54 protein-coding genes and 1 pseudogene (1 of these 55 running past the window's edge) are annotated in these 57,161 nt (G+C 66.0%); 24 read left to right on the top strand and 31 right to left on the bottom strand.

Features of this window, described 5'->3' with window-relative positions; translation table 11 throughout:
• A protein-coding gene (locus tag C474_RS14760; RefSeq protein WP_008388219.1) for a threonine ammonia-lyase crosses the window boundary here: on the bottom strand, positions 1-757 show its 5' portion. 257 nt of this gene lie to the left of the window's left edge; the window shows 757 of its 1,014 coding nt (coding positions 1-757); the start codon lies at positions 755-757; its stop codon lies beyond the left edge, outside the window.
• A gap of 156 nt (positions 758-913) precedes the next feature.
• On the opposite strand from C474_RS14760, the gene C474_RS14755 reads away from it, so the two are divergent.
• Entirely contained in the window at positions 914-1,720 is an 807-nt protein-coding gene (locus C474_RS14755; protein WP_008388217.1) for a YihY/virulence factor BrkB family protein, read from the top strand.
• Positions 1,721-1,815: 95 nt separating this feature from the next.
• Here the strand turns inward: C474_RS14755 and thiD are convergent, their stop codons facing one another.
• The 4 genes from thiD to C474_RS14735 form a co-directional block, all read right to left on the bottom strand.
• A complete protein-coding gene (gene thiD, locus C474_RS14750; protein ID WP_008388216.1) occupies positions 1,816-2,664 on the bottom strand; it encodes a bifunctional hydroxymethylpyrimidine kinase/phosphomethylpyrimidine kinase in 849 nt (282 codons plus the stop codon).
• A gap of 3 nt (positions 2,665-2,667) precedes the next feature.
• The gene (thiM, locus tag C474_RS14745) at positions 2,668-3,504 is read right to left on the bottom strand and encodes a hydroxyethylthiazole kinase (RefSeq protein WP_008388215.1); all 837 of its coding nucleotides are present in this window, start codon (positions 3,502-3,504) and stop codon (positions 2,668-2,670) included.
• Positions 3,501-4,142 carry a thiamine phosphate synthase gene (thiE, locus tag C474_RS14740; RefSeq protein WP_008388214.1) on the bottom strand — a complete coding sequence of 214 codons (642 nt, stop codon included), beginning with the start codon at positions 4,140-4,142 and terminating at the stop codon, positions 3,501-3,503. The genes thiM and thiE overlap by 4 nt, the downstream gene beginning before the upstream one ends.
• Positions 4,143-4,235: 93 nt before the next feature.
• Complete coding sequence (locus C474_RS14735; protein ID WP_008388213.1) at positions 4,236-5,258, bottom strand: FAD-dependent oxidoreductase; 1,023 nt, start codon at positions 5,256-5,258, stop codon at positions 4,236-4,238.
• A gap of 125 nt (positions 5,259-5,383) precedes the next feature.
• On the opposite strand from C474_RS14735, the gene C474_RS14730 reads away from it, so the two are divergent.
• Entirely contained in the window at positions 5,384-6,088 is a 705-nt protein-coding gene (locus tag C474_RS14730) for a hypothetical protein (RefSeq protein ID WP_008388212.1), read from the top strand.
• Positions 6,089-6,113: 25 nt separating this feature from the next.
• Here the strand turns inward: C474_RS14730 and C474_RS14725 are convergent, their stop codons facing one another.
• The gene (locus C474_RS14725; protein WP_008388211.1) at positions 6,114-7,052 is read right to left on the bottom strand and encodes a PfkB family carbohydrate kinase; all 939 of its coding nucleotides are present in this window, start codon (positions 7,050-7,052) and stop codon (positions 6,114-6,116) included.
• 78 nt (positions 7,053-7,130) lie between these two features.
• Positions 7,131-8,411 (bottom strand): RNA-guided endonuclease InsQ/TnpB family protein, encoded by a 1,281-nt coding sequence (locus tag C474_RS14720; protein WP_049917055.1) that lies wholly within the window; start codon positions 8,409-8,411, stop codon positions 7,131-7,133.
• A gap of 327 nt (positions 8,412-8,738) precedes the next feature.
• On the opposite strand from C474_RS14720, the gene C474_RS14715 reads away from it, so the two are divergent.
• The 3 genes from C474_RS14715 (at position 8,739) to C474_RS14705 (ending at position 11,087) form a co-directional block, all read left to right on the top strand.
• Positions 8,739-9,692 carry a nucleoside hydrolase gene (locus C474_RS14715; RefSeq protein WP_008388208.1) on the top strand — a complete coding sequence of 318 codons (954 nt, stop codon included), beginning with the start codon at positions 8,739-8,741 and terminating at the stop codon, positions 9,690-9,692.
• A 267-nt stretch (positions 9,693-9,959) separates the two neighbouring features.
• On the top strand, positions 9,960-10,172 hold the full coding sequence (locus C474_RS14710; RefSeq protein WP_008388207.1) for a hypothetical protein: 213 nt from the start codon (positions 9,960-9,962) through the stop codon (positions 10,170-10,172).
• Positions 10,173-10,229: 57 nt separating this feature from the next.
• A complete protein-coding gene (locus tag C474_RS14705; protein WP_008388205.1) occupies positions 10,230-11,087 on the top strand; it encodes a universal stress protein in 858 nt (285 codons plus the stop codon).
• 99 nt (positions 11,088-11,186) lie between these two features.
• Here C474_RS14705 and C474_RS14700 read toward each other — a convergent pair whose 3' ends face one another.
• Together C474_RS14700 and C474_RS14695 are read right to left on the bottom strand one after the other, a co-directional pair.
• Complete coding sequence (locus C474_RS14700; RefSeq protein WP_008388204.1) at positions 11,187-12,311, bottom strand: baeRF10 domain-containing protein; 1,125 nt, start codon at positions 12,309-12,311, stop codon at positions 11,187-11,189.
• A gap of 159 nt (positions 12,312-12,470) precedes the next feature.
• Entirely contained in the window at positions 12,471-13,169 is a 699-nt protein-coding gene (locus C474_RS14695) for a helix-turn-helix domain-containing protein (protein ID WP_008388202.1), read from the bottom strand.
• Between the two features lie 134 nt (positions 13,170-13,303).
• On the opposite strand from C474_RS14695, the gene ggt reads away from it, so the two are divergent.
• The 5 genes from ggt to C474_RS14670 all read left to right on the top strand — a co-directional run bounded on the left by ggt (position 13,304) and on the right by C474_RS14670 (position 19,572).
• Complete coding sequence (ggt, locus tag C474_RS14690; protein WP_008388201.1) at positions 13,304-14,920, top strand: gamma-glutamyltransferase; 1,617 nt, start codon at positions 13,304-13,306, stop codon at positions 14,918-14,920.
• Entirely contained in the window at positions 14,920-16,230 is a 1,311-nt protein-coding gene (locus C474_RS14685; protein WP_008388199.1) for an OFA family MFS transporter, read from the top strand. Before ggt ends, C474_RS14685 begins: the two co-directional genes overlap by 1 nt.
• 225 nt (positions 16,231-16,455) lie before the next feature.
• On the top strand, positions 16,456-16,899 hold the full coding sequence (locus tag C474_RS14680) for a pyridoxamine 5'-phosphate oxidase family protein (protein ID WP_008388198.1): 444 nt from the start codon (positions 16,456-16,458) through the stop codon (positions 16,897-16,899).
• 126 nt (positions 16,900-17,025) lie between these two features.
• The gene (locus tag C474_RS14675; protein ID WP_008388196.1) at positions 17,026-18,630 is read left to right on the top strand and encodes a lamin tail domain-containing protein; all 1,605 of its coding nucleotides are present in this window, start codon (positions 17,026-17,028) and stop codon (positions 18,628-18,630) included.
• A gap of 279 nt (positions 18,631-18,909) precedes the next feature.
• Complete coding sequence (locus tag C474_RS14670) at positions 18,910-19,572, top strand: AIM24 family protein (protein WP_049917070.1); 663 nt, start codon at positions 18,910-18,912, stop codon at positions 19,570-19,572.
• 41 nt (positions 19,573-19,613) lie between these two features.
• Here C474_RS14670 and C474_RS14665 read toward each other — a convergent pair whose 3' ends face one another.
• From C474_RS14665 to C474_RS14645, 5 genes are all read right to left on the bottom strand, one after another.
• Positions 19,614-20,189, bottom strand: a complete 576-nt coding sequence (locus C474_RS14665; protein WP_008388192.1) for a maleate cis-trans isomerase family protein — start codon at positions 20,187-20,189, stop codon at positions 19,614-19,616.
• Positions 20,189-21,772 (bottom strand): hydantoinase B/oxoprolinase family protein, encoded by a 1,584-nt coding sequence (locus C474_RS14660; protein WP_394295426.1) that lies wholly within the window; start codon positions 21,770-21,772, stop codon positions 20,189-20,191. The genes C474_RS14665 and C474_RS14660 overlap by 1 nt, the downstream gene beginning before the upstream one ends.
• 17 nt (positions 21,773-21,789) lie before the next feature.
• Complete coding sequence (locus tag C474_RS14655; protein WP_008388189.1) at positions 21,790-23,799, bottom strand: hydantoinase/oxoprolinase family protein; 2,010 nt, start codon at positions 23,797-23,799, stop codon at positions 21,790-21,792.
• Positions 23,800-25,017: an Nramp family divalent metal transporter gene (locus C474_RS14650; RefSeq protein ID WP_083862064.1), complete on the bottom strand. Its 1,218-nt coding sequence runs from the start codon at positions 25,015-25,017 to the stop codon at positions 23,800-23,802. It abuts the gene before it with no gap.
• 134 nt (positions 25,018-25,151) lie between these two features.
• Positions 25,152-25,697: a ribbon-helix-helix protein, CopG family gene (locus tag C474_RS14645; RefSeq protein ID WP_049917054.1), complete on the bottom strand. Its 546-nt coding sequence runs from the start codon at positions 25,695-25,697 to the stop codon at positions 25,152-25,154.
• A gap of 244 nt (positions 25,698-25,941) precedes the next feature.
• Here C474_RS14645 and C474_RS14640 point away from each other — a divergent pair, with 244 nt between their 5' ends.
• Together C474_RS14640 and C474_RS14635 are read left to right on the top strand one after the other, a co-directional pair.
• Positions 25,942-26,742, top strand: coding sequence for a ParA family protein (locus C474_RS14640; RefSeq protein WP_008388183.1), 801 nt, complete (start codon positions 25,942-25,944; stop codon positions 26,740-26,742).
• A complete protein-coding gene (locus C474_RS14635; RefSeq protein WP_008388181.1) occupies positions 26,739-27,227 on the top strand; it encodes a hypothetical protein in 489 nt (162 codons plus the stop codon). The genes C474_RS14640 and C474_RS14635 overlap by 4 nt, the downstream gene beginning before the upstream one ends.
• 86 nt (positions 27,228-27,313) lie before the next feature.
• On the opposite strand, the gene C474_RS14630 is transcribed toward C474_RS14635, so the two are convergent.
• Complete coding sequence (locus C474_RS14630; protein WP_008388179.1) at positions 27,314-27,553, bottom strand: hypothetical protein; 240 nt, start codon at positions 27,551-27,553, stop codon at positions 27,314-27,316.
• Positions 27,554-27,801: 248 nt separating this feature from the next.
• Complete coding sequence (locus C474_RS14625) at positions 27,802-28,200, bottom strand: helix-turn-helix domain-containing protein (RefSeq protein ID WP_008388178.1); 399 nt, start codon at positions 28,198-28,200, stop codon at positions 27,802-27,804.
• Positions 28,201-28,376: 176 nt separating this feature from the next.
• On the opposite strand from C474_RS14625, the gene C474_RS14620 reads away from it, so the two are divergent.
• Positions 28,377-29,993 (top strand): ATP-binding protein, encoded by a 1,617-nt coding sequence (locus C474_RS14620; protein WP_008388176.1) that lies wholly within the window; start codon positions 28,377-28,379, stop codon positions 29,991-29,993.
• Between the two features lie 372 nt (positions 29,994-30,365).
• Here the strand turns inward: C474_RS14620 and C474_RS14610 are convergent, their stop codons facing one another.
• The 6 genes and pseudogenes from C474_RS14610 to C474_RS22395 all read right to left on the bottom strand — a co-directional run bounded on the left by C474_RS14610 (position 30,366) and on the right by C474_RS22395 (position 35,419).
• The gene (locus tag C474_RS14610) at positions 30,366-31,625 is read right to left on the bottom strand and encodes a Cdc6/Cdc18 family protein (RefSeq protein ID WP_008388172.1); all 1,260 of its coding nucleotides are present in this window, start codon (positions 31,623-31,625) and stop codon (positions 30,366-30,368) included.
• A 983-nt stretch (positions 31,626-32,608) separates the two neighbouring features.
• Entirely contained in the window at positions 32,609-33,031 is a 423-nt protein-coding gene (locus tag C474_RS14605) for a VOC family protein (protein ID WP_008388170.1), read from the bottom strand.
• Between the two features lie 76 nt (positions 33,032-33,107).
• Positions 33,108-33,740, bottom strand: coding sequence for an RNA 2'-phosphotransferase (locus C474_RS14600; protein ID WP_008388168.1), 633 nt, complete (start codon positions 33,738-33,740; stop codon positions 33,108-33,110).
• 95 nt (positions 33,741-33,835) lie between these two features.
• Positions 33,836-34,525, bottom strand: a complete 690-nt coding sequence (locus C474_RS14595; RefSeq protein ID WP_008388166.1) for a hypothetical protein — start codon at positions 34,523-34,525, stop codon at positions 33,836-33,838.
• A 390-nt stretch (positions 34,526-34,915) separates the two neighbouring features.
• Positions 34,916-35,047: pseudogene (locus C474_RS23445) on the bottom strand (DUF7121 family protein); the annotation flags it as partial.
• Between the two features lie 198 nt (positions 35,048-35,245).
• Positions 35,246-35,419 carry a hypothetical protein gene (locus C474_RS22395; RefSeq protein WP_160166845.1) on the bottom strand — a complete coding sequence of 58 codons (174 nt, stop codon included), beginning with the start codon at positions 35,417-35,419 and terminating at the stop codon, positions 35,246-35,248.
• A 346-nt stretch (positions 35,420-35,765) separates the two neighbouring features.
• On the opposite strand from C474_RS22395, the gene C474_RS14585 reads away from it, so the two are divergent.
• The 7 genes from C474_RS14585 to C474_RS14555 all read left to right on the top strand — a co-directional run bounded on the left by C474_RS14585 (position 35,766) and on the right by C474_RS14555 (position 42,922).
• Positions 35,766-36,947: a hypothetical protein gene (locus tag C474_RS14585; RefSeq protein ID WP_008388162.1), complete on the top strand. Its 1,182-nt coding sequence runs from the start codon at positions 35,766-35,768 to the stop codon at positions 36,945-36,947.
• Positions 36,948-37,243: 296 nt separating this feature from the next.
• Positions 37,244-37,615, top strand: a complete 372-nt coding sequence (locus tag C474_RS14580; protein ID WP_049917052.1) for an ArsR/SmtB family transcription factor — start codon at positions 37,244-37,246, stop codon at positions 37,613-37,615.
• A gap of 1 nt (position 37,616) precedes the next feature.
• On the top strand, positions 37,617-37,934 hold the full coding sequence (locus tag C474_RS14575; protein WP_008388159.1) for a DUF7521 family protein: 318 nt from the start codon (positions 37,617-37,619) through the stop codon (positions 37,932-37,934).
• A 390-nt stretch (positions 37,935-38,324) separates the two neighbouring features.
• Entirely contained in the window at positions 38,325-38,582 is a 258-nt protein-coding gene (locus C474_RS14570) for a hypothetical protein (RefSeq protein WP_008388155.1), read from the top strand.
• A gap of 1,002 nt (positions 38,583-39,584) precedes the next feature.
• Positions 39,585-40,343 carry an IclR family transcriptional regulator gene (locus C474_RS14565; RefSeq protein WP_008388153.1) on the top strand — a complete coding sequence of 253 codons (759 nt, stop codon included), beginning with the start codon at positions 39,585-39,587 and terminating at the stop codon, positions 40,341-40,343.
• 121 nt (positions 40,344-40,464) lie between these two features.
• Positions 40,465-41,667: an L-2-hydroxyglutarate oxidase gene (gene lhgO / locus C474_RS14560; protein ID WP_008388152.1), complete on the top strand. Its 1,203-nt coding sequence runs from the start codon at positions 40,465-40,467 to the stop codon at positions 41,665-41,667.
• Positions 41,668-41,782: 115 nt separating this feature from the next.
• Positions 41,783-42,922, top strand: a complete 1,140-nt coding sequence (locus C474_RS14555) for an acyl-CoA dehydrogenase family protein (RefSeq protein WP_008388150.1) — start codon at positions 41,783-41,785, stop codon at positions 42,920-42,922.
• Between the two features lie 40 nt (positions 42,923-42,962).
• Here C474_RS14555 and C474_RS14550 read toward each other — a convergent pair whose 3' ends face one another.
• On the bottom strand, positions 42,963-43,751 hold the full coding sequence (locus C474_RS14550; protein WP_008388149.1) for an enoyl-CoA hydratase/isomerase family protein: 789 nt from the start codon (positions 43,749-43,751) through the stop codon (positions 42,963-42,965).
• A 205-nt stretch (positions 43,752-43,956) separates the two neighbouring features.
• Between C474_RS14550 and C474_RS14545 the strand changes: the two genes are divergently transcribed.
• Entirely contained in the window at positions 43,957-45,435 is a 1,479-nt protein-coding gene (locus tag C474_RS14545) for an acetyl-CoA hydrolase/transferase C-terminal domain-containing protein (RefSeq protein WP_008388148.1), read from the top strand.
• 28 nt (positions 45,436-45,463) lie between these two features.
• Here C474_RS14545 and C474_RS14540 read toward each other — a convergent pair whose 3' ends face one another.
• From C474_RS14540 to C474_RS14510, 7 genes are all read right to left on the bottom strand, one after another.
• Positions 45,464-45,706: a hypothetical protein gene (locus C474_RS14540; RefSeq protein ID WP_008388147.1), complete on the bottom strand. Its 243-nt coding sequence runs from the start codon at positions 45,704-45,706 to the stop codon at positions 45,464-45,466.
• On the bottom strand, positions 45,703-47,694 hold the full coding sequence (locus C474_RS14535; protein WP_008388146.1) for a TRAP transporter permease: 1,992 nt from the start codon (positions 47,692-47,694) through the stop codon (positions 45,703-45,705). The genes C474_RS14540 and C474_RS14535 overlap by 4 nt, the downstream gene beginning before the upstream one ends.
• A 75-nt stretch (positions 47,695-47,769) precedes the next feature.
• Positions 47,770-48,888 carry a TAXI family TRAP transporter solute-binding subunit gene (locus tag C474_RS14530; RefSeq protein WP_008388145.1) on the bottom strand — a complete coding sequence of 373 codons (1,119 nt, stop codon included), beginning with the start codon at positions 48,886-48,888 and terminating at the stop codon, positions 47,770-47,772.
• Positions 48,889-49,038: 150 nt separating this feature from the next.
• Positions 49,039-49,860, bottom strand: a complete 822-nt coding sequence (locus tag C474_RS14525; protein WP_008388144.1) for a fumarylacetoacetate hydrolase family protein — start codon at positions 49,858-49,860, stop codon at positions 49,039-49,041.
• Positions 49,857-50,204, bottom strand: a complete 348-nt coding sequence (locus C474_RS14520) for a cupin domain-containing protein (RefSeq protein WP_008388143.1) — start codon at positions 50,202-50,204, stop codon at positions 49,857-49,859. The genes C474_RS14525 and C474_RS14520 overlap by 4 nt, the downstream gene beginning before the upstream one ends.
• On the bottom strand, positions 50,201-50,989 hold the full coding sequence (locus tag C474_RS14515) for an SDR family oxidoreductase (protein ID WP_008388142.1): 789 nt from the start codon (positions 50,987-50,989) through the stop codon (positions 50,201-50,203). Before C474_RS14515 ends, C474_RS14520 begins: the two co-directional genes overlap by 4 nt.
• Before the next feature lie 57 nt (positions 50,990-51,046).
• Complete coding sequence (locus C474_RS14510) at positions 51,047-52,348, bottom strand: hypothetical protein (RefSeq protein ID WP_008388141.1); 1,302 nt, start codon at positions 52,346-52,348, stop codon at positions 51,047-51,049.
• A gap of 92 nt (positions 52,349-52,440) precedes the next feature.
• On the opposite strand from C474_RS14510, the gene C474_RS14505 reads away from it, so the two are divergent.
• The 3 genes from C474_RS14505 (at position 52,441) to C474_RS14495 (ending at position 56,589) form a co-directional block, all read left to right on the top strand.
• Positions 52,441-53,547 carry a mandelate racemase/muconate lactonizing enzyme family protein gene (locus tag C474_RS14505; protein WP_049917051.1) on the top strand — a complete coding sequence of 369 codons (1,107 nt, stop codon included), beginning with the start codon at positions 52,441-52,443 and terminating at the stop codon, positions 53,545-53,547.
• A complete protein-coding gene (locus C474_RS14500; protein ID WP_008388139.1) occupies positions 53,544-54,761 on the top strand; it encodes a mandelate racemase/muconate lactonizing enzyme family protein in 1,218 nt (405 codons plus the stop codon). Before C474_RS14505 ends, C474_RS14500 begins: the two co-directional genes overlap by 4 nt.
• A 301-nt stretch (positions 54,762-55,062) precedes the next feature.
• Positions 55,063-56,589, top strand: coding sequence for an amidase (locus tag C474_RS14495; RefSeq protein WP_008388138.1), 1,527 nt, complete (start codon positions 55,063-55,065; stop codon positions 56,587-56,589).
• A 161-nt stretch (positions 56,590-56,750) separates the two neighbouring features.
• Here the strand turns inward: C474_RS14495 and C474_RS14490 are convergent, their stop codons facing one another.
• The gene (locus C474_RS14490) at positions 56,751-56,966 is read right to left on the bottom strand and encodes a DUF7835 family putative zinc beta-ribbon protein (RefSeq protein WP_008388137.1); all 216 of its coding nucleotides are present in this window, start codon (positions 56,964-56,966) and stop codon (positions 56,751-56,753) included.
• Between the last annotated feature and the right edge of the window lie 195 nt (positions 56,967-57,161).

The raw sequence follows: 57,161 nt of genomic DNA, 5'->3' as shown, positions 1-57,161 counted from the left end.
GGAGGCCCTCGGCGTAGGTGTCGGCGTCGTCTCGGGGACGAAGATGCCCCTCCGACCACGCGTGGTACATCGCGGAGGCGTTCTCCGACTGGACGCCGACGACGTCCGCGTCGGCCATCTCGCCGACGGTGAGACAGTAGCCTGACGCACTGCTGCCGCCGCCGACGGGACAGAACAGCGTGTCGACGCGCGGGAGGTCCTCGACGACTTCGAGGCCTGCCGTGGCGACGCCGGCGACGAGGGCGGGTTCGTTCGCCGAGTGGACGTAACGGTACCCCTCGGTTCGCGCCCGCTCTTCGGCCCACTCGCGCGCGTCGTCGTAGTCGCGACCGACGGGATGAACCTCGGCGCCCATCCGCTCCATCGCGGCCACTTTGTCGGGGTTCGGGTCGCCGGGTACGGCCACGAGAACGGGGATATCGAACGCTCGCCCCGCGTAGGCGACGGACTGACCGTGGTTGCCGGTACTGGCCGCGATGAGGCCCGGGTCGCGGAACTCCTCGTCGAGGCCCGCGCAGAGGTTGACTCCGCCGCGGACCTTGAACGCCCCCGTCGGGAGCGTATCCTCCCGCTTGAGGTAGACGTCGGCGTCGAGTTCCTCGGAGAGGAACTCGCTCCGAACGAGAGGCGTCCGCGAGAGGTGACGGGAGACGACCGACCGCGCCTCGTAGACGTCCGCGAGCGTCGGGGGGGTCAGGTCGTGGTACCCGAACACCGTCGTCTCGTCCGGCGACTCGACGATGTCGTACGTTGTCATCGGTCGTGATACGCGGAGGCGCGTATAAAGGTCGTGGGAGGCGGGGTTGTGAGAGAAATGTCCCTTCGATTCCGGAACTGAAAGAAATCGTGACGGTCGTCGAGAGCGTCCCTACCTGCCGTGAGTTCTTTGTGAGCGTAGACAGACGATTGCTCCATGAGTAACACATCAGGCACCGTCTCGAAAGCCAAGGCGGTAGGCGAGGCGTTCCGCGAGAAGAACGTCACCTTCCTCGCGGGGAGCATCGCCTACAACGCGTTCGTCTCCTTGGTACCCATTCTCCTCTTTTTCGTCCTCGTCGTCGCGTTCTTCGGAACGGGATGGCAGGACCAGATGCTCGCAATCATCACCGAGAACGTCTCACCCGCCATCGGGAGCTTCATCGAGCGTCTATTCGCCACGCAGGCGAGTAGCGCCACCGGGTCGTCCATCGTCGGGTTCGTCGTCCTCATCTGGAGCGCGCTGAAGATATTCCGCGGTCTCGACACCGCCTTCTCCGAGATTTACGAGGTCGACGCCGACAACTCCATCGTCGACCAGATCAAAGACGGCCTCGTCGTCCTCGTCAGTCTCGCGCTCGCAATCGCCGCCATGGTCGCGGTGACCAGCGTGTTCGGGGCGTTCGGAGGGACGATTCCCTACCTCGGTCTGCTCCTCCCGTTCGTCCTCGCACTCGGTCTCGTCGTGGCGTTCTTCCCCATCTACTACGTCTTCCCGGACGTCGACGTCTCCGCGCGGGAAATTCTCCCCGGCGTCGTCGTCGCGGCGGTGGGGTGGGCGCTCCTGCAGGGCCTGTTCCAGATATACGTCGCCCACTCGACGGCCGGCGGGACCGACATCGTCACCGGCATCATGCTGCTGTTGACGTGGCTGTACTTCACGGGCGTCGTGCTCCTCCTGGGAGCCGTCATCAACGCCGTGCTCGGCGGGTACACCGAATTCCACTCGCGGACGCGGTCGTAGGGAAGCGACGATTTCGGTGTGCGAGGCGGGAGGCATCGACTACGTCGTCAGCTTCGATGACGATTTCGACGGGTGGTCGAACGCGTCGACGTCGTCTAGTTGGGTTCGACCCGGAACTCTCCGACGGTCCCCTCGCTCTCGACGAGGTGGTTCACGCTTCCCTTCTCGCCCACGTCGGCCGGAGCGGCTATCGTCGCGCGGACGAACGAGACGCCGCGTTCGACGGCAGTCGAGAGGTCGTCGCCGCGCGCGAGTCGGGCGGCGATGGCGCTGGAAAGCGTGCATCCCGACCCGTGGGTGACGTCCGTTTCGACCCGCTCCGAGGCGAACGTCTCCGTCCCGTCGGGCGTCACGAGGACGTCTCGGACCTCGTCGGCGGCGGCATCGGCGTCCTCGACGTGCCCGCCCTTGAACAGCACCGCGTCGGCCCCCCACTCGAAGAACCGGTCGGCCGCCGCCGCCCGCGCCGCCTCGGAGTCCGGCCACTCGCCGGTCAGTTCCTCCGTCTCGTCGGCGTTCGGCGTCACCAGCGTCGCCTGCGAGAACAGGTCTGCGTAGGCGTCGACGGCGTCGGCTTCGAGCAGTCGGTCGCCGGAGGTGGCGACCATCACCGGGTCGACCACCACGGGGCCGTCGTAGCCGTCGAGGCAGTCGTCCACCGTCTCGATGGCCCCGGCCGTCGCCAGCATTCCGAGTTTCACCGCGCCGACGTCGAAGTCCTCGCGCACCGCCTCGAACTGCGCGCGGACCTCCTCGGTCGGCAGGACGTGCGTCGACCGGACGCCCGCCGTGTTCTGCGCCGTGACGCCGACGACGACGGACCCGCCGTAGACGCCGAGTCGCGTCATCGTCTTCAGGTCGGCCTGGATGCCCGCGCCGCCGCCCGAATCGCTCGACGCAATGGTCAGCGCGTACGGGGGGGTCCGCGGGTCGGGGTCGGTCATCGGTTATGCCTCCGCCTCCACCACGCGTTCGATTCGCTCGTCGCCGTCCGGCAGGTCGACGCCGCCGAGACCGGCCACCGCGTCGAGGAACGCCGTCTTGTAGCTCTCGGGGCCGGCGTACTCGCCGAACTGGCCGTCGGCCGCCGCCTCGCCCGCGACGCCGAACGCGAGCGTTCCGGCCAGCGTCGCGGTCAGCGTGTCGTCCATCGCTCCGGCGAACGTCGCGACGGTGACGCCCTGCATACAGCCGGTGCCGACGACTTCGCCCATCATGGGGTGGCCGGCACGAACCTCGAAGGCCGCCTCGTCCGTCGCCACCACGTCCGTCTCGCCGGAGGCGACGACGACGGCGTCCGTTTGCCGTGCGACGGCCACCGCCGTCTCCGCGATGTCGGCGTACTCGCCGACCGACTCAACACCGCGGACCTCGCTCTCCTCGCCCGCGATGGCGGATATCTCGCCGTAGTTGCCGTCTATCACGTCCGGTCGAACCTCGGTGACCAGACGCTCGGCGACGCGGTTCCGGGTGGGCGTCGCGCCGACGCCGACGGGGTCGACGACGAGGGGGACGCCGTTCTCGTTCGCCGCCTCGCCCGCCGCGACCATCGCCGCCTCGCCCGCCTCGCTGACCGTCCCCATGTTGAGGAGACACGCCTGCGCGCCCGCGACCATCTCGCCGACCTCGCGTTCGTCGTCGGACATGACCGGCAGGCCGCCCCAGTACAGCGTCACGTTCGCCACGTCGTTGATCGTCACGGCGTTGGTGAGCGAGTTGACGAGCGGTTTCTCCCGCCGGACGGCCGAAAGCGCCGCGTCGGGGTCGACGGTCGGGTCGCTCATCGCCCGACCCCCCCGGCGCGCACGCCGTCGACGGCACGGCGCAGGTCGCGGGCGGCCGCCTCGGGGTCGTCGGCGTCGGTGACGGCCGAGACGACGGCGACGCCGTCCGCGCCCGCCTCGACCACCTCCGCCGCGTTCGCCGCCGTGATGCCGCCGATGCCGACGACGGGGATATCGACGACGTCGGCGATGGCGGTCACTCGTTCGGTGCCGATGTTCGATTCGTCGTCCGAGACGTCCTTCGTGTCGGTGACGAAGACGGCGCCGACGCCGAGGTAGTCCGCGCCCGCGCGTTCGGCCTCGACGGCGGCCTCGACCGTCGAGACCGACCGACCGACGACGGCGTCGGGACCGAGTTGCGCGCGCGCGACCGATATCGGCAGGTCGTCGTCGCCGAGGTGGACGCCGTCGGCGTCGACGGCCGCGGCCACGTCCACGCGGTCGTTCACGACGAAGGCGACGCCCGCCTCGCGCGTGAGCGCTCGGAGTTCCCGACCGAGTTCGTAGCGCTCCCGGGCGGTGGCGTGCTTCTCGCGCATCTGGACCGCGTCGACGCCGCCCGCGACGGCGGCGCGAACGGTGGCGACGGTGCCGCGCCCGCGGGAACGGTCGGCCTGCGTCACGAGGTACGTTCGCATCTCTGTATTCATCAGTTGTATCTTCGGGTGTTTGGCGCAAAACACTGTCGGAGACGCCGGAACGGGAGAAAGCGGGGAAGGGCGGGAGGGGACTCAGCCGTCGAGATAGGCGCGAATCCGGTCGTCGTCGACGGCGTCGAGGAGTCGGTCGACGCCGACCACCTCGACGAGGCGTTCGGTGCCCGCGTCGGTCCGCCGGGCTATCTCCTCGTCGGTCGCGTACTTGGCGAACCGTTCGTCGATGTACGCCTCCCGGACGCGTTCGACCTGCGCGTCGTCGTACGCGTCGGCCTCGTCTCCTGCGGGCGCGAGGTGCTCGTCGAAGTACTCGCGCCAGCGGTCCCTGTCGCGCCACTCGTCCGTCAGCGTCGAGTCGCGGCGGACCCAGTCGTAGTACGTCGCCACGGCGTCCCAGTGGCCGCCGTCACGGCGGGCGTCGGCGACGACGCNGACGACGCGCCCGCCGACCCGCCCGCCGTGCCCGGCCGCCACGACGGCTTGGTCGGGGACGCCCGAGAGGGGGCCGGCGACGTACAGGCCGTCGACGGGCGTCGCCCCGTCGTCCGAGGGGTAGTCGGGGTCGAGTGTCTCGCCCCCGTGACCGTCGGCGACGAACATCGCCTCGTCGACGCCGGCCAGGTAGTCCGCGTCGTACTTCGTCGCCGCGACGACGCGGGACGCGCGGAGAGACGTTCCCTCCTCCGTCTCGACGCAAAACTCTCCGAGCCCTCCCGCGTCGCCCTCTCCGTCCGAGTCGACCGCTTCGACGGACTCGACGAGTTCGGGGACGAGGTCCGCGCCCGCCTCGGCGACGTGGGCGTGCATCAGGTCGTAGAACGCGTCGACGTCGATACCGCCCGGAAAGCCGAGGTAGTTCTCCAGATAGCCGCACTGCCGAATCGACGACCGACCGCGGTCGAAGACGACGGTGTCGAGGCCGTACCGCGCGGCGAAGACGGCCGTCGAGCATCCCGCCGGACCGCCGCCCACGACGGCAACGTCGGCGGGGGCGGCGACGCCGGCACCGTCGTCGTCCCGCACCGTTTCGTCCGTTTGCGCCGCCTCGGCCTCTCCCGCCTGCGCCGCGTCGCCCGCCGCCGCAGTCTCTCCGTCCATATTTTTAGGCTTGCCTAATTCTGTATAACTCCACCGGTCCGCCGCGGTCCGACGGTCGGAGAGTGGAACAAACGCTCGCTTGAGTCTACGCTGCGATTATCCCCCTCGGGGTCGATACACCTGACGTGAACACGACACGACGGTCGCTCGTCGCTACCTGCGGCATCGGAACGCTCGCCCTCCTCGCCGGATGCATGGGCGGCACGGACGGAAACACCGACACCGAGACGGAGACGGCCACCGGCACCGAGACGTCGACCGAAACCGCGTCACCGACCGAGACGGAAACGGAGGCGCTGACCGACAACGGTACGGACAACGAAACCGGCGGCACTCGACCCTCCGGAACCGGCGGCCCCGGCGTCATCATCGCGTCGACGGACGACGCCCCAGACGCCCCCGTCCGGCCCGCCATCGAGGTGACCGAGGAGGCGGCCACCGAAGAGCACCCGCCGATGCTCCGCGCGACGGTGACGAACGAAAGCGACCAGGCGGTGACGCTCGGCGAGGGACGCGCCATCGTCTTCGCCTACCGGTACGACACCGAAGACCACCTGATGCTCCTGCCGGCCGACGGCGACTATCCGGCCGAACCGGGGTGCTGGCGCCTCACAGACGGTATCTCCGTCACCGAGGAGTATCGGACGGTGACGCTCGAACCCGGCGAGTCGACGAGCCAGGAACTGGGGCTGTACGGCGCACCCACCCAAGAGGACGTCTGTCTCCCCGTGGGCGAGTCCCGCTTCGAGTCGACGTTCTCGATAATGGACGAGGCGGGCGAGCAAGAGCAGTCCTCCTTCACTTGGGGGTTCAGCGTCCTCCTGGAGTGAGCAAGAGAGGAGGAAAGGAGGAGAACTACCGCACCACGACCGATTCGACCGCCTCGCGCGACGGAGCGGCGGACTGCACGCCCTCGCGTTCGGTCGAGAGCGCACCGGCGACGGTGGCCAGTCTGACGGCCGCCTCGAAGTCGGCCCCGGCCGCCAACTCGGCGCCGAGGTAGCCGACGAACACGTCGCCCGCGCCCGTCGTGTCGACGGGGTCCACGGCGGGCGGGTCGACGGAGAGTCGAGACCCCTCGCCGTCGACGACGACGCCGTCCGCTCCCCGCGTGCGGACGACGGTTCCCTCGAACGCGTCGAGTTCGTCGCCGAGGCGGTCGTACTCGCCCTCGTTCGGCGTCACCACGTCGACGCAGTCGTGGGCGAGAATATCCGCGGCGCCTGCCGCGGGCGCCGGGTCGTAGACGACCGTCGGTCGGTCCGGCCGGCCGGCCAATCGGTCGAGCGCCGCGCGGACGGTCTCCGGCGGAAGTTCGTTCTGCACGAGGAGGCAGTCGGCGGCGGCGCAGGCGGCGAGGCGGTCGGCGACGTAGGCGTCGTCGACGCGGCCGTTCGCGCCGGCGAGGATGGCGATGTAGTTCTCCCCCGTCTCGTCGACGGCGACGTACGCCGCGCCGGTCGGCCCGTCGGTGCGGGCTACGCCGGTCACGTCCACGCCGCGGTCCGACAGCGAGTCGAGCACGTCGTACCGCGTCTCGTCGTCGCCGACCATCCCGAGCAGTCCCGTCTCGGCGCCGGCCGCCGCCGCCGCGACGGCCTGGTTGGCCCCTTTTCCGCCGAGATACGTCTCCCCGTACGCCTCCCGGAGCGAGTCGGGCACCGATTCGACGGCCACCGTCTCGCCCGGCGAGGGGAACCACTCGTAGCGCTCCGCCGCCGACCGGATCCACTCGGTCGAGGTGTACTCCACGTGGTCGACGTTGATGCTCCCGAGACTCACGACGCGGCCCATACTCGCCAGAGAGGCGGGTGGGATAAGTCACTTCAGTTCGGCGTCCGCTCCGTTCCCGTGCGAGTGAACTACCCCGCCCTACTCGCTCACCGCTGACGCGGTTCGCTCCTTGAGGGTGTGGCTTCCTGTTTCTACGATGCGCTTTGCAGATACGGGCGTATCCACAGGGAGCGTGGTCTCCACAGGCGTTGACGAGAGCTTCGCTCTCGTCCGCACATCAGAAACGCGTGGCGTTTCTGAGGACGTTGATTCGGAGTGTCCCACTCCTACGTCTTTGAGACTGCGAGAAAGGATGTTCCACGCCGCATTTGCATCTCTGTCTGCCTCGAAGCCACACGATGGACACGAATGCTCACGTACCCACAGCGGTTTGTCCGTCTCCGTTCCGCACGACGCGCATTCTTTGGTCGTTCCGCGAGGATTCACGGCGATGAAGTGCGTTCCTTTGCATTCGCACTTGTATTCGAGCATCCGCAGGAACGTCCCCCACGCCGCCCCCGCTCGGTTCCGAGAGTTCCCCGGAAGTTCGACCAATCCCTTCGCATCCAAGTCTTCGACCGCCACCAAGTCGTACTCGGTGGCATAGTAGTTCGACAACTTGTGAAGGAAGTCTCGTCGCTTCCGCTTCAGGTCGGCGTGGCGTTCGGCCACGACCTTCCGCTGTTTCTCCCAATTGTTCGAGCCGTGTTCTTTCCGCGAGAGGTCACGTTGGGCGCGTTCCAACCGTTCGCGCTCGTTAGTGAAGTCGGGACTCTCGATGGCATAACCGTCGGTGTCGTGAGCGTATCTGAGAATTCCTACATCGACACCAACGACCTTCTCGGGAGTCTCCGGTTTCTCGGGCGTGTCTTCGTCCACGTCGATACCGAACGTGGCGAACCATTCGCCCGTGGGTTCTTGCTTGACCGTGACCTGTTTGATGGTCGCGTTCTCGGGGATGTCTCGGTGGAGGTGAATCGGAACCTCACCAATCTTGCTCAACCACAACACGGGCCGACCACTCGTATTCTTGAGTTTGAAGCCGGACTGGTTGTAGGTGAGCGACCGATAGTCTCGAGGAGGCTTCCACTTGAGCATTCCAACAGTGCGTCCGTTCTCTTTCTGCGCTTTGAGCGTAGAGAGGTTGTCGTAGACGCGCTTGACGACCATCTGGAGAACTTTCGAGTGAACGTTTCCGAGGTCGTCCCACCACGTTTTGAGGTCAGGAAGTTGTCCTTGTACCTCGTAGCGTGCTGGAATCTCGTCCACCTCGTTGAGTTTGTAGAGGACGTGATTGTAGAGTTGCCTACAAGTATCAACGTGATGCAGGAGCGTCTCGATGAGGGCTTTCGGTGGGTCGAGTCGGTAGTTGTAGTGCATATATAACTCTTGTTCCTCAATAAGTTCGTTCAATTTTTCTTGGACGAACGAGGAAAGCTTCAGGTGATTGTCCTGAATTCACTCCTTTTAGTCATCACGGATGAGATATTCTTTCGCATTTCCACACCAGATTGTACACAAACTACAAAGTGAGTGTTTCGATTACGTGGGTCTGTAGGCTGGTCGCCTCAAAGTGTTTGGAAGCAATGACGGCGCTGTATTCCTTCCCTACTGCACCACTCGGTCGCTTCGCTCCCTGCGTTGCTCCTTGAGGAAGAGAACTTAGTACCTGAACACAGTTAAACGACGCCGCAAGAAAAGGGGCACATGAGCAGACGAGTCATCCTCGACACCGACACCGCGGGCGACGACGCCATGGCGATTCTCCTCGCCGCCTCGGCGGACGCTATCGACCTCGAAGCGCTGACGATGGTCGCCGGCAACGTCGAGTTCGAGCGGGAAGTCGAAAACGCGAAGCACGCGCTCGGCGTGGCAGACGCGACGGACGTGCCCGTCTACGAAGGCGCGCGCACGCCCCTCGTGAAGGACCACGACCACGCCGACCAGGTCCACGGCGAGGGCGGGTTGGGCGGCGAACTCCACCCGGTGACGGGGGTCGACTCCGCCGAGGGCCACGGCGCGAACGCCATCGTCGAACGCGTCCGCGAGTCGCCCGGCGAAATATCACTGGTCTGCATCGGTCCGCTGACGAACGTCGCCCTCGCCCTCCGCCTCGAACCGGAACTGAACGAACTCGTCGACGAGGTGTTCGTGATGGGCGGCGCGGTGAACACGCTCGGCAACGACACTCCCTCGGCGGAGTTCAACTTCTGGGTCGATCCCGACGCGGCGAAAGTCGTCGTCGACGAACTCGACGTAACGCTCGTCGACTGGGGCCTCACGCTCCGCGACGGGACGTTCGACGCCGACGTCCTCGAAGAGATAGATGCGATGGACACCGACTACGCGGGATTTTTCACCACCATCATGGAACGCGCCCGCGAGTTCGCCGTCGAACAGTACGGCGAGGAGACGACGAGCCAACCCGACTCGCTGGCGGTCGCGTGCGCACTCCACCCCGACCTCGTCACCGAATCCGGCGAGTACCACGTCGACGTGGACGAACGTGAAGGGATGACGCGCGGCTACAGCCTCGTCGACGAACTCGGCGTCACCGACGGGGAACCGAACGCCCGCGTCGTCGAGTCCGTCGACGCCGACCGCTTCGAGACGATGTTCCTCGACTTGCTTCGCCACGGCGACCCGGAACGGTCGCTGTAGGCCCTGGGCGGCGGGGCCGTCGCTCGGCGAAGCGGTCGCGAGCGGGACAGGAAATCTATCTTTGCCAGCAAAACTAGACTTTCTAGCAAAACTGCCCAAACTGCCTTTGAGGTCCGTCCTCGACCGTCGGTCGATTCGGTTCGGCGCTCGAACCGCGCGTTCAGCCCCGTAGATAGCTCTACGCCGACCCCGACGAGTGAGCGCGACCGGCGCGGCGCCGAACCGTCGGCCGAACCACTGTTGAACGCTGCGGGCGTAGCGTCGACGATGCCCGTTCCGCCGCCGTCCGTCGACGAGTTGGACGTGAGCGACGACCCGGTCGAGCCCCGTCCGTACGCCGACCTCGTGGCGGCCGTCATGGAACTTCGGTCCTGTTCGAAGCCGGACGCCGAGGCGTGGGTCGACGACACCGGCCTCGAACGCGCAGAACGCGTCGTACTGGCCCGCTGGCGGGGTAACGATTTCTCCCCCGAGGAGTGAACGTCGCACGGGCTGACCGGGACGGAGGTTTATTACCTCTCGATGCAACAGTCGCCCATGCCTAACCGTTTCGAGGGGAGTCAGACCGTCGGGTACGCCTCCTCGGACGGCGGACGGACGACGAGCGAGCGGGTGCTCTGTCTGTTCGACCCCGGAGAACCGGCGGACGGACAGTTCCTGCAGGTAGCCGAGTCCTTGGCGGACGGCGGCCGGTTCGTCGTCCCCGTACGGGACGCGACCGTCGCCGAGTCGCTGAAGCCGTCGTCGTCGGACGCGACGGCCGACTACGAGACGCGCTTTCTCGAACGGCCGCCGACGGTGACCGCCGAGTGGGTGACGGACGTCGTCGACCGCTTCGACATCACCGTCATCTTCGACATCCGCGACCGGAAGTCGATGCTCGGCGGCGGCGAACTGGCCCTCGCCTCGGGCGGGAGCCACGTCACGGTGACGCGGGGTTCGGAACTCGACGGTATCTCCTCGGTGCTCGTCCCCGTCGCGCGCGGACCGCACCTCGACTCGACGCTCGATATGGCGCGCGCACTCGCCGAATCGGACGACGCCTGGGTCGACCTGTTTCACGTCGTCGAGGAGGGGGAGACGGAGGGCGACGTCGACGACCTGTTCGAGTACTGCTCGGATCGGCTGCTCGGGTTCGCGAACTTCGACACCTGGCGCTACGAGAGAGAGGGGGACGAGTCGCCCGCGCAGGCTATCGTAGACCAGTCGTCGTACTACGGCGCGACGGTCATCGGCGCCCCGAAGAAGGGTCGACTCCGGGAGTTCGTCGGCGGGTCGACGACCGAAGTCGTCCAGTCGCTGTGCGAAAACGCGGTCGTCACCGTCAGGAGCGGCGACGTGGAGGTCTCTCGACTCGACCGGCGGCTCGGCGAGTTCCTCGCCCCCAAGCGGTGAGCGGGGACGAAAACGAGAGCGAGTGCGGAACGGAGAAGACGGGCCGAACAGAGACCGGGACCGGAACCGAAGACGGTCAGCGACGGGTGGTGCGCGGCGCTACTCTATCGGGAACCGAAGCAGCGCGCCGACGCCGTCGAACGCCGCTTCGAGTCGCTCCGTCCGGTCGAGTCCCTCGGGCGCGACGACGCTCTCGCCGCCCTGTTCTTCGACGCGTTCGGCCAGCGACTGCACCTCTTCCTCCGGAAGCGAGTCGGCGACGACGAGCGTGTCGACCGCGTCGAGTTCGAGCGCTCGGTCAACGTCCTCGCGTCCGCCGATAGCGGTCTCCTCGTCGTCGTCGAGCGCCTCGAAGAACCGTTCGAGCGCCCCGCGGGCGTCGGTCGTACCGAGTTCGCCCGCCTCCTCGGCTGCGTCGACGAGTTCCCGGAGACCCTGCTCGGAGGCGTACTCCGCGTCGAACGGGCCGACGGCGGCGTCGGCGAGCGGTTCCGAGAGGTGGTCGCCCTCCAGGAATCGCTCGGCGGTCACCTCGCTGCCGGCCACGAGGAGCGCCTCGCCCTCGAACTGGGTGCCGGGGGACGCGTCGTCGACGGCGTCCGGCGGCGCGTCGTCGAGGAACACGCGCGCCGCGGCCTCGCCGACCTCGTCGTAGAACTCGTCCGCGCGCTCTTGGCTCCGACCATGGAAGCCGTCCTCGTCGCCGCCCGCGGCGGTCTGCTTGCTCGGCACGTCGCTCTCGACGGTGTCGACGTGCTCGATGGTCTCGCCGTCGTACCGCCCCAGCGTCGCGCTGTCGCGGGAGACGACGAGGAGGCCGTACGTATCGGTCCGCTCGGCCGCGGGCGTGAGCGGGTCCGTGTCAAACTCGTTGGCGTAGCCGTACGTCCCCTCCGAGACGGGCGTCGGCAGGTCGTCGAACACGTGCGTCACGAGGTCGGTGTCGACGACGCCCACGTAGGCGGCCAGCCCGTTCTCGGGCGTCTCCTCGTACTCGTGGAGGACGCGACGGGTCTCTTCGAGCGCTCGCTTGAGCGGCTTGCGGACCTCCTCGCGGACGTCGAGGTACTCCGCCTCGGCGTGGTCCTCCTCGACGCGCCGCCGCGTCGCTTCGAGCGACTCCTCCGGCGGGATGGCGACGGAGACGAGTTGCTCGCCGTCGGCTTCCGCGTTCGATACCGCTTCGATTCGGTCGTGCAGGGAGTCCGTAGTTTTCGAAGACATGGTTGGGTGGATTCGGAGACAGGTATCGCACCTGCTCGTGGTGGCCAGTTTTTCTGCCGTCACGTGGAAATAGCTTATCGCCGTTTCGGCGGTGTGAAGCGGTGACACCCCCGATGGCCGGGGTTCGGATCGACGACGGAACGGACTCGAAGCGTCGACTCAGGACCGGGTACGAAGGAACGAGCGTATCTCCCGCATCACCTTGCGCTCGGCGCGATTGAGATGCTCCCACGCCGTCGAACGCGAGATACCGAGCGCCTCGCCCACCTCCTCGATGGACGCCCCTCTGCTCGGCTCGTAGTAGTCCATCTCGATGGCGGTGGTCAGCACCTCCGTCTGCCGTGCGGTCAGTTCGTGCGCCAATCTTGTGAGGTTCAACTGGTCGTTCGCCTCCAGATGTCGGAGTTCGACGTCGCGTCTGAGTTCCGTCGCGTTGCCCGCCTCCTCCAAGGACTCGACGATGGCCGAGAGGCTCTCGTCGGAGTCGAGATACAGCGTCCACCGCTCCCAGCCGGCCTGAATCACCGTTCCACTGCGGTGGTGGACGCCGATGTCCGAGAGGCGTTCGGCGATGCTGTCCCACCGGCCGACGTCGATGGTGACGGCGATGAACACCCGGTCCCGTCCGAGCGGCGTCAACGCCTCTAGCTCGACGATGGAGTCGGCCTCGCCGAACTCCTCGACGAAGGCCGCCACGTCGTCCGCCGGACCGTCCACCTCGATGATGCGCCGCCGGTCGCTGGACCGACCCGTCAGCGACGAACGGGAGCGGAGCGTGACCGAGGGGTGTTTCGCGCTGAGGTCGCTCTCCGGTTCGCCGTTGTGTCTCACCAGGAGAACCACCTCTCGCATGCTCATACTCGCAAAGTATGCCCGTCGGGCCGGATACGTTTGGTGGAACGATTGAACGTATCACTTCACCTCACCGCCGAGCCGAGAGGGCGGATATATCCGGGGGGGGTACTTTGCGGGGAGACGAGACTACATCATCTATGAGCGAGCCGAATCTAGACGAGTTCGCCTCCCGGCGGTCGACCGTGTACGGTCAGTCCGGCGTGGTGGCGACGAGCCAACCGCTGGCCGCGCAGGCAGGTATCGAGACGCTCCGCGACGGCGGCAACGCCTTCGACGCGGCCGTCGCGACGGCGGCCGCGCTGAACGTCGTCGAACCCACGTCGACGGGCCTCGGCGGCGACGTGTTCGCCCTCTACCGCACCGCAGACGGCGACGTGGGCGCGATGCGCGCCTGCGGCGGCGCGCCGAGCGGTGCGACCCGCGAGCGCGTTCGCGAAGCGGTCGCCGATGAGGACGAAGCGCCCGAGGAAGCGGAGATGCCCATGCAGGGACCGCACACCGTGACCGTCCCCGGGACGGCGCGCGGGTGGGAGACGACGACGCGCGAACTCGGGCGACGGAGTCTCGGGGAGAACCTCGGGCCGGCGATTCGGTACGCCACGGAGGGCTATCCGGTGACCGAAGTCGTCGCGGCGCAGTGGGAACACGGCGACGAACTGTTCACCGACGCGCACGCCCGGGAGGCGTTCCTGCCGGCGGGCCGACCGCCAACGGTCGGCGAGACGATGACGCTCCCGCGACTCGGCCGGTCGCTGCGGACCGTCGCCGAGGAGGGCGCCGACGCCGTGTACGAGGGCGACATCGCCGAGAAGATAGCCGACGAGGTGCAGTCGAAGGGCGGCTTCATGACCGTCGACGACCTCGCCGCCTTCGAACCGGAGTTCCTCGACCCCGTGAGCGCGACGTACCGGGGGACCGAGGTGTACGAACTCCCGCCGAACAACCAGGGGCTCATCGCGTTGGAGGCGCTCAACATCGCCGAGGAGATAGCCGCGGGGGACAGCGACTACGACTCCGCGGAGCGCGTTCACTACTTCGGCGAGGCGATGAAGCGGGCGTTCCACGACGGCCACCGCTACATCACCGACCCCGAGTACGAGGAGATTCCGCCGTTGGCCTCGAAGGAGTACGCCAGAGAGCGCGCGGCCGACATCACCGACGAACCGAGCGACGTCTCCTTCGGCGTGCCGGGGGCGCACGCCGAGGACGCCGATACGGTCCTGCTCTGCGTCGCCGACGACGAGGGTAACGTCGTCTCCTACATCAACTCCCGGTTCGCCGGGTTCGGCTCCGGCCTCGTCGCCGGCGACACCGGCATCGCACTCCAGAACCGGGGGGCGTCGTTCTCGCTCGACGACGACCACCCCAACCGGCTGGAACCGGGGAAGCGACCGTTCCACACGCTCGTCCCCGCCCTCGCGAAATTCGGCGAGGACGACTGGGCGGCGTTTGGCGTCATGGGCGGTTACATGCAACCGCAGGGGCACGTGCAGGTCGTCTCGAACATCGTCGACTACGACATGCCGATTCAGGCGGCGCTGGACGCCCCGCGGTGGCGGTACCGCGAGGACGGGGACCTGGCGCTCGAACCGGCGCTGGCCGGGTCGGTCGGCGCGGCGCTGAACCGACGGGGTCACGACGTGTCCGTCCTCCACACGGGGATGTTCGGGGGCGCGCAACTCGTCCGGAACGACGGGGGAACGCTCTCGGGCGCGACCGAACCGCGGAAGGACGGCCACGTCGGGACGTACTGATGAGCGGAGAACCGGGCGGCGACTCGACCAGTGACGACCCGAGACGCGCCGACCGCGCCCGCGAGCACCTCGGATTCTCGCGGTGGTGGCTCGTCGTCGCGGCCGTCCTCGCGATGGCCGTCATCAGCCCCTACCAGTACGTTTGGTCGTCCATCGAGGGCCCCATTGCGTCGGACCTGGGCCTCCCGCTGCCGCAGTTGGGGTTCGTGTTCACGCTGTTCGTCATCGTCCAGTCGGGGTCGCAGTTCCCCGTCGGTTGGTGGCGCGACCGGCACGGTCCCCGAGCGGTGACGTTCCTGGCGGCCGTCCTCGCCGGCGGCGCGTACTTCCTGCTGGCGTACGCAACCGCGGTCTGGCAGCTCTACGCGCTGTACTCGCTGGGTGCGCTCGGCGTCGGCATCGTCTACACCGTCGCGGTCAACACCGCCATCAAGTGGTTTCCCGACTACCGGGGGCTGACGACCGGTCTCGGGACGATGGCGTTCTCGGCCGGCGCGGCGTTGTTCGTCCCGTTCGTGCGCGCGAACGCGACGGTCGAGGCGTACGGCGACGTGCTCCGCGCGATGGGCGTCATCATCGGACTCGCCATCCTCGTCGCCGCCGTCGTCCTCCGCGACCCGCCCGAGTCGTGGTACGAGCACACCGGCGCAGACGCCGACGACGGGGACGACTCGAAGCCGGCTGGCGGCAGACAGTACACGTGGCGCGAGATGCTCGGAACGTGGCAGTTCTGGGTGATGTACGCGATGTTCGTCGGCGTGAGCGGCGCGGGGCTGATGCTGACGGCGAAGCTCATCTCCTTCGCGCAGGCGATGGAGTTGGACGCCGCGACGGCCACCGTCTCGGCCATCCTGCTCCCCCTGGCCGGCGGGGCGGGCCGACTACTCATCGGCTGGCTCTCCGACCGGCTCAACCGCCGGCACGCGATGACCCTCTCGTTTTCGCTGTGCGGGGTGGGGCTGTTCGCCGTCGTCGCCTTCGCGCAGTCGCGGGCGACGTTGGCGTTCCTCGCCGCCGTCGTGGTGGCGACGTTCTTCTGGAGCCCGCAGTACACGCTGTTCCCGAGCCTCGTCGCGGACTACTACGGCGTGGAACACTCCTCGGCGAACTACGCGCTCGTCTACTCCGGAAAGATGTGGGGTGGCGTGTTCGGCGGCGCCGTCACCGGATGGCTCGTCGTCGCTACGAACTGGACGACCACGTTCCGACTCGGCGGCGCGTTGGCGCTCGTCGCCGGCCTCGGTGCGCTGGTGCTCCGGCCGCCGGCCGGCCAGAAATCCGAGGAGTCGAAGGCTGTCACGGCTGACTGAGCCCAGTCGACGCGATGGCCGCCGCACGTCAGGTCGCCCGACGGCGGCAGGGACGTGGCACCTCGTTCTCCGTCACACGCCGTCGAGTCGGTGATCGTCCCTCACGGCTCGCTTGTCAAAACTAGCAGGGAGAGTTTTGATAGAAGAACCATCTTGTATTCGACGACCGCCCGAACGGCGTACGCGGTTTGATACCGCGAGGCGACGTAGGGTCGAGCGAGCACAATGGACCACATCGAGTACGTGTACACGTTCGGGATGACCGACGACGAGGTGGACGAACGGCTTCGGTCGGAGTCGGCGGGCGTACTGTCGCTGGCCGACGACGGCGTCGCGTACGGGGTGCCGGTCTCCTACTCCTACGACGGCGACTCACTCCTGTTCCGCCTCTCGGACGACGACGACAGCAAGAAACTCGACTTCGCGGAGGCGACTGCGGAGGCGTCGTTCGCCCTCTTCGGCGTCGACGGTCCCGACGCCTCCTGGAGCGTCGTCGCCGCCGGGCCGCTTCGGAGACTGTCCGGCGACGAACGCGAAGCGTACGACGCCGCCGAAATCAACGAGCGGTTCGGTCCGCTCCGGGTGTTCGACGAGGACGTCGACGATATCGACCTGACGCTCTACGAGATGGAGATGACCTCTCTCGTGGGTCGATACACCGACGAGTAAAGACGACCCGAGAGCAAAGACCGAAAAACCGTCTTTGCTGTCACGTCCCTCTCTGCTCTGAATCGTAAATACCGACCATAGCACACCGGAACTAAAGGTAATACGGCGCGGCCGAGAGTCGAACGTATGGGAGAGACTGCGACGGTGATCGACGTCGTCGACGGCGACACCGTCGACGTCCGACTCGACGACGGGAGCGAAGAGCGCGTTCGCATCCTCGGGATAGACACCCCCGAGACGACGGACAACGGCGGGGCGGAACGCCGCGCCGAGTGGGAGGGAATCGAGAACCTCTCGTACCTCGGACGCTGGGGGGACAGAGCGAGCGAGTTCGCGAAGCGGGAGTTGACGGACGCGTCGGTCGAACTCGAAGCGGACGCGAACGAGCCCGACCGCGGGAGTTTCGGACGGCTTCTCCGCTACGTGCGCTACTCCCGGACCGGCAGTGAGGAGGGCGAGGGAGACGGCGAGAACGACGCCGGCGACGCGCCGACGGTGTACAACCGAGTGGCGGTGGAAGAGGGGTACGCCCGGGTGTACGACTCCGGGTTCGCCCGCCACGACGACTACCTCGAACGGGAGCGCTCCGCCCGGGAGGGGCGCACGCGAGTGTGGAAGCGCAGCGACCCCGCGCAGTCGCCCGAAATCAGAGACCGGGAGGTGGAACGGCTGTTCGTGCCGAAAGCGGCGAGCGTTCGGACGGCGTCGGGAGCGGTCCCTGACGACAGGGTGCCGGTCTTGGCCTCGCCGTCCGCGACGCAGTCGGGCGGCGAAGTGAGTTACGAAGACCGGATTCCGCTCGTCGCCGTGGACGAGGCGGCGGGCGTGGCGATGGTCGGCGGCCCCCTCCTCGACGAACGGTACGAGGAGGCGGAGGGGTTCTCGGCGGACACCAGTCGTTTCGGAAACTACCCGTTCGCGACGAACCTCGTTGGGTCCCTCTCGGAGGCGTCCGAACGGCCCGAACGCGTCGTCGTCGACGGCGGTCACGGACAGTTCAACGCCGAGTACGCCCTCTCCTGTGAGGACATGGCCTACTACCTCCGGTATCTGGAGGGGCAGGACGCCGCGCTCACCCAGCAGAACGAAATCGGTGAAGGAATCGACGGCGACGCCCTCATCGTCTGCGCGCCCGCTACCGCGTACACCGACCCGGAGTTGTCCGCGATCCGGTCGTTCGCCGACGGCGGCGGAGCGGTCCTCCTCCTCGGTCACGGCGCCGAGGGAATGCCCGCGGAGGCGCGAGAGCACCTGAACCGCGTCGCCGAGGCTCTCGGGTCGGACCTGCGACTGAGCGACGACGAAATCGCGGACGAGGAGTCGAACCTGAACGACGACGAGACGCTTCCCCGCACGTCGAACTTCGACGACTCGTTCGACCTGTTCGGACCGGTGACGCCCGACGCAACGCCGGCGTCGCCGCTCACCGTCTCGAACGTCGACGCCTCGGGCGGCGACTCGGGGACCGGCGAGTCCGTCTCGTTCGCGAACGCGAGCGACGCTCCGGTGGACCTCTCGGGGTGGACGGTGGCCGACGAGGCCGGGGCGACGTACGAATTTCCCGAGGGAACGGTCGTTCCGGCGGGCGCGACCGTCCGTCTCCTGACGGGCGAGGGCGACGACGGGATGACACTCCACTGGGGACGTGAGCGGAACGTCTGGAACGACGACGGCGACACCGTCTCGGTGTACGACGAGGCCGGTGACCTCGTGGTGGAGCGCTCCTACTGACCGAGCCGAGAAGACGAACCGCCCGCACACCCTCGATTCTCCGCCGCTCGCCCGTCGCCCTACGTTCGACTCTGGTAGTACAGCACCGCGGTGGCTGCACCGACGAACAGGTCGGGGAGGAACACGAACGGCCCCAGACCCGGTTTCGACGGGAAGCCAAAACGGAAGGGAACGGGCGAGTGCGGACTGAACGCGTACTCCGGAGACGGCTCTACAGTTATGGTCTCACGCGACAGTCACCCGTACGAGAGTCACCGCGGTGGCGGCTCGAAACAAACCATGAATCTTGACGAATTCGTTAACGCGCACGCACCGGAATCGGGAGGAGAAACGTTCCAACTCGAGAACTCGAAGCTTCTCGATGTCGCCGTGAACGGCAGTGTCATGGCGAAGGCGGGGTCGATGGTCGGCTACACGGGCGACATCTCCTTCGAGCGGAAGTCCGAGGGCGGTCTCACCGGGATGCTGAAGAAGCGGGCCACCGGGGAGGGCACCGTGATGATGCAGGCGACGGGCGAAGGCAACCTCTATCTCGCCGATCAGGGCAAAGAGGTGCAGATACTCGAACTGAGCGAGACCGACGAGATAAGCGTCAACGGCAACGACGTGCTCGCGTTCGAGGAGAGCGTCGACTGGGACATCAAGATGATGAACAGCATCGCGGGCGCCTCCTCCGGGGGGTTGTTCAACGTCTACCTGAAGGGTCCGGGTCACATCGCCATCACGACGCACGGCAAGCCGCTGGTCGTTCCGACGCCCGTCAGCACCGACCCCAACGCCACCGTCGCCTGGAGCAGCGACGTCTCGCCGAACGCGAAGCGCGACATCAACATCAAGGGGCTGCTCGGACGCTCCTCCGGTGAGACGTTCCAACTGGAGTTCGCAGGGGAGGGCGGGTTCGTCGTCATCCAACCGTACGAGGAGTTCCAGCCCGGCCAGTAGTCGAATTACGAACCGAATTTTTCTCGAATCGACTCGTCGGGTTACCGCTCCCCTCCGAGTCGTCCCGGGACGCTCGCCGTCGAGACGCCCGCGCGTCGGAGCGCGTCCCACAGCGTCGCCCCGTTGCTCGTGACCACCGGGACGCCGCGGTCGGCTTCGAGACCGAGGCCGTCGACGTTGAGAACCTCGAACCCGGCCGCGTCGAGGTAGTCGGCCTCGCGTCGGTCGAACTCTTCCGCGTAGGGCGTCGCCACGATTAATCGCTCGGCGTCGAGCGCTCGGAGCGCTCGTTTCACGGACAGCGCCGTCGCCACTGCGGGGACGCCGGCCGCCTCCGCGATGTCGGCTTCGAGTTCGCGGTCGAACCCCGGGCCGTGCAGGAGGCTCCCGGTGGTGCAGGCGTAGGCGACCGCGTCGACGGCGGCGTGCGAGAGCGACTCGGCGCGGTCGACCGCCGCCTCGGCCATCTCGTCGAGCGCCGTCGGGGTGACCGACTCCAGCGGCATCCGGGCGGCGTGAACGCTCACGCCGTCGGGTGCGTACGCACCGAACTCCCCCTCGACGGAGGTGTTCGAGGAGGGGACGACCGCCCCGAGTCGGGCGCGCCAGCCACGCATTACCGCTCCTCCTTCCCGTCGGCGCGGTCCCGTTCGCGGTCCTCGTCGCTCCGGTCCTCGGGGTCGCCGTAGCCGCCGCCGCCGGGCGTTCGGACGGTGACCGTCGTCCCCGCCGGCACGTCCCGCGTCGTCTTCGCGGGGACCGGCGACCCGTCGAGGAGGTTCTCGCCCGTCGCGCCGTCCGCGCCGCCGGCGATACCCCTCGGCGCGACCCGGCGACGCTCGGTGAGCAGCGAGACGGTGGCGTCGACCCCGACGGTGACCGAGCGGACGATGCCGAGTCCGCCCCGGTGCTCGCCGTCGCCGCCGCTGCCCGCGCGGAGACCGTACTCCTCGACGAACAGCGGGTACTCGGCCTCCAGCGCTTCGATGGGCGTGTTGAGCGTGTTCGTCATCCCGACCTGCGCGCCGTCGGTGCCGTCGCCACCGGCGCGGCCGCCGGACCCGCCGCCGATGGTCTCGTAGTAGGTGAAGCCGTCCGACCCGCCCGCGCGACTGCCGATGGTGAGGTTGTTCATCGTCCCCTGCCCCTGCGCGGGGACGCGTTCGGGAGCGGCGTCCGCGAGGGCGGTGAACACCACGTCGGTCACGCGCTGACTCGTCTCGACGTTGCCGCCGACGACGGCGGCGGGCGCGCGCGGATTCAACAGCGACCCCTCCGGCACCGAGACGGTTATGGGGTCGTAACAGCCCTGATTCGGCGGAATCTCGGGGTCGGTCACGCACCGAACGACGAAGTAGACGGCGCTCTTGGCCACCGCCAACGGCGCGTTGACGTTGCCGGGCACCTGTGAGGCGGTCCCCTCGAAGTCGAACGCGACGGTACCGCCGTCGACCGTCGCCGTCACCGCGACGGGGATGTCCTCGTCGGTCAGACCGTCTCCTTCGAGCACGTCGCGGGCGCGGTATTCGCCGTCCGGCAGGTCGCGCAGTTCCGCGGTGACCCGCTCGCGCGAGTAGTCGATGACGGCGTCGAACGCCGCGACGATTTGCTCTCTGCCGTGTTCGGCCACGAGGTCGGCGAGACGCTCCTCGGCGCGGTCGTTCGCGGCTATCTGCGCGCGGACGTCGGCGCGGCGTTCGCCGGGGTTCCGGACGTTCGCCAGGAGGAGCGACAGCACGTCGTCGTTCGTCTCGCCGCCCGACACCAACCGTACCGGCGGGAGGCGGAGACCCTCCTGATATATCTCGCGCGCGCCCGCGGGCATGCTGCCCGGCGTCATCCCGCCCACGTCGGCGTGGTGGGCTCGGGAGACGGCGAATCCGAGTATCTCGCCGTCTATCGCCAGCGGCGACACCATCGTCACGTCGGGCAGGTGCGTGCCGCCCTCGAAGGGGTCGTTCAGGACGAACACGTCGCCCGGTTCGGGGTCGTACCCCAGAACCGTCTCCACGGCTTCGGGCATCGCCCCGAGGTGGACCGGGATGTGCTCGGCCTGCGCGACGAGACGCCCCTCCGCGTCGAACAGCGCCGTCGAGCAGTCGCGTCGCTCCTTGATGTTCGGGGAGTACGAGGAGGTAATGAGCACCTGCCCCATCTCCTCGGCGACGCTCTCCAACTGATTGCGCATGATTTCGAGCATGACCGCGTCCACGTCGCTCACCGTTCGTCACCCCCTCGGGTCAGGGTGAGCGTTCCGTCGGCCCCGACCGTCCCCCGCCACGCCGGCGGGACGACGACGGTGCTCTCGTGCTGTTCGAGGACGGCCGGACCGGAGACGTCGTCGCCGACGTCGAGTCCTTCGCGGGCGTACACCGGGGTCTCGCGGAAACCGTCGTCGAAGAATGCTTCGCGGGTGTCCTTTCGCGCCTCGCCGACGGCGCCGTACGTCACGTCGAGCGTCCCGCGTTCGACGACGGAAGTCGAGCGGAGATTGACCAGTTCCACGGGGTCCGAGAGCCGGTAGCCGTAGGCGCTCTCGTGAGCCTCGTGGAACCGCTCGGCGACCGCGTCGGGGTCGAACGTCTCGCCGACCGGGACGGTGAGTTCGAAGCTCTGGCCGTCGTACCGGAGGTCGGCCGCGCGCGACACCGCCGCGTCCGCGGGCGTCTGCACGTCCGCGAGCACGTCGTCGCAGAGGCCGTCGTACGCGGCCTCGACGGCCGCCACGTCGACGGCCGCGAGCGGACTCCGGAGCGTCCGCACGGAGTCGTGTTTCTCGTCCGCCGCGAGGAGGCCGTATGCCGAGAGGACGCCGCAGGCCCGCGGGACGACGACGGTGCCGATGTCGAGGCCGTCGGCGAGGGCGGCGGCGTGCATGGGGCCGGCGCCGCCGAAGGCGACGAGGCCGAACCGACGGGGATCGTGTCCCCGTTCGACCGTCACGGAGCGAATCGCGCGCGCCATGTTCGCGTTGGCGACGCGGTAGACGCCGCGGGCGGCCGCCAGGGCGTCGTCGAGTCCGGCCTCGTCGGCGAGGCCGGCCAAGGCGTCGTGTGCGGCCTCCACGTCCAAGGAGAGTTCGCCGCCGAGCGCGGAACTGCCACCGATGTAGCCGAGGACGACGTTCGCGTCGGTCACCGTGGGTTCGGTGCCGCCGCGTCCGTAGCAGGCCGGACCGGGGTCCGCACCCGAGGAGCGCGGTCCGACGCGGAGGGCGTTGCCCGCGTCGACCCACGCGATGGACCCGCCGCCGGCGCCGACGGTGTTCACGTCGACCATCGGCGACCTGATGGGGTGCCCGTTTATCTCGGCGTCCGTCGTGCGTTCGCCCTCGCCGTCGCGGACGAGGCTCACGTCGCTCGACGTGCCGCCCATATCGAACGTGACGAGGCCCGCGAGATCGTCCGTCGTCTCCGTCTGCGCGGCGCCGACGACGCCCGCGGCGGGGCCGGACATGGTGGTCGTCACCGCGTGTTCGCGTACCGTCGAGGCGGACGCGAGGCCGCCGTTGGCCTGCATGATCCGCGGCGTGGGGACGCCCAACTCCGCGGCTCGCTCTTCGAGGCGGCCGATGTAGGCGTCGATGGCCGGCGTCACGTACGCGTCGACCGCGGTGGTGGAGGTGCGCTCGAACTCGCGGAACTCCGCGAGCACCTCGTGGGAGGCCGAGACGGGCGCGTCGAGTTCCTCGCGGAGCACCTCGGCGACGGCGCGTTCGTTCTCGGGGTGTCGGTAGGCGTGAAGCAGGGAGACTGCGACGCTCTCGGCCCCGCACGCTCGAATCTCGTCGGCGAGTTCGCGGACCTCCTCCTCGTCGACCGGCGTCTCGATACCCGCTTCGGTCGCGCGCTCGGTCACCTCGAAGCGGCGGCGGCGGGGTACGAGCGGCGCGGGCCGTTCCACGCTCAGGTCGTACAGGTCGGGGCGGGCCTGTCGCCCGATTTCGAGCACGTCCCGGAAGCCCTCGGTGGTGACGAGCGCCGTCCTCGCGCCGTCAGCTTCGAGCAGGGCGTTGACCGAGACGGTCATCGCGTGTGTGAACGCGCCCACCTCCCGCGGGTCGACGCCGGCCTCGGCGCAGGCCTTCTCGATTCCGTCGACGACGCCGACGCTCTGGTCGGCCGTGCTGGGCACCTTCGCGGTCACGAGTCGGTCCTCGGCGGTCAGGAGCGCGACGTCGGTGAACGTCCCGCCCACGTCGACGCCGACGCGCGTCTCGTCGGCCACTCAGAACACCCCCAGGTCGCCGGCGACCGTGTAGAGCGTCCGGAGACCGAGCCAGATGACGACGAGCGTCACGGCACCGCCGACGACGTTCTGGAGCGTGCTGTTCGCGTACGATCCGAGGATGTCGCGGTCGTTCATCACGTAGATGAGGAAGACGGCGAGGATGGGTAACAGTATCCCGTTGGCCACCTGCGCGAAGAGGATGGCCTGCACGGGGCTGTACCCGAGCGCCGAGAAGACGATACCGACGGCGAGGATGGTCCCCCAGACCGCGCGGAACTTCGTCGACCGCAGGTCGGTGTCCCACCCGAGGGCGCCGGCCGTCGCGTAGGCGCCCGCCAGCGGCGCGGTGGTCGCGCTCGTGAACCCCGCGGCGAACAGGCCGATACCGAACAGCACCTTCGCGTGCGTCCCGACGAGCGGTTCTATCTGCTCGGCCATCGTGCTGACGTTCTCGATGCTCGTCCCCACGGGGAACGCCGCCGCGGCGGTGACGAGGATAGCGATGGTGATGAAACCGCCGACGAGGATGGAGAGGACGGTGTCGACCCGCGATTCGCCCAGCTCATCGGGGCCGGCCCACCGCTCCTGGACGCTTCCGGCGTGCAGGAAGAGGTTGTAGCCGACGACGGTCGTTCCGATGAGTCCCGTGATGAGGAACGTCGAGCCCTCGGGGACGCTCGGGACGAACCCCATCGCCAGGGCGCCGAGGTCCGGTCCGATGATGGTGGCATCGACGAGGAACGACAGCGCCATCAGCGAGACGAGAGCGACGAGCGCCTTCTCGATGAGGTCGTACTTGCCGGTCCAGAGGAGCGCACCGGCGATGAGTCCCATCGCCGGTCCCCAGAGGTTCGCGCTGATTCCCGTGAGTCCTTCCAGTCCGGCCGCGCCGCCGAAGATGTTCCCCGTCTCGTAGGCGGCCGTCCCGATACCGATGGCGCTGACGACCAACGCGACGCTGAGCGCCGACGCCACGGGATTGTCGAACTGGCCTCGGAGCGCCTCTCCGAGCCCCTCGCGGGAGACCAGCCCCAACCGCGCGCTCATCTCCTGGAGGACGATGGTCGCGACCATCGAGAACGCTATCGTCCAGATGAGCGCGTAACCGAACCGCGCCCCCGTTACGCTCGCCGTCGTGACCGTCCCGGGACCGATGAACGCGGCGGCGACCATCGCGCCCGGACCGATCGACTTCAGCCGATCTAGTAGATGCATGAATCTCTATGAGGTGGTTTGGCATATCAGACCGCCCGTGTTAAAACCCGCTTGAGAACGGCGCGTACGGGAGTCTGCGGCGGTGCGAACGAGTGTGAAGGAGTACGAAAGCGTGTGAGCGGATGCGAGAGCCGTCACCGAACCTCCCGGAGGAGCACCTTCGAGACGCCCTCCTCGATTTCGATATCGAACGCCAACGGTTCGATGCTGCGCCGGATGAACTGCGTCATGAACCACTTGACCGACTCGGTGGGGAAGACGACGTGGTAGGCGTCGTCATCCGATGATCGGACGGTGAGAAACCCGCAAAAGGAGAGCCAATCGAGGAGTTCGCCGAGCGACTCGAAGCGGTCTTCGTACTCGCGGGCGTGGAACGCCGCGACCCGGTTCGCCGCCTCGACGAACTCGGGGTCGGGGGTGCCGTTTTCGTCCTCGACGTAGTCGAGAAAGCAGTGCAGAAAGTCCACGTCGAGGAGGACGTGTTCGCCGCTTGCGAGCATCCGGTGGTAGGTTTCGAGGTTCGGTCCGGCGTCCGTCGTCGCCGCCTCGAAGTTCGCCGCGTAGAAGACCAGCGCCTCGCGGACGAGTTCGCTCTGCGGTTTCCCGGTACGGTCGGTCAGACTGTCCAGGGCGGTTTGAGCGTCCGCGTCGAGAGAAACCGTGATGCGATTCGTGACCATACTCCCCACTGGCGGAGGAGCCTTATACGGTTTGCAGACGAGTCGGTGCGAGAACGGAAGCCCGACCGCGGGGGTTCACGCCGCGTTCGCGCCCGTGGTGCCGGTTATCTCTTATCGCGCTTCAGCGTCCGCCCACGAGGGAAAGCGTCCGGCCGAAGCGTGCCAGCAAAACTAGCAAAACTGTACAGACTGTATAAACTGTCTTTGTCGGAAAGTATAAGTTTTGATGGGCAAGCCGTATCGTATGAGTGGCCCGGCAAAACTGTGCGTCTCGAACCAGAAGGGCGGTGTCGGAAAGACGACCATCGCCATCAACGTCGCCGGCGCGATAAGCGCCCGCGGGCACGACGTGCTGTTCGTCGACTTGGATCCGCAGGGGAACGCGACGGAGAACCTCGGTCTGATGGACGCGTACGACGACGAACCACCGACGCTGTTCGACTGTCTCACGGACCCCGAACACCGAGAGACGGTGGCCGACATCGTCCGCGAACACGAGGAGATGGACGTCATTCCGTCGAACATCGACATGACGGCCGCCGAACCCGAACTGACGCTGTCGCGTCGGAGCGGCGAGCAGCTCTCGCTCGTGCTGCGCGAGGTGGAAGACGACTACGACTACGTCATCGTCGACTGCCCGCCCAACCTCGGCAACCTCATGGACAACGCACTGTTCGCCACGCAGAACGTCCTCATCCCAGCCCTCGCGGAGTCGACATCCAAGCGGGCGTTCGAGCTGCTGTTCGACCACGTGGACGCCTTAGAGTACGACTACGAGATAGACATCCACGACCGCGGCGTCGTCGTCAACCGCATCGACGTGCGGAAGACGCAGGCGCGCGAGATGGTAGAGTGGATAAACGCGGCCTTCGACGACGTGCCCGTGTGGCAGATTCGCGAACGCGCGGACGTGCAGAAGGCCCTCGACGCGGGCGTCTCGCTCCTAGAGTTCAATCCCGAGTGCGACATGTGCGAGGTGTTCCGCGACATCGCCGCCGACCTCGACGAGCAGTTCGGCATCGAGGACGTGGAGGTCCAGGCATGAGCGGCGAGGACCGCGCCGACCGACTCCGCCGCCGGCGTCAACGCTCCCGGGACCGGGCGCTGACCGGCGAGTCCGGGGAATCGGAGGAGTCGGAGAACGCCGAGGGAGCGACCGAGACGGACGAACCAGCCGAATCGGAAGCGCTGGGCGGGACGGCAAAACCGGACGAGACAGCAAAACCGGACGAGACAGGTGAATCGGACGAGACGGGAGAGACGGGCGAATCGGACGAAGCGAAGGAGGACACGGGGCCGAAACCGTCGGTCAAGGACGAACAGAAGCCGACGTACATGTACCTCCCGCACGGGGTTCGCCGCGATTTGGACCGCGCCTACTCCATCCTCAAGGCCGAGTACGAGTACGAATACGAGGAACCGTTCGAGAAGAACCGGCACTTCTACCCGCTCGTCGTCTCGCTCGGATTGGAGGCGGTCGACGAACTCGACGCCGAGGACGTTCGCTCTCGCCTCGAAGAAGAACGCTGAGAGCGAGCGAGGCGACACCTCGCCCACAGTTTCGGCTCGGTCTGTCGGTTCTCAGTTAGTGGGAACGGAGTCGAGTCGGATTCGGTTCAGAGGCTGCGGAGGCGGATTTCGTCGTCGGTGATGGTGTCGATGCGCGCTTCCTGAAGCGGGTAATCTTCCTCGTCCGAGTTGTCCCAGCCGAGTTTGGCGAGGAGTTTGTCGGTGATGCCGGGGTCGGGGTCTACGATCGCGGTCCCGTGCTCGACCGACGAGACGACACCGACCTGGTTTCCGTTGCTGTCGACGACTCGCTTGCCGGTTTCGTCGTCCGTTATCGTGGTCGCCATGCGGATATCCGATTCGGTCGAAAGGGGGATGGGAAATGTGGCTGTATTTTCAAGCTCTATATAAGCAGCCGCTCGTCCGCCGTTGGTCAGGGTGGCGCGACGGAGTCTCGATTCGCTCGTCATCCGGGGAGAAAACCAGCAACAGCAACAACGCTGGGGGACCGGGAAGGACGGCAAGGGGTCTCTGAGAGAGACGGGAGAATCCGGAGGACGGAGAGAGGAAACGACGGAAACTCGACGTGAGAGCGCTACGGATCGGAGTCTTCGACGGAGTCGTCGGTTCGGCGGATGAGACGGACGACGCCGTGTTCGAGTATCTCCCGCCCGGCGGCGGTGGCCTCGTAGTGAGTGTCCCGGACGTCCGCCCCGTTCGTCGCTTCGGGCTGTTTCCGCACTAAGCCGACGTCTTCGAGTTTGTTGAGGTGGTAGTGGAGCGTGTTCGGGCGGACGCCCACCCGGTCGGCCAACCGCGTCGAGGTGTGCGGGTCGTCGTGCGCGAGGAGGTAGACGACGAGAAAGCGCGTCCGGTCGCCGATGGCGTCCTGCATGGCCAGGTAGTCGTCGAACGTCCGGTCGTTCGATGGTGAGAGGATGTCTTCGAGGTCCGACGGAAGCGAGTCGTCGGTCGTCGAGGAGTCCATCGTCATGTCGGTACCTGCGGCGGTGAATCGGATAAGCGTTGTAGCCGTCGGCGCGGCGTGCCGTCTCCGCAACGGCCCACCTCCTCGGAAAACGACGGTATCAGCAGTGAGAACGAGGAATCGAATTTTTAACCGGGGTTCGCCAAGGGAAGGTCGTGATAGTAGGGGGGCGAGCGGAAGACATGGCATATCTCTGCGCGGACGGCACCGTGAGGCAGGGATATCGCCTCTGCGATGCGCAGGCGATACGGAGCCTCGGACGCATCCAGTACGCGTGGGACCGAACGACCGACGACGGTGAGCGACGCGAGTACGTCACCTCCGCCGGATTTCTGGTCCGCGACGAGCAGATGGTCGCGGCGAACGTCGCCGCGACACTCCACTTCGAACGCGCCGTAGAGGCCGAATACATCGGCACCTTCGCCGACGCGTGCGAGCGTCGTCCGGAGACCATCTCCACGGAGGCGGCGGCGCGGTGCGACCCGACGGCCCTGCGGTCGCACGCCGCGGCGCTAGCCGAGTTCGTGAACAACGCCGCCCGCGGGGCGGCCGAGCATCTCTACTGGGGGTTGGACCGGCAACGGACGCCCATCGGACGGAACGGCCGGTTCACACAGTCGCTGCCGAGCGGTTTCCACGCCGGCCTCCGGGACTCTCTGATAGACGAGTTCGAGTGGGCGTCCGACGCGGACGCAACCGTCGTCGCCAACCTGACGCCGGAACGCGTCAGCGGCGTGGTTCGGTTTCAACAGGGCGACCGGGAGGGACCGACGACGGCCGACGACGTGACCGACGAGATGTCCAAGGCGGTCCGTCCGTCTCGAGGCGACGGGTCCGACGACGGCGCGTCCGGGGAGTCGAGCGGTTCCGGAGGCGACGACGCCGAACAGTGGCTGTGCGAACCCGATACCACGTTCGAGGACGTGGCCGCGATGCACGAGGTGAAAGAGCGACTCAGACAGACCGTCCTGAACCCGCTCTCCGACCCAGAACTGTTCGAGGAGTACGGACTCGGAACGATAAACGGTATTTTGCTACATGGACCGCCGGGGACCGGGAAGACGTATCTGAGTCGCGCGCTCGCGGGCGAACTCGGGAGGCCGTTCCTCCGGATCACCCCCGCGAACGTGACCAGCAAATTCGTCGGAGAAAGCGCCGACAACGTCGCCAAAATCTTCGACGTCGCTCGCGCGCACCAACCGAGCATCGTCTTCATCGACGAACTCGACGCCCTCGGAACCGACCGCGGCGCCACCCATAACACCCAAAGCGAACGGCAGATGCAGAACCAACTGTTGATGGAACTCGCGGAGTTGGACGCCGAGGACGTCGTCGTCATCGGCGCGACGAACAAACTGGAGGAACTCGACGAGGCCCTCGTCCGAACGGGTCGGTTCGACGAGTGGATAGCCGTCCCCCTCCCGGACGCCGAGTCCAGGCGGTCGATACTGCAGTACCACCTCGACGGGCGACCGACGGAACTCGGTGCCGACGAGTTGGCCGACGTAGTCGCCGCGACCGAGGGATTCAGCGCGAGCGACCTCGAATCGGCGGCGAACGAGGCGGCGAGACGGGCGATAGCGGAGACGTACGACGCGGGGAGCAGACGGCCCATCTCGGCGCGGCACGTTCGCGCCGCCGTCGAAGCGGCGTCCCCGCACGACGAACGGGGGAACGCCGAGACGGCGTGCGGTGGGGCAGACGATGCGAGCGGAGACGCCCCCGAGGACGGTGAGTCAGATGGGGACGGTTCGGATGGCGACGGCCCCGCGAATCGACACCCGCAGATGTCCTACTGAACGACGGTCTAGTTCTGACTGCGCACGTTCGGAGGAAAAAGAGCCGCCAGGCGTCGTCTACCACCGGCGCGTCGAGGTATTCCCCGTTCCTTAATCCGCCAGTGTCGGACGACGGCCGAACTCCGGTTCATCGCGGAGACGGCGACTTAGCGAACCCGAGTTCGGAGGTCGATTGGAACTGGACGAACGGCGAACGAAGAAGGATCGATCGGGAAGAGGCGGAAAAGATAGACGGTGAAGAACGACGGAAACGCGGGGACTCCCGAGAGGAGAGCGGTCCGCAGGCGTCGAGAGAGCGACCAACGGGTCGGAAAACGTCGGAAACTCGGGGTGAGATCGACCGGGGGTGAACCGAGACAGTGCGGCGACGCCTCAGAAGGAGTCGAGCGAGGCGTTCTCGGCGTCGGAGTCAGCGACGACGAACTGTTCGTCGTCCATCGCCGTCTGGTGAACGATGTCGAGGTCGTGATCGGGTTGGAGGCGGGCGTAGATGGTGATGCCGCCCGCGCGGCCGAGGTTCTGCTTCCGGAGTTCGAGGATATCGAGGAACGCCAACCGCCGGACGAAGTCGCGGACGCGGCGGTCCGACCGCGTCGACGTACCGGTCGCCTCGCAGAGTTGGGTGTAGGTTTCGATGATCTGCGCCATCGAGAACTCGTCGTCGTCGGTCCCCTTGTGGAGCGCGGTCACCGCCGAGAGGACGAGTTTCTTCTGGACGGTGAGACCGCCGATGAGGTCCCGAAAGCGGTCCTTCTCGGCCTCCATCTTCGCGTCCTCGACGTGGTCGCGGGTGACGACGTTCGACCCGTCCCGTTGGGCGAGCATCCCCGCGTTCCGGAGGACGTCGATGGCCTGACGGGCGTCGCCGTGGTCCTGCGCCGCGTAAGCGGCACAGAGAGGGACCACGTCGTCGGAGAGAACTCCCTCGCGGAACGCGTCGCGCCGGTGACTGAGTATCGCGCGGAGTTGATTGGCGTCGTAGGAGTGGAAGTTGAGCTCGCGCGGTTGGAGCGACGACTTCACCCGGTCGTTCAGGTCCTCGGCCCAGCGGACCTTGTTGCTGATGGCGATGAGTCCGATGCGGCAGTCGGTCTTGCCCGTCTCGACGGCCCGCGAGAGCGACATGAGAATCTGGTCGTCCGGATGCATGTCCGCCTCGTCGAGGATGATGATGACCACGTCGTACTGCTGGTCGAGGATGGCGTACAGACGCGTGTAGTACGCCGCCTTCGCGAGTCCCGTCTCCGGGACGCGGATGTCGGTTACCGCCTCGTCGTTGAGCGTCCGGGCGATGCTGGAGATAGCCTGCGTCTCGGTATCGTCGGTCGAGCAATCCACGTAAACGGTCCCGATGCGGACGTCGCCGGCGTTCGACTTGGCCGCCTTCGCGACGTGTTTGGCGACGAGGCTCTTTCCGGTCCCCGTCTCACCGTACAGGATGACGTTCTCCGGCGAGTCGCCGTTGACCGCCGACCGCAGTTCCGTCGAGAGGGCGCGTATCTCGTCGTCGCGGCCGACGATCCGTTCGGGGCTCGGGACGTGTTCTACCTCCACGAGGGATTTGTTCCTGAAGATGGGGTCTTCCTGAGCGAAAATCTCCGCGGCGATATCCTGTGACCCATCTTTCTCCATGACAGTGTCGTGAGAGCCATCCTATATAAATCCATCCCAACGCAGCCCCCGAATTTCCGACGTTTCTCTCTGTGTCGAACTCTCTCGGTGCCGTATTTGGCGTTTTACCGTTCGTCTATTAGATACCGCATTTCCGCCGTTTCGACACACACACCCCACGTTTCCGTCGTTCCGGGTCGGAAGGGAGGGGTCACTCAGATAGTTCGACGATGACCCGTGAACACATTCTCCGAGGAGCGATCGTTCATACAACCTCTTCTGAAAGAATTACATTGTATATTGAGTATTCTTCCGACATAACATCGCCAGTTCGGCTCGTTACCCGCCTGCTACCCGACCTTTCTCCACCTCTCGACCCTCCCACCCCGCGTTTCCGTCGTTCCACTCACGCCTCCGTTGCCCGCTTTACTCACCCACCCACCCCGCGTTTCCGACGTTCTCCGTATCGAAGGGGTGAGGGGACTACCACGAACACCCGCACCCCGTGTTTCCGTCGTTTCTCCGAGGAGAGGGGTCCGACTCGTCGTTGCAACTGCTCTTCTATCCCTTCTCGCTCCCTCTTCTCTCGATTGAACTCACGCACGACTAGCCTAGTTTGATTGTTGTTGTCTAAGAAACACTAGTGCTAGCATAGGTACATTTAATATAGATTAGCATCGAATAGTCCAGTAGCCGTTTTACAAGTTGTAACAGGGGAGGCGCATCGTGCCTCCCCCCCCCCCCCGCTCGAGACGATTAACGACGGAAACGTGGGGTGGGTGTGTTCCCCGCCATCGACAACGACAGAGACGAGAAGAAGAGAGGCGTTCGTATTATCTTCCGACGTTCGCCCGTTCTTGCGGGATGGCAGCCACGAGAAGAACGACGGAAACACGGGGGGACCAGGGGAATCCCCGAAGACGATGAATAAGGAACGGAGGCAGAGAAGGAAGGAGACGGTAGGGTAACCGAGAAACGATCCGGCAGACGTGGAGACGAACCGTTTACGACGTCTCCAGCAGTTCGACGAGGTTACCCTCCGGGTCTCGGACGAACAGGATTCGAGAGCCCGTTTCTGTTGTCTGGGGTTCGCTGAGCATCTCGACATCCCCCTCCAACGACTCGTACAGCGAGTCGACGTCGTCGACGGAGAACCCGAGATGTTTCGCACCGGGACAGTTCACCGACGACGTCGTCTGCGGTTCCCCCTCCGGTCCGTACTCCACGAGTTCGACGCGGACGCCGCCGGCGTCGAGATGGGCGAACCGACCGGTGGCGTCCTCGACGTCGACGGCCGTCTCGAACGCCTCACCCGAGATAGAGAACTCGTTCTCGACGGGGAATCCGAGCGTGTCCTGGTAGAACTCGACGGCCTGTTCGAGGTCCGCGACGGTGACGCCGACGTGATGTGCACTGAGTTCTGTCACGGGAAAGATTTCTCCGCCACTGCCCGAATAGGCACCGGACTCACCCTCGTTTGCCGCCTTCGCTCCGTCGTAGGGCTCACTCTTCGACGTTCACCTCTTCGACGTAGTCGGGCGGGACGCGGGCGACGGTGTACGTTCCGGTCCCCCGTCGGTCCACCTCGAACCCGTCGCGTTCCATCGCCTCCGCGTCGACTGCGAGAAGCACCGGGTCGTCGGCGTGTCTCCGCCCCACCTCGCGCGCCTCGTCGGCCGTCGCCGAGAGATGGACCTGCTGGCGGTTCATCGGTTTGAGCCCCTCATCGAGTATTGATCCGAGGTTCCGGGGAGCGGTCCCGTGGTAGAGACGCCCTGGAACGGCGGATTCCGTCGCTTCCAACGCCACGTCTATCGAGTGACCGTACGCCGCGCGAATCCGCTTCCCGCGACGCTCGAAGCGACCCTTCGAGTCGGTGGCGGTCACCGCTTCGACGTGTTCCGGTTCCGCCCACGAGTAGCGCTCCGTGACCGCCTCGAGGAGTTCTTCGTATCCGATCCATCCCCGGTCGTCGACGGACAGTCCGGCGTCGTCGGGGAAGTGACGCAGCGCTCCGCTGACGAACTTCGAGAGGCGTGTGCGGCGCCCGTCGTCGAGCACCTCCCGCCCGCCGTCACCGCACGCGGGACAGTCGCCGCCCTCGAAGTAGCCGTGGTCCTCGCAGACGCGAATCACGCCGACACGTAGCCACCCTGGCGACTACTGACTGTCGGCTACTTGGCCGGTTGCGGCCGACTCCCGATCAGCCAATCGCTTGCAACCGACTATAACTATCCGCCCGACTCGTCGACCCGCGTTCGCGACCGAACCGCCGCACCGAGTGCGACCCACCCGAGACTCAGCGGTAAGAAGGCGACGTTCGTTCGAACGACGAGCGTTCCGACCGAGAGGGGGAGAAGCGACAGCGCTCGGAGGACGAGCACGAGAACCGGGACGGCGAGTCCGGACAGGAGCGACGCGGCGGCGAGGGTCCACCGATCGGTCAGTCGACGAAGCGCGGCGCCGAGAGCGCCCGCCCCGAGAGTCGCGAGTCCGAGTCCCGCCACGGACGCGAACGTCAGTATAAGGCCGACCGGGTCTTCGCCCATCGCCGGGACCGCTCGGAACCCGGCGGTGACGACGGCGAGCGCCGACCGTCCGGCGAGTGCCGCGAGTAAGGCGACGCCCGCACCCGTCGACGCGACGCCGACGGCTCCGAGCCGTCCGTACTCCGGCCGGAACGACGCCCGGAAGCCGGCGACTCCGACTCCCACGGCGACGAGGCAGACGAACGAGAGGAGGTCGAACTCTGTCCCGACGTACGGTCGGTCGCCGTAGACGGCGCGTTTCGCCCACGGCGCCGCCGCCCAGAGCAGTGCGCCAACTATCGCCGCGGTTCCGGTCGAGGCGACGCGGCCGTCCGAACCGTGCCGCGGGTTCACACCGCGAGTCGTCTCGGAGTCGCTCGGTCGGTCCTCCATTAGTTCCCTTCGGAAGAGCGGTGCGACGCACAAAACTACTTTCCGCGACCCGTCAGAAACATCGCAGCCGCTTAAGGGAGCGACCGTAGCTCGTTCTGTTTCGGCAGCACGCGCTCTTGGTCGCCTCTTTTTGGCGGCTTACTCGTCCTCATCACCCACGACGGACGCCATCGCCTCGCCGTCGACCTGCATCCAGTCGTACCGTCGCATTAGCCCCCGCACCGCAGTCTCCGAAAGCGACCACGCCTCGCCGACGGGTTCGCCGTCCTCGGCGTCCCACGCGCCGTACTTCCGGGACCCACCCGCTCGCGTGACGAGTATCGGTTCGCGGGAGCGGATGTGAACGGTCTGGCCGCGCGCGATGGGTGGACCGTCCCCGCTCGCGATCCGTCGCTTCTGCCGGAGAACTTCGCGCTTCGTCTCGATCCGCTCGACGAGTTCGCGTTCGTCCTCTGCGGAGATTTCCTCCGTCCGCTGTTGGAACTCAAGGCTCTCGATCTCTTCTTCGAGTTCGTCGATGTCGTCGGCGTTCGAGTCCGTTCCTGAAGTCATGAGTTTCGCTTGCGTCTCTGCCGCTGTATCGTAGTCTACGGCGACCGTCTTGACCGTTGTCACGGTCGCCGGTGGCCGGCGAGCGGTCTGGTCTTCTCTACCGTCTTCCGAACCTAACCGCGTTCGCTCTCTCGCGGACACGCGGCCCCATCTCGGAGAACGCGGCGATCAGTGGTGCGAACAGCACCCGCTGAGGTGGTATCGGACGGGTGCCTCGTCGAAACTGAAGCACGCCGCGAGCGACTCCATCGAGTAGCCTAATTCCGAGGCCAAACGCATCTCGGCGCATTCGTCCGCATCTATCGGCCTGAATTCGTCGACGAGTTCTGCTTTCGTGTACATACTCTCCCATTCGGTTCTGGGGGAATCGAAGTTGTGCGTATACACATAGCTACGCGAGAATCGGCTCACTATAGTGTAACTATAATTTGTCCTCTGGACTTTCTTATCCTATATACATAAAAGAAGAACTGCATATGATTTTTAATTTTATTGGACGACTATCTGAACGCTCCGTTCGGCCAGACCGAAGCGGAAGGCCGCCATGAACTGCTCGCGGTCGCTAACTTTGTTCTGGGGCCGTTGGCGGCTCTCCCGCCCCGGATCCCCGTCAAACCCGGGTGGCCGGCGTCCGGAAGAGTTTACCAACTCTCTCACACAGAGGCAAACAGTTCAGGGTACTATCAGTATGACCGCTCTTCTCTCTCGACTCGACCGACGCGTACTCGCCGCGCTCTTGCTCCTCGGCGTCGTCCTTCCGGCGCTTCTGTGGGTCTCCGGTGGTACGATAGGGGCCACGAATCCCTCAGTCGACGCGAACGTGACCGAGCGCTACCGCTCCATCGGCGCTCTCACCGGAACGCAGACGGTCGCGATGCGCACAAATGGGACCGTCACGTCCCGGAGCGTCGCCAACGTCACGCTCGTTCCGGAAACCGACCGGAAACGAGTCCGCTTTCGCGGTGAGTCGGACCGACGGTACGAGGTGCAGGTCTCGAACGGGTCGATGCTCTGGCTTCGCGACACCGACCGAAACGCCGTAACCGCCATCGAGTTGACGGGTCCGCCGACCGACTCGCTCACGGCCGTTCGACTCCGGCGACTTGTCGCTGCCGCGGGACTGACCGACGACCTGGGGCGACCGCAGTCTATCGGAGTATCGCCGTTGCCTGTCGTCCCCCGACACAGCGGCGTCGCCCCCCGAGTTGACGCTCGCGGCTACACCGTCGAGTTCGTCAAGACGGGGACCGTCGGTGACCGATCCGCCTACGTCCTTGACGTTGCACCCGAGACCAACCGAAGCGAGACTCGGTACCGACAGCGACTGTGGCTCGACACCGAGCGGTTCTATCCGCTGCGCCAGCAGACGGTCTGGGTCGCCGACGACGTCCGGCGGTCGATAACGACGACGTACACCGACGTGGCGTTCGACGCGCAGGTATCGGCGGACACGTTCCGACCCCGGCTAGACGCCGAGACGACGGTCCGTCGACCCGACGTCCCCGAAACGGAGTTGTACCGGAGCATCGCCGAGTTGGCCTCCCGGAGTTCGATGACGGTTCCTAACCCGACTGTCCCGCCCGCATTCGAGTTGGTCTACGCCACGCGCACGACCGGCCGTATTAACGGGGTCGGACTTCGCTACGTCGCCGGCGGACGCGAACTCACGGTCGCGAAGTTCGACTACACCCTCGATATCGACCCCGCCGAACGCGACGTGACGCTCGACGGCCGACCCGCGACCTTCGATTACGGACCGACTCTCTCGCTCTCCTGGAACTGCGAGAACCGCGGCTACACGGTTCGGGGGACCGGCGTGCAAACGAAGCGACTGATCGAAGTCGGTCGGTCGGTGGGTTGCTCGGCCTGAAGTCGTGCGAATTTCTGGGTCAGAAACTCGCCCCGGCCGTATATTGTCGGCCGGGTCGTCGGTCGAGACGCGATGGGCTTCGACGGAGCTAACGACGTGCTCCCGCACCAGTCGTCTGGTGATGTGCCTCTGACAGCACGACACTTCCCATCGCCTGCCGTTGACGCATCAGCCCTCCCTCAGTACCACCGTACTGCTCGGACGCCGTCCCGGCACGTCCAGCATCGGTCGCCGCGACCGTCCGCGTTCGACATCTACGGTTCTATTAATCCGGCGGGAGGCCGTTCGACTGAAACGTGAGTGAGGATTCCGCACTGGGTGAGCTTCTAGACGTTCTCAGCGACGAGTACGCCCGGGATATCCTCGCAGCGACGAGTATCAAACCAATGTCCGCACAACAGCTTGCCGACGAATGCGAGATGTCTAAACCGACGGTCTACCGCCGGGTGGAACGACTCCGAGCGCACGGACTCCTCGAAGAACAGACCAAGGTTCGGACCAGCAACAACAACTACAGCGTCTACACGGCCACCCTCTCGGAAGTGTCCATCACGCTGAACGCCGGAACTTTCGAGGCAGCCTTACAGTGTACGGACGAGGAGTCGTTCCCCGGTGAGGGGGAGAGTGATACCGCCGACCGATTTACCAAGATGTGGGAGGACCTCTGAGATGGCACCCGTCTCCGTCGGCGTCGCGATTGACTGGGCCATCATTGCACTCGCCTTCGGTTCGACGCTCGTCGGTGCCTACGTGGGGTATCAGGCCTATCGCGGGTACCGCCGCCACGATAGCCGACCCATGCGAGCGCTCTCGTTAGGCCTGTTTTTCCTCACGGCCGTCGCGTTCGGCATCGCCTTCGTCGGTTCGCTGCTCCTCCGGGAGGGATACCTCGGTCTGGGATACCAGCAACCGCTCACGCTCCTCACGCGACTGTTTCAGTTCCTCGGCGTCCTGCTAATCGCGTACTCGTTGCACTCGCGGGGGTAGGCCGCTCGCCGGTCGTTGCAGACCGCTCACCGCGTCGTATCTCTCCCGAATCGTTCCGACGGGACCAGGACGGATTTCGGCGAATCTCGGTCACTGGTTTCGACTATCTTCCCCTTGCATCCGCCCAGACGAAACGAGAGAGGTTCTACCTTGAACCGTGACGGTCATGGCCCGAGAAGTCGATATATCATCATGACGTTTACGGGTAATCAGGAGGCTCCGGGCCGTCGCGTTCGGTAGACGGTCGATCTGCGAAACTGGAACTGAACTTCTCCGTTCACGCTTCCACCGCGAGTAGAACTAAGGAGTCGCCGTCGGATCCTTACCCGATGCCACCGAAAGGAGCTGAAAGCCGCGATTCTCGGTGCGACGCTGACGGAGTGTCCGGGGATGGATAGTTCGACACCGTGGTACCGGGGGGCCGCCGTTCCCGGCCGAAGCGACGAGTGGACGGTCGCGGCGGTTGCCCGGCGCTCGCTCGTCTCCGACGAGACGTTCGTCTGTGAGGCGACCGGAGACGAGGTTCCGGCGAGTTCGACTCATCTTCTCGTCACTATCCGTCGCGACGGACGGTTCCGAACCCGAACGAAGGAGTTCGTCGTTCGCGATGAGGACACGCTTCGAGAGTGGTTGGAGACCGGAGAGTGACGAATGCACGACATCGACGGTGAGTCATCGACCGCTCGTACCGATATCTCGATAAAACCGTTTCAGTGAACATAAATAGAATGATACGAATTTATATCGGACGTATTTAACACCCAATACTGCTATTCAAGTATGATAATGGTCCTTTAGAGCTACACACGAGTGATCCACCGAATACCCGTGACGTGAGAGCGTACGAACGTCGAACGGATGGCGCACGACCCGATATTCTGATTAATCGAGTTCGATCGACCTCGTACCACTATCGAGAGATAAACGGGATATCTCTCTTTCGCGGGATTTAGCGTAAAGACGACCGAAGACGAGATACCGAGTCGATTGAACTGCACAAACCCGGATCATGACTACAAAATCCTCAAAAACAGCCACAGAAAAATACTATGAGGTAACGAATACGATTCGAGGCGATATTCCGTCGATTCCGGTTCCGGTGCGACGTAAGGACGAAATGCGCCGACGACCGACGATGACGTGGACGGGAACGAGTCGGACGCCAGGGCTTTCGACGCCGATAGTCACCCGCCGGCGGCGAAGGGTACAGTTGTCGGTCGGCGTTCGTAAGGCCGTATGCGTTCGCTGGCGACACCGCCGACCCGCGGTATCCGCTATCGACGAGTCGTTCAAACGAACCTAACCATTACATATCTATTACTGTAACAACATCCTTCCGAAAAACGGAACACAATTAACGAGCATATACGATTATTTTCGACTCTCAACGCACCTGTCGTCCGAAAAGCGACAATCGGGCCGGTATCGATATGTGGGATTCGAAAACGGTGCGAAAAATGGCTTGTACCCGATACATCGGCTTTGTCGGCTTTCACACTCCCACTTAGAGAGTCCCATATTATGAAAACAGTATATACCGAATAGCAGGGATGTCTGAAGTCGATACAAACTATATTCGGCTCTATTACTCAGCTATTTCCATCCCATATTTCGGAACGCTTATAGACTATCGAGGGAGATCCAGTTGTAATGTCCATAAAAGACCGCGTGTCGACGACCGAGAAATCGCTCGAAGTCGTGTTCGCACTGCAGCGACTGCGGGGTGCGACGTTAGCGGAACTCGCCGCGGAGTTGGACGCCCCGAAGAGTACGGTACACCGCCACCTCTCGACGCTGGCCGAACATAGCTTCGTCCGCACGGACGACGGGCGGTACGAGGTCGGATTCCGATTTCTCGAACTCGCCGAGTACGCCCGGACTCAGCGGGAATCGTACGAACTCGCGGAAGCCACCGTCGAACAACTCGCCGAGGAGACGCAGGAACGCGCCCAGTTCGTCGTCGAAGAACACGGCCGCGGCGTCTATCTGTACGTCGAAACCAGCGAGCACGCGGTGCAGACCGGTCACAGCGTCGGCAAGCGGATTCGACTCCATTCGACGGCCGCGGGAAAAGTTATTCTCACGCACTTACCAGACGACCGGGTCGACGACATTCTCGACGCGCAGGGACTCACACCGGAAACCGACCGGACCATCACGGACCGAACCGTCCTCGACGAGGAGTTAGCCGAAATTTCGGAACAGGGGTACGCCTTCAATCGGGAGGAGAATATCAAGGGTCTGTGCGCCGCCGCGGCCCCGGTGACCAACGACGACGACGAACTCATCGGCGTCCTCAGCGTGTCCGGCCCGTCGAATCGAATGAAAGGCGAGTGGTTCACCTCCAAGATTCCCGACCTGATTCTGGGGTCGGCGAACGAACTCGAACTCCGTATCGCGTACGCGTAGGACCCGTCGTTCCGAACGCTTTCAGACGCTTTCGGACGCACGGTACTTCTCTTTCTCCGGTCGAATCCCCGAAAGCGGTACGCCTAAGTCCTCAGCCGGCAAATCGCGCTACGAGTTAGCAATGATACGTCACGACGTCGCCATCGTCGGCGGCGGTTGCGTCGGTCTGTCCGTCGCGAAGCACCTCGCGGCGCGGACGAACCTCGACGTCGCCGTTCTCGAGAAGGAGTACCATCTCGCGGCACACCAGAGCGGCCGGAATTCCGGCGTCCTCCATCCCGGCTTCAACTACCCGCCCGACTCGGAGAAGGCGCGCTTCGCCACCGAGGGGACCCGACGAATGAAGGAGTACTGCGCGGCCCACGACGTGCCCTGCGAGGAGCGAGGGGTCCTCGTCGTGGCGCAGACGGACCGCGAGGCGGCACATCTCGAAACTCTCGCCGAACGGGCCGAGGCCAACGGCGTCGAGTACGAACTGCTGGACTCCCGAGACGAGATTCGCGAGCACGAACCCCACGCCGTCGGACGGGCCGCCCTCCACGCCCCCGAGGCCGCGTCGGTGGACTCACAGCAGTACGTGTACGCGCTCACGCGGGAGATTCAGCGGGCCGGCGTCTCGCTGTACACGGGTCACGCCGTCTCGCGGGTCGAACGTACCGACGACGGCTATCGTCTCGCGACGAGCAACAGCGACGTCGAGGCGTCGTACCTGGTGAACGCGGCGGGCCTGCACGCCGACACGCTGGCCCATCAGGTCGGCGTGGGCGAGTCGTACCAAGTCGTCCCGTTTCGGGGCGAGTACTACGAACTCACGCCGGAACGGGCCGACCTCTGTCGGACGATGATCTATCCGACTCCGGACCCGGACCTCCCGTTCCTCGGCGTCCACTACACCCGGCGGACGGACGGGAAGGTCATCGTCGGTCCGAACGCGGTGTTGGCCTTCGGGCGCGAGGCCTACGACAACACGGACGTCGACCCGGCCGAACTCGTCGAGACGCTCCGGTACGAGGGGTTCAGAAAGCTCCTCGCCTCCAAGACGATGCTGTCGGCGGCGTGGGAGGAACTGAACAAATCCTACCGGAAGCGGAAATTCACCGAGGCCTCACAGCGCTTGGTTCCGGAGGTGCGCGGCGGCGACCTGACGGAGAGTTACGCCGGCATCCGCGCCCAACTCGTCAGCGACGAGGGCGAACTGGTCGAAGACCCGCTGTTCATCGAGCGGGAAGACGCGGTCCACATCCTCAACGCGGTGTCCCCCGGTCTGACCTCCTCGCTCCCCTTCGGCGACCACATCGCCAAGACCCTCGCCGCGAACGTCTGAGTGCCCGCCGACGCCGCGACGGACGGCACGAACTCAATGTGCTGGACCCGCCTACCGCGAGCGACGCAGAAGCGGAGCCAATCCATTTATCCGGGTTTGTTTCCGAACGGTAGACATGCGAGCCCTGACAGCGGAACAGCGTGAGTTCGCCGAACGCGCCGAGTCGGTCGCCGCGGAGTTCACCGACGACGCTTACACGTGGCACGGGGACGTCCCGTGGGAGAATCTCGAAGAACTGGCCGAGGCCGACCTCTACTGTCCGTCTATCTCCGAAGAGTACGGCGGGCAGGGACTGTCCGACTTGACGGCGATGCTCCTGACGGAAGCCGTCGGCCGCGAGTGTCCAGACACCGGCTGGTTCACCTACATGCAGAGCATGGTCGCTCCACGAGCTATCGACCTGTTCGGCTCGGACTCCGTCAAAGAGGAGTTCCTTCCGGCGGTGACGGCGGGCGAGAGCTTCGTTTCCATCGCCATCTCCGAACCCGAGGCCGGGTCGGACGTGGGGTCGATGACGACGGAGGTGACCGAGGAGGACGGTCGATTGGTCTGCAACGGCGAGAAGACGTGGGTCGGGGGCGTCCCGTTCGGCGACGCGGCGGTGACGTGGGTCCGGTTCCCGGAGGGACTGGGGTCCGTCGTCATTCCGTACGACGACCCCGGGGTCGAGATACAGGAGGTGTACACGAATATGGCCGGTTACTCCCAGACGCACTTTACCATCGACGACGTGGTCGTCCCGGAGCGTCGCGTCCTCACCCGTGGCCAGGAGGCGTTCAAAGAGCAGCTAGTGTCGCTCAACTGGGAGCGGCTGGGAAGCTCTATTCTCACCGTCGCGTGGGCCGAAGCGGCGCTGGAGCGGGCGCTGTCGTACGCGAGCGAGCGAGAACAGTTCGGGCGGACGATAGACGAGTTCCAGGGTATCGAGTGGAAACTCGCCGAGATGTATCGACAGGTCGAGACCGCCGCCTCGCTGGCGTACGCGTCCGCGGCAGGGGCGGAGGGGCACGAACGGGCGCCGCCGCGTCTCCAGACGTCGACGGCGAAGCTCCACTGTTCGAGGGTGGCCGAAGAGGTGGTCAGCGAGGCCGTCCAGATAGTCGGCGCACGAGCGTACCAGCAGGGCCACCCGTTAGAGTATCTCTACCGGTTCGCCCGGAGCAGACGCATCGCCGCGGGCACCGACGAGATGCAGTTGAACACCATCGCCCGCGCACTCGAAGAACGCGGGCTCCCGGCCGTCTCCGAACGCTAACTGGCCCCCGCATCTCGCGCGACACGCCGGATGGCTGCGGTCAGTCGTCGTACGAACGGTCGAACGCGGGCGCTCGTCCCTCGTTGAACGCGGCCACGGCCTCCTGATGCTCGGCGTCGACGACGCAGTCCCACTGGTACTCGGCCGCCTTCCGGCAGTACTCCTCGAAGCTCCGCTGCGGGTCGACGAGGCGGTTCGTGTGCTGGACCGCGGTCGCGGGCTTGTCCCGAATCTCCGCGGCGAGGGCGCCCGCCGCCTCCAGCGCGTCGTCGGCCCGTTCGACCGCGAGACCGATGTCGACGGCGTCCGCGGGCGTGATGTCGCGCCCGGTGAGCAGGTACTCGCGGGCCTTGGACTCGCCGACGAGTCGGGGCAGGAGCCACGCGCCTCCGTCGCCGGGAACCAGACCGACGTTGACGAACCCCTCGCGCATGACGCCCTCCTCCCCGACGACGCGGAGGTCACAGGCCAGCGCGAAGTCGCAGCCGGCACCGATGGCCGGACCGTTGACCGCCGCGACCGAGGGCGTCGCCATCGTCCTGAGGTTGTAGACGAACTGCTGGATCAGCCAGAGAAAGGCGCCGTACTCCTCGGGGGACTGCTCGTCCCAGTCGGGCATCTCGGTGGTGTCGGCGCCCGAACAGAAGCCCTTCCCGTCGCCCGTCAGCACGACCGCGTATACGCCGTCGTCGGCCTCGGCCGTTCGGGCGGCGTCGTTGAGTTCGAGGATCGTGTTCCGAGTGAAGGCGTTGTACACGTCCGGACGTTCGATGGTGATCGTCGCGATACCGTCGGTCACGGCGTAGCTTACGTCGTCGTACCGTTCCATGCCTCCGCTATCGGTCGGGCCGCACATATAGGTGGGGCTCGCGCCGCCGTCTCCCGGCGACGCGACCCCAACGATTTATTGTCTCAGATACGGAACTCCGACCAATGTCTCACTCGACGGACGACGGCGCGAAGGCCGCCACCGGCGACGGAACCGACACGCGGGCGCTCTCCTTCTCCCGCCGGAACACGGAGAGGACCTCGCTATGACGGGCGAAACGTCCGCGCCGGCCGGACCGATCGAGCGTCGCATCCGAGGCGACCTCCCCGTCGTCGACGCGGCCGCCGCCGCAGCGAGCATCTCGGCGGACGCGACGGTGCTCACCAGCGGGTTCGGGAGCGTCGGCTACCCGAAGGCGATACCGCTCGCGTTGGCCGAAGACGACCGCGACCTCGAACTCACGTTGGTCCACAGCGGGAACGTCGGCGAGGAGATAGACGTCGACCTCGTCGAGTCGGGCGCCGTCGCCCGTCGGTTCTCTTATCAGTTCTCCAGCGCGGCCCGGGGCGCGACGAACAGGCGAGAGATAGCGTTCAGCGACCGGAACGCGTCGGCCATCGGCGACGAGGTGCAGTACGGCGGGCTGGTCGACCCCGACGTCGCGGTCGTCGAGGCCGTCGCCGTCGGCGAGGACTGGTTCGTCCCGTCGACCTCGCTCGGGCAGGTCCCGGCCTTCGTCGAGGCCGCCGACACCCTCCTCGTCGAACTGAACCGAGCGCAACCGCTCGAACTGCAGGCGCTTCACGACGTCTACCGACCCGCGAGCCCCCCGAACCGAGAGCCCGTGCCGCTCTCCGAACCGGGCGAGCGCATCGGGACGAATCACTGTCGGTTCGACCCCGAGAAACTGCTCGGTGTCGTGGAGACGGACATCGCGGACTCGACGTACTCCTTCCGCGACCCGACGGACGACGACCTGGCCATCGCGGCCAACCTCGGGTCGTTCCTGTCGGCTGAGATGGAGCGCTCGCCGGTGTTCGACGACGCGATTCACCTCCAGTTCGGCGTCGGGTCGCTCGGCAACGCGCTCATGGGCGAACTGAAGGAACTCGACTTCGGGGACCGCGACGTAGCGTACTTCGGCGAACTCATCCAGGACGGCCTCCTCGACATGCTCGACGCCGGCCGACTCAGGTGCGCGAGCGCCACGTCGATGGCGCTCACCGAGGAGGGCCAGACGCGACTGTTCGAGAACGTCGAGCGCTACGCCGAGGACGTCGTCCTCCGACCGGCCGACGTGGCGAACCACCCGGGACTCATCAACCAGTTCGGCGTCGTCGGCGTCAACAGCGCCATCGAGTTCGACATCTACGGCAACGTCAACTCCACGCACGTCGGCGGCACGCGGATGATAAACGGCGTCGGCGGCTCAGCGGATTTCAACCGCAACTCGCTCGTGTCCGTCTGCGCGCTCCCGTCGACGCTGGACGGCGGCGACGTCTCGCGGGTGGTCCCGATGACGTTCCACGTCGACCACACCGAACACGATATCGACGTCTTCGTCACCGAACAGGGCGTCGCCGACGTGCGCGGACTCTCGCCGGTCGAACGCGCCGAGCGGATAATCGAGCACTGCGCTCACCCCGAGTTCGCGCCGGAACTACGTTCGTACCTTGACGACGTCTGCGAGCAGGACAGCCACATCCCGCACGACGTTCGGCGCGCCGCCGAGTGGCACGAGTAGCGCGGAAGAACAGCCCGTAGGACGGCGCCTACAGGCTGACGGCGCCGCCGTAGAAGTAGAGGTACACCCACCAGACGTAGCCGACGGCCAACGCGATGGCCGTCAGCGCCTCCAGCGCCGTGACGTAGGTGTTGCCGTGCGTCTCCCGGAACGACTGAATCCGTTCGATCCGGCGCCAGACCGGAATCAGAGGATCCGGGATGATCTCCCCGAGACCGCCGACGTCGGACGTGTCGACCTGGTCTTCGGGGGCTTCTCTGCTCGGACTCATTGTTTCACCTCCTTGGTGAACGGCAGGCTGAGACCGCGGACCATCACCTTCTCGGCGACGAAGACGCCGACGAAGACGGCGATACCCGCAATTTTCGCGAGCGCCGTCGGGTACGTCATGATGAGGACGCCGAGCACCGCCAGCGCGGCCCGGGTGAGAAGCAGGTTTCCGAGCGACAGCCTGAACGGGTAGTTCAGGCCGTAGATGATGGAGACGGCACCCAGCATCACCATGAGACCGACGAAGAGCGTGTTGAGGCCCGGGGACATCGTGATCAGCGCGGGGTTGTAGACGAACGCGACGGGGAGGACGAACAGCGGCGCGGCGATTTTCAGCGCCGCGCCGCAGGTCCGCCAGAAGTTCGCCTCCGCGATGCCGGCGGCGACCACGGCCGCCGTCGCTACCGGCGGTGTGATGCCCGCCAAGATGGCGGCGTAGAACATCGTGTAGTGAGCCGTGATCTCCGCGATGCCGAACTCGGAGACGAACGTCGGCACGATGAGGATGGCCACGATGACGTAGGCGGCCACCGTCGGCATCCCGACGCCCATTACGATGGCGACGGCCATGCCGAGCAGCACCGCGAACAGCAGGATGCCGCCGGAGAGGTTGATCATCAACAGCGCGATCTTCGCGGGGACGCCGGTCGTCGAGAACAGGTTCACGACGCCGCTGATGACCACGAGGATGATGGCGATGGGCGCGAGAATGATGGCGCCCCGGCGGAAGCCGTGAACCGTGTTCCTGACCTGCGTGACGAACTCCGAGACCGGCGAGGCGTCAGAGGAGTCGACGAGCCGCTGGAACGGCGGCATCAGGACGCCCGTGAGAACCATCGCGAACACGGTGTACATCGCGGACGTCATCACCGTGAACTGGGCGAAGCCGAGGTAGTAGATCAGGACGCCGAACGGGATACCGAACCGGAGCGCCTCGGCGATCTTCTCGTTGCGCGAGAGCGGGTCGTCGAAGAACTCCGAGAACTCCATGTCCTGGTTGCTGGTGTCGCTGATCGCGGTATAGTGGACTGCGATGGCGATGGACACGACCAGAATCGCTGCGGGGAGCAACCCCGCGACGACGATGTTGAGGTACGCGACGCCGAGGTACGACGCCATCACGAACGCGGAGGCGCCCATGACCGGCGGGAGCACCTGTCCCGCGGTAGAGGCGACGGCTTCGATGCCGGCCGCGCGGTGGCCGGACATCCCGCTCTCCTTCATCGTCGGAATCGTGAACGACCCCGTCATGGCGGCGTTCGCCGTGTACGAACCGTTGATGGAGCCGATGACCGCCGAGGAGAGCACGGCCGTCTGTGCCACGCCCGAGCGGATGCGTCCGGCGGCGACGATGGCGAGCCGGAGAATCAGGTCGAACGCGCCGTACGCGAACAGCAGCCCGGCGTACAGGAGGAACGGCGCGATCCAGGACGCGGTCAGCTGCGTGAGCGAGCCGTAGAACCCGTACAGGTCCGTGACCGTCGCCTGTAGGAGGGTCAGCTGAGACATCCCCGCGTGCCCGAGGACGCCGGGAACGGCGTCGCCGAACATCGCGTACAGCATCACGCCGATGACGAGTCCGAGGAACAAGTTCCCGAATTCGCGCCACGTGAGGTACAAAAGCGAGATGATGATGAGTCGCGCGAGCATGTACTCGTGCTCGGTGGCGAACCCCTGTCGCAGGAGGTACACCGTCTCGAAGTTCACGAAGAAATAAAACGACGCCGTGATGAGCACGCCGGCCGACGGCAGCAACACCAGCGCGTCTATCCAGCTTCCTTCTTCGAGCGATTCGCGCGTCTCGTTGAGGGCGTACACTGTCATGATGCCGCCGACGAACAGGACGGCGTACTTGACCGTCGACCAATTCTGGGTGTAGGCCCACCAGAGGACGACGCACCAGAACAGGACGGCTACGAGCGTGACGCTGATGTCGAGGCCCCGTAGCCACCCCGTGGGACCGGTCTCTCGTTCGGATTGTGTGTCCATGTGTTGGTGTGGTTTGTTTGTAGTAGACTCTTGGTTGGGTTCTTCGCGACCTGGGACGGCGCCGTGGGGCGGGGGTTACGCCGCGTCGCCCTCTTGGAGGCTGTCGTCCCAGGCGTCGTTCTCCTTGTAGTACTTCACCGCGCCCGGGTGGACCGGGATGCGCTCCTGCGCGTACCCGAGCATCTCCTCGGCGGAGTCGTAGTCGTTGAACTGCTCTTCGCCGTTGTTGATGACGTCGCTGTGCTCGTGAACGACGCGGCAGAGTTCGTAGACTGCGTCGGGATTGGCCTCGGGGTTGAACGTGTAGTTGACCTCGAGGTCCCAGGTGAACACCTCGTCGGTACCGATGTCGGCGTTCGCGATCGGCCATTCGCTGTAGGGCGTTCGGGTCGTCCCCGCGCCGGAGTACGACTCCGCGGATTCGATGAGCGCGTCCGTCGGTTTGACGTAGTGAAGGTCGACGCGGGAGGCCATCTCCTGAACGAAGCCGGTGTACCGGACGCCGGGCGAGCCGTACGCGATAGACGCGTCGATGCTGCCTTCCTCCATCGCACCGGGCGCGTCACCGACGCCCATATTCTGGATGTTCATCTTGTCGTGGACGTCCGCGGTCGGGTCCTGCGACCACACGTCGAGCGTCGTTGCGCGCGTCGAGTAGCCCGGCTCGGCAGGATAGACGTTCTTCCCCGCGAGGTCGTCGAACGTCTCGATGCCCGTGCCGTCGCGAGCGACGATGTAGATGCTGTACGGGAACGCGCCGAACCCGTACTGGGGGATGCGGGATACCGACTGCTCGGAGAACCGACCGCGATCGTCGAGCGCCTTGTTCAAGGAGTTGTTGTCGGTGATGCCGGCGTTGAACTGGCTCTGGGCCATCCGGTAGATGGTCCCGATGTAGCCGGGGCTCTCGATGGTCGAGTAGTCGAGGGTATCGCTCTCCTGGCTGACGGCGCGCTCGACGGCGAGCCCGACGTCCTGAGTCCCGCCGGCGGACGTGCCGACCCGGAGCGTCATGTCGCCGCTGCCGCCGCCACCGCCGCTGCCGCCGCCGTTACCGTCGCTACCGCCGTTACCGCCGCCGTCGCCGCCGTTACCGCCACCGCTGCCGCTGCACCCGGCGAGCCCTGCGAGGCTTGCCGTTGCTGCGCCATACAAGAACTTGCGCCGCTGCATACCCTCTTCGTGCATGTCCATTGATGACAAAAACCGGGCGTGCTTAACAATCTATTCATTTAGAACACCGACAATCATTACCTATATCATCTTGCCGAGCGGCCACGCTCGACGTTCGCGGACGGCGGGTCGCTGCTCGGACGGCGTTGCCCGCCGTCGAGAGACACCCTCCTACCGCGTCACCGGTGCCTCGACGGATCCGACCGACTCGACGGTCGTCCGCACTCGGTCGCCGTCGTCGATGGGCGCTGCACCCGGCGTCCCGGTGCTGAACAGGTCGCCCGGTTCGAGCGTCGCCACCTCCGAGTGGAAGGAGACGAGTTCCTCGGGCGGGAACAGCATGTTTCGCACCTCGTTTTCGGCCTCGACCGTCCCGTTGACCTCCGTCCGGACGGTCACGCCGTCGAGGTCCGGCGGTTCCTCGGGGACGGCGAGCACCGGGCCGACGACGAGGAACGTATCGTAGCTCTTCGCCCGGGTGAGAAACCGAGGGTTGCGCTGGAGGACGTCCTCGGCGGTCATGTCGATGACCGGGAGGTAGCCGGCGACCACGTTGTGGACGTCCGCCTCGTCGACGTTCCGACACTCTCGTCCCATTACGACGGCCAGTTCGGCCTCCGCCGTCACGCGTTCGCTCTGGGAGGTCGGCGGCAGACGGATGGGGCCGCCGGGGCCGACGAGCGCCGTCGCGGGCTTCATGAAACTCGCCGGTTCGTCCGGGCGCTGCTCGTCCAAATCGCCCGCGTGCTCCTCGTAGTTCAGGCCGATTCCCCAGAGCTTTCCGAACCGTTCGAGCGGCGGCCCGAAGGCGCAGTCGGCGGCCGGGACCCGCGCCGCGGGGGCGTCGTCGACGTCGCCGAGCGTCCCCGCCGCGGCCCGCGGGAGCGCCTCGCGGACGCCGTCGAGGTCGGGTTCGACCGACTTGAGCGGGACGAATCCCTCGTCGTCGCCGAGAAGCGGCCGACCGCTCGCGGTGCGTGCGAGGTACTTCATTCCTCGCGGTCCGTCCAGAAGTCGAACGAACGACCCGGCGCGAACACGTCCAATCCGACCGCTCGTTCGTCGCCGGTATTCTCGACCCGGTGGGCCTCGTTCGATTCGAGCAGCACCGAATCGTTCGGTCCGAGCGCCACCTCGTCGTCCTCGGTGACCACGGTGAGTTCGCCTTCGAGGCAGAGACACACCTGCTCGTTCTCGTGGTCGTGCATCGGCGAACTGTGCCCCGGCGGTTTCTCGAACCACTCGAAGGAGAAGCGGTCGCTGCCCGCCATCGAGACGCGCCGCCAGCCCTCCTCCGGTTCGTACGTCTCGGCGTCGTCGAACGGGACGGGCTTCACAGGTTCGCCCCCGTGGATCCGCCGTCGATGGGAACGGCGGCGCCGTTGATGAATCCGGACTCGGGCGAGGAGAGGAACGCGACGGTGTTACCCAACTCCATCGGGTCGCCGATACGCTCTAACGGGTTGCCGGCCCAGCCCTGCAGTCCCTCCTCGTAGGAGTCGTACTCGCCGCGGTCGACGGCGGCGTTCACGAGGTCCTGAATCCGGGACGTCTCGTGCGGTCCGGGGAGGACGGCGTTCGCGCGAACCTCGGGAGCGAACTCCTTCGAGAGCGTCTTCTCCAGTCCGATGACGCCCATCCGAACCGAGTTCGAGAGCACGAGGTTGTCCAGCGCCTCCTTGACGCTCCGGGAGGTGATGGTGACGATGGTGCCGCCGTCGCCCTCGCGGAGGTGGGGTTCGGCCTCGCGGGCGAGTCTGACGACGCTCATCACGAGGAGATCGTAGGCCTGCTGCCAGTCCTCGTCGTCAGTGTCGAGGAAGCCGCCGGACGGCGGGCCGCCGGCGCTGGTCACGAGGTGGTCGAGGCGGCCGAACTCCTCGACGGTGGTCTCCACGAGGTTCGTCACGTCGTCGGCGTCGGTGAGGTCACCGGACTGGGCGACCACGTCGCCGTCGGCGACTTCGACGATTTCCTCCCGCGCCTCTTCGAGTCGGTCCCCGTCGCGGCCGTTGATGACGACGTCGACGCCCTCGCGGGCGAGGGCCTTCGCGGACGCCTTTCCGAGTCCGCTGGACGACGCTGTCACGAGCGCTGCGTTACCGTCTATCTGTAAGTCCATGTGATATCACATCAGGGTCCACGCCGAAAACGTTTCCGTACAGGCAACCTCGAAGCACTACGACTCGGAGAAGACCGCCGTCCCGTCGTCGAAGGCGAACGACCCGCGCCCCACGACCGTCGCGGCGTCGGGGAGGTCAGCGAGGACGGCCTCCGAGACCCACATCTCCGAGAGGTCCTGCGTGTTCCGTATCCAGAGGATGCGGACGGTTTCAGGGTCGTAGCCGCCCAGCGCCGCCAGCGCCGTCCGCAGGGCGAACTCGTCGTCCGGTACGACGACCGGGAGCTTTGCCTTCGCGAGCGACCCGCTCGTGAGCGCGTTCGCGTACGTCTTCCGCAGGTCGAGTCGGTCGAGCGCCGCCCGTCGGGTGAGGTCCGCGAGACCGATGCCGTTCCCGTTCCCCTTCGTCGCCTCGGTGAGGCCGCGGGCGTAGATGAGATTCACGTCCGGCGTCTCGGGTTCCTCCCGGTTGAGCACGCGGTAGCGGCCGATGACGTTGGTGTCCATCCCGGCGCCGGACACCTCCTTGCCGAGTTCGTCGACGACGAGTAGGTCCACCTCCTCGACCGGCAGCGTCGGCATCTCCTCGTAAGCCAGTTCGAGCAGTTCGGGTTCGCGGTCGAGAAAGGAGTCCGTCGGAATCGACTCGACGCGGGCGATCTCCTCCTCGAAGTTCTCCACGAGCGCGACTCCGCCCAGGAGCGGCGTCTCGGATTCGACGACCGACAGGGCGGCCCGGAGCGTCTCGACGTACCCCTCGGCGATGGCCGTCGAGTGGAACGACTTCGCGCCGCGCTGTTTTCCCAGTCCGACGACGCTCATCTTCGTGAGACCGCTCTCCACCGGTCCGGAGAAGTTCGTGTGGGCCTTGACGCGGTTGAGGACGAGAATCGCATCGGCCTCCAGCGCCGCCGTCGAGAAGTACACCGGCATCTCCGTGTCGCCGACCGTCACCGCGCCGAGTTCCTCGGCGTCCATCCGCGCGTCTATCGGCGCGCCCGTCCGCTCTTCGGTGATGCGTAGCGACCCCAACACCTCCCGCTGTCCCTCGGCGGTCGCCCCGCCGTGGCTCCCCATCGCGGGCACGAGGACGGGGTCGAATCCGCGTTCGACGAGCGAGGAGACGACGGCCGCCGCGACGTCGTCGATGGCGTGAATCCCGCGGCTCCCGACGGCGACAGCGACCGTCGCGCCGTCGTTCAATCCGCCGAGAGCGAGACCGTCTAGTTCCGCTCGCGCCGCGCCCGCGGCGGAGACGGTCTCGGTCGACGGCTCGTACCGAACCCGCGCGAACGGCGGGAGCGGTTGCGGGTCTATGAGGTGGTCGACGTCGCCGCGCGTCGGGACGTTGATGTTCATCCGGGCGGTGCTTGGTGGAGGTGCACGAATAATCCTGTGGTAAGTATTGTCGAGACGGGGGATTATTACTCCGTGTGTCGCGGCGCTGTCGTATGGAAATCGAAGCAGTGGAGTCGTTTCCGATAGAGATACCGCTCTCCTCGCCGGTGTCGTTCTCCAACCGGACGCTGACGTTCCGCGACCACGCGATAACGTACGTTCGGACGGCTGACGGCCGCGAAGGCGTGGGTTACTCGCTCGGCTACGAGGGGGCCGGACTCGTCTCGGAGGCGGTCGAGTCGCTCCTCGAACCGATGCTCGTCGGCGAGGACCCACGCGATACCGCGCGACTGTGGCAGGAGATGTACGAGGGGACGGTTCAGATCGGGCGGGCGGGCCTGCTGTTGCGGGCCATCTCGACGGTCGACCTCGCGCTCTGGGACCTGAAGGCGAAGGCGGCCGGCGAACCGCTGTACAAACTGCTGGGCGGGCACGCCGACGACGTCCCCTCGTACGCCAGCGGCGGGTACTACCGCGACGACAAGGGGTACGAGGGCCTGCGCGAGGAGATGCGACGGTACCTCGAGGAGGGCCACGACGTCGTCAAGATGAAGGTCGGCCGGCGGTCGGTGAGCGAGGAGGCCGACCGCGTGGCGGCCGTCCGCGACGAAATCGGTCCGGACCGAACGCTCCTCTTGGACGCCAACGGCGTCTGGTCCTCGCCCCCGGAAGCCATCCGCGCGTGTCGCGCCTTCGAGCCCTACGACCCCTACTTCATGGAGGAACCGGTGATGATAGACAAAGTGGAGACGATGGCGGCGGTGAACGACGCCATCGACTACCCCGTCGCCACCGGCGAACTGGAGGGGACCCGACACAACTTCGCTCGTCTCCGCGACACCGGCGCGGCGAGCATCCTCCAACCGGACGCGACGGTGTGCGGCGGCATCACGGAGTGGCTCCGCATCGCCAACTACGCGGCGGCGTACGACGTCCCCGTCGCGCCGCACTACAACTGGAACCTCCACGCGTCGCTCTTGGGCGCCATCGAGAACGGAACCTGGGTGGAGTATTTCTACCGCGATATGGACGTGAAGGTGTTCGACGACGTGGTGGCGGAACCGCTCTCGCCCGGCGACGACGGTCGGATTCCGCTCCCCGACAGCCCCGGTCACGGCGTATCGCTCGATAAAGATGCACTCGAGGAATTCAGACAATGAGGGACTACTCCGACCAGATAGCGAACCGCGACCCGAACCGCGACGTGGAGATAACCGACATCAAGGCCTGCGTGGTCGAGGGGAACTTCGAGTGGAACCTCATCAAAGTCGAGACGGACGCCGGCGTCACCGGTATCGGCGAGTCCTACCGCGGCGGCGGCGTCCCGGAACTCGTCGAGTACACGAAGCGATTCCTCCTCGGGGAGAACCCCCTCGACGTGGAACGTCTCGTCCGCTACATCTTCCAGGAGATGTCCGGACACGGGGGGACGACCGGCAAGGTCGTCACGGCCGCCTCGGGTATCGAAATCGCCCTCTGGGACGCCGCCGGGAAGATTCTCGACCTTCCGGTCTACCAGTTGCTGGGGTCGAAGTACCGCGACGAGGTCCGCCTCTACTGCGATTGTCACGCCGGCGAGGCCTACGCCGTCGAGGACGGCGCCACGGCGTACGCCGACGCCGAGGCCTATTCGCCCGAGGCGTACGCCGCCGAGGCGGCCCGCGTCACCGACATGGGGTTCACCGCCCTGAAGTTCGACCTCGACTTACCCGCCGACAACGACCCCGACCCCTACAACGGCCGCCTCACGAACGGCGCAATCGAGGAGAAACGCGAAATCGTCGAGGCGGTGCGCGAGGAGATCGGCTACGACGTCGACCTCGCCTTCGACTGCCACTGGGACTACTCGGTCGAGAGCGCGAAACGGCTGGCGCACGAACTGGAGGAGTACAAGCTGATGTGGCTCGAAGACCTCGTTCCGCCGGAGAACATGGACGCCCAAAAGGAGGTGACGAAGGCCACGCGGACGCCCGTCGCTACCGGCGAGAACCGCTTTCGCGTCTTCGAACTCTCTGAACTCGTCTCCGAACACGGGGTCGATATCGTGACTCCCGACCCGACGACGGTGGGCGGTCTCGCCGAGACGATGCGGGTCGCCGACCGCGCCGAGGAGAACTACATGCCGATGTCGCCGCACAACGTCTGTAGCCCCGTCGGGACGATGGCCTGCGTCCACCTGGGGGCGGCGACGCCGAACTTCGACCTGCTGGAGTACCACGCGCTCGAAGTCGACTGGTGGGACGACTTGCTCGCACGCGAGGAGCCCCTGATTCGAGACGGCCACATCGAAGTACCCGAGAAACCGGGACTGGGCATCGAACTCGACGAGTCCGTCGTCGACAAGCATCTGCTTGACGGTACGACCGGGTTCTGAGTATAAACGTCCGCAACTGGATGTTATGGATTCGAAATCGGGCACAGACGCTCACACCGAGACAATTTCGAACACCTAACCTATTTTAGTTCTAAAATATCACAATGAGAACTCATATATCGCAAAGATGTATTCGAACGCGAAGATATGGAGACATAACGCGAAAAAGTCATCTCACATCGACCGTGATAAGGCGGTTGGACGGGAACAGTTCCGACCCGAACGAGGAGTTTGAACGCTCGGAGAGGCGAAAGGTTCAGGCTCGTGGTCCGGAATTCTTCGACAGGAGATATCCGAGACGATGTCCACGCCATCCGCAGACGCCTTCGACCTCGTAGAGACGACCGTCGCCGACGTTCGCGCCGCCATCGCGGATGGACGCGTCACCGCGGAGACGCTCCTCGACCGCTACTTGGCGCGCATCGACGCGTACGACGACGACCTGAACGCGATTCTGACGCTGAACGACGGGGCGCGCGAACGGGCCCGACGCCTCGACGCTCGGTACGAGGAGGAGGGCTTCGTCGGACCGCTTCACGGCGTCCCGACGCTCCTGAAGGACAACCAGGACACCCACGATATGCCGACGACGGCCGGGTCCGTCGCCCTCGCCGACTCCGTCCCGCCGCGGGACGCGTTCGTGGTCGAACGACTCCGGGACGCCGGCGCCGTCGTCGTCGGGAAGGCGAACCTCCAAGAACTGTCGTTCGGGGTGGACACGATCAGTTCGCTCGGCGGCGCGACCCGGAACGCCTACGACCTCGACCGGCGGCCCTCGGGGTCCAGCGGCGGAACCGCGGCGGCCGTCGCCGCGAACCTGGCGACCGTCGGCACGGGGTCGGACACCTGTTCGTCCGTCCGGTCCCCGCCCGCGTTCAACAATCTCGTTGGCGTCCGGCCGACGAGGGGACTGGTCAGTCGGACGGGAATCGTCCCCCTGAGCGAGACGCAGGACACCGCCGGCCCCCTCGCCAGAACCGTCGCCGACGCGGCCCGACTGCTCGACGCGATGGCCGGCTACGACCCCGAGGACCCGGTGACGGCCGCCGGCGCCGACGCCGTTCCTGACGACGGCTACGTCTCCCACCTCGACCCCGACGGCCTCGACGGCGCGCGCATCGGCGTCGCCCGACAGTTCTTCGGCCTGCAGGGCGACTCGGAGGACTCGCCCGTCACCGAGGCGGACGCCGCGGCCGTGACCGACGTCGTCGAGGCGGCCATCGCGGAGATGGAGGCGGCCGGCGCGACGGTGCTCGACCCCGTCGACGTCGTCGACGTCGGTCTGCTCAAGAGCGCCCGCGTGTTACAGTACGAGTTCGCCCGCGACTTCGACCGCTACCTCGCGCGCCTCGGCGAGGCAGCGCCGCACGGGTCGTTGGCCGAGGTGTACGAGACGGGCGAGATAGCTCCCTCCATCGAGTCGCGCTTCGAGGGGGCGGGAATCCTCGACGTCGACGCCGATTCGCTGGAGGAGAACGTGGGGTACCTTCGACGCCTTCGACGTCGGGACCGACTCGCGGAGACCGTCCTCGCGCGAATGGTGGAAGACGACCTCGACGCCCTCCTCTACCCCCCGTCGACGGTTCCGCCCGTCGAGATACCCGAACACCAACCCTTCTCGGAGATGAACTGCGAACTGTCCGCGCACACGGGGTTACCCGCCATCGTTCTCCCGGCCGGATTCACCGACGACGGCCTGCCGGTGGGCGTCGAACTGCTCGGACGGCGATTCGCCGAACCGCGCCTCCTCGAACTCGGGTACGGGTTCGAACGCTCGTCCGGGCACCGTCGTCCTCCCGAACGGTTCGGAGAACTCGACGACGCGTAATCCGACACCCGTTCGAGACGCGGTCCGGGAGTGTTCCCGGCTCCCACGCCCGTATTTACATAGCGAGCAGAAACGTGGCCCGGGAGACCCACCGCTGAAAACGAGGGGGATTCTGCCTTTCCCGGTTCGCACTTTCCCCCTCACGCGCTCGTCGCGCCGTCTCAGACGACCCGCTCGCTCCGCGATGCGCCACAGTAGAGACACTCCAGCACTCGGTAGGGCTGGCGCGCGAACACCTCGTTCTGCGGCTGTATCGCCTCTCGGGTCGCGTCCGTGCGGAATCGGACCGTCACCTCGTGCTCGCGTTCGCCGCCGCAGGGCTGACACGTTCTGATCCGCCAGTCGGGGATGTCCCGGGTCGGGTTTTGAACTGCCATGTACACTGACTCCTATCCTGTGGTTACTCATACCACTTTTTGCCGAGCTGATGAGTCTCAGTTCCGACACAACACGCATCCGTGACGAGGGTTCTCACTCTCTTTCGGATCGGGACAGCGTGATAACGGGCGTTCTCTGTCAGGAACCCGCCTCCCGGGAGTCGTCTCAGAATTGTTACCTCTCGTTCGAGTTTC

It is taken from the genome of Halogeometricum pallidum JCM 14848 (assembly GCF_000337095.1).
GTDB lineage: Archaea > Halobacteriota > Halobacteria > Halobacteriales > Haloferacaceae > Halogeometricum > Halogeometricum pallidum.
Note: the sequence above shows the minus strand (reverse complement) of the source record. Positions and strands in the feature narration are given on the sequence as shown.

Bases quoted from the DNA above. Each gene is read 5' to 3' on its own strand.
- C474_RS14755 (WP_008388217.1), top strand. From the start codon at position 914: ATGAGTAACACATCAGGCACCGTCTCGAAAGCCAAGGCGGTAGGCGAG.
- thiD (WP_008388216.1), bottom strand. From the start codon at position 2,664: ATGACCGACCCCGACCCGCGGACCCCCCCGTACGCGCTGACCATTGCG.
- thiM (WP_008388215.1), bottom strand. From the start codon at position 3,504: ATGAGCGACCCGACCGTCGACCCCGACGCGGCGCTTTCGGCCGTCCGG.
- thiE (WP_008388214.1), bottom strand. From the start codon at position 4,142: ATGCGAACGTACCTCGTGACGCAGGCCGACCGTTCCCGCGGGCGCGGC.
- C474_RS14725 (WP_008388211.1), bottom strand. From the start codon at position 7,052: ATGGGCCGCGTCGTGAGTCTCGGGAGCATCAACGTCGACCACGTGGAG.
- C474_RS14720 (WP_049917055.1), bottom strand. From the start codon at position 8,411: ATGCACTACAACTACCGACTCGACCCACCGAAAGCCCTCATCGAGACG.
- C474_RS14715 (WP_008388208.1), top strand. From the start codon at position 8,739: ATGAGCAGACGAGTCATCCTCGACACCGACACCGCGGGCGACGACGCC.
- C474_RS14710 (WP_008388207.1), top strand. From the start codon at position 9,960: ATGCCCGTTCCGCCGCCGTCCGTCGACGAGTTGGACGTGAGCGACGAC.
- C474_RS14705 (WP_008388205.1), top strand. From the start codon at position 10,230: ATGCCTAACCGTTTCGAGGGGAGTCAGACCGTCGGGTACGCCTCCTCG.
- C474_RS14700 (WP_008388204.1), bottom strand. From the start codon at position 12,311: ATGTCTTCGAAAACTACGGACTCCCTGCACGACCGAATCGAAGCGGTA.
- C474_RS14695 (WP_008388202.1), bottom strand. From the start codon at position 13,169: ATGAGCATGCGAGAGGTGGTTCTCCTGGTGAGACACAACGGCGAACCG.
- ggt (WP_008388201.1), top strand. From the start codon at position 13,304: ATGAGCGAGCCGAATCTAGACGAGTTCGCCTCCCGGCGGTCGACCGTG.
- C474_RS14685 (WP_008388199.1), top strand. From the start codon at position 14,920: ATGAGCGGAGAACCGGGCGGCGACTCGACCAGTGACGACCCGAGACGC.
- C474_RS14680 (WP_008388198.1), top strand. From the start codon at position 16,456: ATGGACCACATCGAGTACGTGTACACGTTCGGGATGACCGACGACGAG.
- C474_RS14675 (WP_008388196.1), top strand. From the start codon at position 17,026: ATGGGAGAGACTGCGACGGTGATCGACGTCGTCGACGGCGACACCGTC.
- C474_RS14670 (WP_049917070.1), top strand. From the start codon at position 18,910: ATGAATCTTGACGAATTCGTTAACGCGCACGCACCGGAATCGGGAGGA.
- C474_RS14665 (WP_008388192.1), bottom strand. From the start codon at position 20,189: ATGCGTGGCTGGCGCGCCCGACTCGGGGCGGTCGTCCCCTCCTCGAAC.
- C474_RS14660 (WP_394295426.1), bottom strand. From the start codon at position 21,772: ATGCTCGAAATCATGCGCAATCAGTTGGAGAGCGTCGCCGAGGAGATG.
- C474_RS14650 (WP_083862064.1), bottom strand. From the start codon at position 25,017: ATGCATCTACTAGATCGGCTGAAGTCGATCGGTCCGGGCGCGATGGTC.
- C474_RS14645 (WP_049917054.1), bottom strand. From the start codon at position 25,697: ATGGTCACGAATCGCATCACGGTTTCTCTCGACGCGGACGCTCAAACC.
- C474_RS14640 (WP_008388183.1), top strand. From the start codon at position 25,942: ATGAGTGGCCCGGCAAAACTGTGCGTCTCGAACCAGAAGGGCGGTGTC.
- C474_RS14635 (WP_008388181.1), top strand. From the start codon at position 26,739: ATGAGCGGCGAGGACCGCGCCGACCGACTCCGCCGCCGGCGTCAACGC.
- C474_RS14630 (WP_008388179.1), bottom strand. From the start codon at position 27,553: ATGGCGACCACGATAACGGACGACGAAACCGGCAAGCGAGTCGTCGAC.
- C474_RS14625 (WP_008388178.1), bottom strand. From the start codon at position 28,200: ATGACGATGGACTCCTCGACGACCGACGACTCGCTTCCGTCGGACCTC.
- C474_RS14620 (WP_008388176.1), top strand. From the start codon at position 28,377: ATGGCATATCTCTGCGCGGACGGCACCGTGAGGCAGGGATATCGCCTC.
- C474_RS14610 (WP_008388172.1), bottom strand. From the start codon at position 31,625: ATGGAGAAAGATGGGTCACAGGATATCGCCGCGGAGATTTTCGCTCAG.
- C474_RS14595 (WP_008388166.1), bottom strand. From the start codon at position 34,525: ATGGAGGACCGACCGAGCGACTCCGAGACGACTCGCGGTGTGAACCCG.
- C474_RS22395 (WP_160166845.1), bottom strand. From the start codon at position 35,419: ATGTACACGAAAGCAGAACTCGTCGACGAATTCAGGCCGATAGATGCG.
- C474_RS14585 (WP_008388162.1), top strand. From the start codon at position 35,766: ATGACCGCTCTTCTCTCTCGACTCGACCGACGCGTACTCGCCGCGCTC.
- C474_RS14575 (WP_008388159.1), top strand. From the start codon at position 37,617: ATGGCACCCGTCTCCGTCGGCGTCGCGATTGACTGGGCCATCATTGCA.
- C474_RS14570 (WP_008388155.1), top strand. From the start codon at position 38,325: ATGGATAGTTCGACACCGTGGTACCGGGGGGCCGCCGTTCCCGGCCGA.
- C474_RS14565 (WP_008388153.1), top strand. From the start codon at position 39,585: ATGTCCATAAAAGACCGCGTGTCGACGACCGAGAAATCGCTCGAAGTC.
- lhgO (WP_008388152.1), top strand. From the start codon at position 40,465: ATGATACGTCACGACGTCGCCATCGTCGGCGGCGGTTGCGTCGGTCTG.
- C474_RS14555 (WP_008388150.1), top strand. From the start codon at position 41,783: ATGCGAGCCCTGACAGCGGAACAGCGTGAGTTCGCCGAACGCGCCGAG.
- C474_RS14550 (WP_008388149.1), bottom strand. From the start codon at position 43,751: ATGGAACGGTACGACGACGTAAGCTACGCCGTGACCGACGGTATCGCG.
- C474_RS14545 (WP_008388148.1), top strand. From the start codon at position 43,957: ATGACGGGCGAAACGTCCGCGCCGGCCGGACCGATCGAGCGTCGCATC.
- C474_RS14540 (WP_008388147.1), bottom strand. From the start codon at position 45,706: ATGAGTCCGAGCAGAGAAGCCCCCGAAGACCAGGTCGACACGTCCGAC.
- C474_RS14535 (WP_008388146.1), bottom strand. From the start codon at position 47,694: ATGGACACACAATCCGAACGAGAGACCGGTCCCACGGGGTGGCTACGG.
- C474_RS14530 (WP_008388145.1), bottom strand. From the start codon at position 48,888: ATGGACATGCACGAAGAGGGTATGCAGCGGCGCAAGTTCTTGTATGGC.
- C474_RS14525 (WP_008388144.1), bottom strand. From the start codon at position 49,860: ATGAAGTACCTCGCACGCACCGCGAGCGGTCGGCCGCTTCTCGGCGAC.
- C474_RS14515 (WP_008388142.1), bottom strand. From the start codon at position 50,989: ATGGACTTACAGATAGACGGTAACGCAGCGCTCGTGACAGCGTCGTCC.
- C474_RS14510 (WP_008388141.1), bottom strand. From the start codon at position 52,348: ATGAACATCAACGTCCCGACGCGCGGCGACGTCGACCACCTCATAGAC.
- C474_RS14505 (WP_049917051.1), top strand. From the start codon at position 52,441: ATGGAAATCGAAGCAGTGGAGTCGTTTCCGATAGAGATACCGCTCTCC.
- C474_RS14500 (WP_008388139.1), top strand. From the start codon at position 53,544: ATGAGGGACTACTCCGACCAGATAGCGAACCGCGACCCGAACCGCGAC.
- C474_RS14495 (WP_008388138.1), top strand. From the start codon at position 55,063: ATGTCCACGCCATCCGCAGACGCCTTCGACCTCGTAGAGACGACCGTC.
- C474_RS14490 (WP_008388137.1), bottom strand. From the start codon at position 56,966: ATGGCAGTTCAAAACCCGACCCGGGACATCCCCGACTGGCGGATCAGA.